The sequence below is a fragment of the Anaeromyxobacter soli genome (assembly GCF_022808855.1).
Classification (GTDB): Bacteria; Myxococcota; Myxococcia; order Myxococcales; family Anaeromyxobacteraceae; genus Anaeromyxobacter; species Anaeromyxobacter soli.
Genome location: NZ_JAKZLF010000005.1, coordinates 87487 through 145157, shown reverse-complemented (window position 1 = coordinate 145157; position 57671 = coordinate 87487). Strand labels below are relative to the sequence as shown.

Here is a 57671-nt window from a genome sequence, read left to right as displayed (position 1 = left end):
GACACCGAGCGCGGCGCCGGGACGGTCCGGTACCTGCTCACGCGCCAGGGCCTCGAGCTGCTCGGCCTCTCCGGCGAGCGGCCGCGCGGCGGCTATCTGAACTGAGTCAGCTTCAACGGGGCCCGCGCTCCGGCCCCGCCGGTTCGGCGCGGGACCCGCCCGGGCCGGCGCACTCCGCGCGCGGTGGCGTGTCGCCCGACATCGCCTCACCGGCACGCCTGCGCCGTACCTCGGTCGCGCGACCGGCCCGCGCGCGCGCGGGGTAGGCTCGCGAGTCGATGCCCTCGAGCAGGCGAGTCCTCCTCATCGAGCAAGACGCGGCGGTGCGCGCGTCGCTCTCCACGGCGCTCACCGGGCGCGGGGCGGAGGTCGTCGTCGCGAGCGACGGCGAGGACGGGCTCGCCAGGCTCGCCTGCGGCGAAGCGCCGGCGGTGGTGCTCCTCGGTCTTCACCCGCCACGCCGCGGGGACGACGCGTTCATGCGGGCGATCCGCGCCGATCCGCGCTACGCCGACGTCCCGGTCATCACGATGGCCGGCGACGGGCCCCACCGTAGGGGGCCCACGCCCTTCGACGTCGACGACGTGCTCGCGCTCGTGCTGTCGCTCTGCGATCCCGATCGCGCCTGAGCGAGCGCACGGCGGTCGCCGACGTTGGCGCGTGCGCGCCGCGCGAACGCTCGCGCTGCTGCCGAGAAACCCTCATTGGGCTTGACGCCCCGTTACGGGCATGCCCTTCGGGAGCGTCGCTCCCAGCGTGAGCACCGGGAGGGGAATCCCCGATGAAGGGTCGTCTCGCGCGGTTCGCCCTGGTGGGGCTGTCCGGGGTCGGGGTGAACCTCGCCGCGCTGCACCTCTTCGCCGGCGTGCTCGGGATCCAGGAGGTCGTCGCCTCCGCCCTCGCCATCGAGACGAGCATCGTCACGAACTTCCTGCTGAACGACGCGTTCACGTTCCGCGATCGCCGCGAGCTCGGCGCGGGGGTGGTGAGCCGCCTCGTGCGCTACCACGCGGTGAGCCTGGCGGGCGGCGTGGTGCAGCTCGTGGTCTTCGGGCTCGCCGCGCTGGCGCTCATGCGGACCCTCGGCCGGGCGGAGCTCGGGGGCCTGCGGTACCTCGCCCAGAGCGCGGGCATCGCCCTCGCCTTCGCGGCGAACTACCTCGGGAGCCTCCGCTTCGCGTGGGGGCCGCCCGGGGCGGGCGCGCCGCGTCCGGCGCTGTCGCTGCGGCGACCGGGGGCCTGGATCGCCCCCACGATCTTCGCCGGGATCCTCGTCCTGCACATCCTGCCGATCTGGCTCGTTCACTACTTCCCGACCCAGGACGGACCGCTGCACGTCGAGAACGTCCTCTCGCTCATGCGCTACCGTCACTCGCCGCTCCTGCAGCACTGGTACCTCGCGAACTGGGGCGCGCAGCCGAACTGGCTCACGCAGGCGCTCCTCGCCGGGCTCCTGCAGGTCGTCGGCCCGCTCACGGGCGAGAAGCTCGTGCTGACCGGCTACACGGTGCTCTTCCCGCTGGGCTTCCGGGCCCTGCTCCCGCCGGGTCGCGACGGGTGGTGGGCCGCGCTCGCCGCGTTCCCGTTCGTGCACGCGTTCCCCTTCCAGATGGGCTTCTGGAACTTCTGCTACGGGCTCGCGCTGGCGCTCCTCACGGTGGGCTTCTGGCTGCGTAGCCGGGGCCGGCTCGGGCCCTCGCGCTGGCTCGTGCTCGCGCTCCTCTCGGTGCTGCTCTTCCTCGCCCACTCGGTCGCGTTCGCGGGCGCTGGCCTCGCCATCGGGGTCCTCCTGGCCTGGCGCCTCGCCCTCGCGGTCCGCCGCTCCCGCGGGCACGCGGCGCGCCGCCGGCTCGTCGTGCGCGGCTACGCGGTGCGCGCCGGCGCCGTCGCGCTCGCGGCGCTGCCCGGGGCGGCCCTCCTCGGCGCCTGGCTCGTCGCGCACTCGGATCGCGCGTCCTCGCGCCTCCCGATCTACGAGCTCGCGGCCAAGCTCGCGACCGCGTACGCGCTCGTCTCGATCGACCGGCGCGAGATCCTCCTCGCGTGCCTGGTGTCGCTCGTCCTGTTCATCGGCGTGGTGCACCTCGCCCTCGTGCGCGCCACCTCGACGCGCGCGTTCCGGCCGCACGACGGCTGGCTCCTCGCCGCGGTGGCGTTCGCGATCGCGTACTTCGCGGTCCCGGAGGTCGTGGCGGCGGGCGCGCACGTGTCCGACCGGTTCGCGCTGTTCACCTTCCTCTGCGTGGCCGCCTGGATCGCCACCGGCGCGGCGCCCGCCATCGCCGTGCGGCGCCTCGCCCTGGCGCTCGCGGGGATCGCGGTAGTGGCGACGGGCCTCCGCTACGAGAAGCAGCGCCAGATCTCCGCCTACGTCGAGGAGTACGTCGCGGCGGCGGCCGGCCTCGGCCCGGACCGCGTGCTCCTGCCGGTCGCCATCTCGCCCTACGGCCCCGTCGACGAGAACGGCCGCAACCTCGGCTACCGCGTGAAGCCGCTCCTGCACGCGACCGGCTGGGTGGTGGCGCGCAACGGCGGGGTGGACCTCAAGAACAGCCAGGCGTTCACCGATCACTGTCCGCTGCGGTTCCCCGACGATCACAACCCGTTCCTCATGCTCGCCGGCTCGCTCGCGAAGATGGAAGGGACGCCCCCGTGCATCGACCTGCGCGCGGCCGTGGCGGCGCAGGTGGACTACGTCCTCGTGTACGGCGTCACCCCCGACGCGCTCGCGAGCCCGTGCGGCGCGCGGATGGCGCTCGACCTGCGGTCGCGCTACGAGCCCATCGCCCACTCGGCGAGCGGCATGCTCGAGATCTGGCGGCCCAGGCCCGAGGGCGCGCAGCACGCGCAGTACCCCTGACGGCGACCGCCCCCCGCAGACGACGAGGCCCCCCGGCGCGTCGCGCCGGAGGGCCTCGAACGGCTCACGAAAGAGCGGATGCTACTTCTTCGCGGGCGCGGCCGCGGGCTTCGCGGGCGCGGCCGCCGCGGGCGCAGCGCCGCCGGCGCGCTGATCCATCGAGGTGAAGACGACCGCCTTCTTCGCCACGACCTTCCCGTCGGCCTTGGCCGAGTGGCAGACGGCGCAGAACGCGTCCATGCTCTGGCCCTTCGCCGTGTCGACGCGGAGGTACTTGTAGTTGGCGTTCGACGGGTGCGGGTCGTGGCAGCCGACGCACTCGAACCGGCCGTCGCGGAGGAGGTCGCCGGGGACGTTCGCGACCTTCGGGTTCACCGAGGTGAGGCCGTAGGGGTGGCTCATGTGGCCGGACACCGGGGCGTAACCCTGGCCGCCCTTCGAGGTCTCCTCGTGGCAGCCGAGGCAGAGCGCCGTCGATCCGGTGTATGCAGCCTTCGTGCGGGGGTTCTGCGCCACCTTGTTCGGCGCCACGGCGAAGATGACATCGCCCTTCGCCGTGTGGATGCCGTGGCAGCCGTTGCAGCCGACGCCGTCGTGCCCGCCGAAGGCGAACGCGGAGATGGGCAGCGCGGCCGCGAGGGAGAGGACGAGGATTCGAACGCCGTTCATGTGAAGCTCCTGATGCGTACCGCGGGTTGACACCCTCGATGGGTGCGAAAGCGCGCGGACTGTACGCAAACGGGTCGCCTGGCTGCCTTGATGGAGAGCAACCGGGCGAGCGCTCGGATCAGGGGCCGTGGTCGGGCTCGAACGCACCGGTGCGCCAGCCGAGCCGGATGGAGAGCAGACGTACCATGAACGCGAGACTTATCCCCGCGAACGCCGCCGTCTCCTCCGGCAGGCGGAGGCCGGCCGCGAGGGCGATGAAGCACAGCACGCCGGTGAGGGCGGCGAGGGCGTAGGCCTCGCCGGGCTTGAAGATGAGCGGCTCCTCGCGGACGAGGACGTCGCGCAGCATCCCGCCGCCCACCGCGTTCACGCAGCCGACGAGCGCCACGGAGACGAGCGGGAGGCCCGCGGCGAGCGATTTCTGCGCGCCCACCACCCCGTACACGCCGAGCCCGAGCGCGTCGATGACCACGATCGCGAGCCGGGCGCGCTGGAAGTGCCGCCCGAAGAACGCGCCGGCGAGGCCGCCGCCGAGCACGCCGAGCAGGTAGCGCCCGTCGGTGAGCACGGCGGGTGGCCCCTGCTGGAGGAACAGCCCGTCGCGGAGGAGCGCTCCGCCGAGCCCCGTCGCGATCGAGAGCACGAGGATGCCGACGAGATCGTAGCGCTTGCGGACCGCGGAGATCGCCCCCGTCACCGCGAACAGGAACGAGGCGGCGACGTCGAAGGCGATGGGGAGATGGAAGCCGCCGCGCAGCACGCGAGCTACTTAGCACGTCGGCGGAGGTGGAGCGCGCGGTCAGAGGGCGCCGAGCATCGGGTCGCGCGCGTGGCGGAGCACCTCCGCGGCGAGCGCGGTGCTCGCGTTCGCGATGTCCTCGACGGAGAGCATGCCGGAGAGGTGCCCGGCGCCGTCGAGCACGATGAGCCGCCGCACCGCGCACGCCTCCATCGCGTGCGCCGCCTCGGCGAGCTCGTCCTCCTCGGTGCAGGCGACGACCTGGGGCGTCATGGCCTCCCGGACGCGGGTGCGTCTCGGGTCTGCGCCCGCCGCGGTCGCCCGCACGGCGATGTCCCGATCGGTCACGATCCCCGAGAGCGTGCCGTCCTCGAGCACGGGGAGGGCGCCGACGCCGAGCTCCTTCATCTTCCGGGCGGCCGCGACCAGCGTCTCGTCCACGCCGATGGTCGCGGCGTTCCGGGTCATCACCTCGCGCACGCGCATCGTCTACCTCCTCGTGCATCGAACCTCACGCGGTCGCGCGGCGCGAGGGGGACCGTCGGGGCGCTCCGGTCGAGGCGGGCAACCCGCCGCGGACCCGCCGGCTCCGCCGGGCGAGCGAGCGGGCGAGGAGCCGTCGTACGATGCCCCATGCCCGAAGCGATGCCCGTCGTCCCCGCGCCGGTGCGGATCGTCCTGCTCCGGCCGCGGAACCCCGAGAACCTCGGCGCCGTCGCGCGCGCGATGAAGAACTTCGGGCTCGCCGACTGGGCCATCGCGGAGCTCGGGACGCACGACTTCGCGACGGCCCGCAGGGTGGCGGTGCACGCGGAGGACCTCCTCGACAGGCCTCGGCTCGTCCGGACGCTCGACGAGGCGGTCGCCGACTGCGCGTGGGTCGTCGGCACCAGCTCCCGGAGGGTGCGCGGCAAGCGGCGCCTCGCCCCCGCGGCGGTCGCGCGCGAGGCGCTCGAGCGCGCCCCGGCGGGGCGGACGGCGATCGTCTTCGGCGACGAGCGCAGCGGTCTCACGAACGACGAGGTCCTCCGTTGCCACGACCTGTCCTCCATCCCGACGGACGAGGCGCAACCCTCGGTGAACCTCGCCCAGGCGGTGCTCCTCTATGCCTACGAGCTCAGGCGGGCGGCGCTCGAGGCGCACGCGCGGGCTCCCACGTCCCCGCCCGCGGGCGCGACGGACGCGGAGCTCGGGAGCCTCGAGGCGGCGCTGCGCGCGGCGCTGCGGGCGGGCGGATTCCTCGCGGGACCGGAGCGGCACGCGGTGCGCGACCTCGTCGCTCCCCTGCGGCGCGCGCGGCTCACGCAGCGGGAGGCGAGGCTTTGGTCGGCGGCGCTGCGGACGCTGGGGAGGGGAGAGGGGTAGGTCGGGGTCTCGGTCTCACGTCCCCACCGGCACCCTCCTCGCGCGCTCCGCCGCCTCGCCGATCCGCGGCAGCGTTTCCCCTCCCACTCCCTCGACCACGATCGACGCCGCGGCCGCGCCGAGGCGCGCGGCCTCGACCGGGTCGTCACCGCGGGCGAGCGCGAGCAGGAAGGCGGCCGCGAACACGTCGCCGGCCCCGGTCGGATCGACCTCTCGCGTGGGGAACACCCCCACGACGAACGTGCGGTCGCGCGTCGTCACCGTGCAGCCGGCGGCGCCCCGCGTGAAGACGACGATCGGCACCGCCGCGGCGAGGCGCGCGAGGAGGTCGTCCTGGCCGGCGAGGTCGTCCTCTCCGACGAACGCGGCGGTCACGCCGGCGAGCTCGGCGGGCGCGAAGGACCAGCGCGGCTGCACGACGGTGCCGTCCGCCGCCACGGCGCGCACGAGCCCCTGGACGCCCAGCCCCACCACCCGTGCGCCGGCGACGTCGGCGAACGCACGCGGCGCCACCTCGCCGAGGACGGGCGCGAGGTGGAGCACGTCCGCGCCGCGCCAGGCCACGGGGAGGGTGGCCGGATCGAGCGGCGGGGCGGAGGCCTCGACCCGCTGCCGGCGGGCGCCGCCCGGCGCGTGCATGTTGACGAAGAGGGTCGTGCGCGCCGCGGGCGCGATGATGGACTCCACCCCGGCGAGCGCGCGCTCCGGATAGTCGGCGCCGGCGGCCGTGAGCACGCGCGCCCGGGCGCCGAGCGCGCGGAACGTGTGCGCCGCGTACCACGCCGATCCCCCCGGGACGAGCCGCCCGGCGACACGGTCGAGCGTCACGTGGCCGCAGACGACGGCGGCCGGCCGCGCCGCGGAGGTGGGCAGGTCGAGCATCGCGACGGAGCGTACCACCCGTCCCGGCGGTCGCGGCCACGCGAGCGGAGCCGCGCGACCCGTCCGCCGCGTGCCAGGTCACGCGCCGTCGATCGTCGGCCCGGGCCGCCGTACCGGCGAGCGGACGCGGGTCAGGGCAGGATCTCGAGCACGCGCGCGTGCCGGAGCGGGCCGTCCTCGATCTCCACCGTCGTCGGGACGTCGTAGGACGCCCGGACGGCGAAGCCCTCGCGCGGAGCGTAGGTGCGGCCCGCGTCGCCGGCGAGGACGCTCACGCCGCGCGCGGCGAGCCGGCGGAACCACGCGAGGCTCCTGGCGGCGAGCGACCGCTCGTAGAAGACGTCGCCCGCGAGCACCACCTCGACGCCGGGGAGCGGCGCCTCGATCGCATCGCCCGCGCGGAACTCCGGCGCGACCCCGTTCAGCGCAGCGTTCACCCGCACGGCCGCCTCGCAGAACGGGTCGAGGTCGAGCGCGAGGACCCGCGCCGCGCCGGCGCGCAGGGCCGCGATGGCGACGAGACCGCTGCCCGTCGCGAAGTCCGCCACCGAGCGTCCGCGAACGAGGTCGGGGTGGTCGAGCACGTGGCGCGCGAGCGCCTGGCCCCCCGCCCACGGGAACGCCCAGAACGGCGAGTCGTCCCAGCCCGCCAGCTCGGCCGCCGTCGCATGCCACAGCGGCGTCAGCTCGCTCGCCTGGTGAATCATGATCTCGGGGGCGAGGGGCACGGGCGCGGGCGCAGTGCGCTCCCGGACGAATTCGACGAGCTCTTCGAGCGTTCGCAAACGAGCACGGAACAGACCACGCCACCGCCGGCGCCTGCAACCCAGGCGGGCAGGGTGCGCCCACCTCGCCGCACCCGGAGGCGGCTCCCCTTGGGGCACTTGGTGGCTCGTCTGCCGTGACGGAGGTTGGCCGCAAGGGTCATGTGGACCGTCATTCGTTTCGCGCTCTCGGGAGCGGATCCTGCGCCGTACCGCGCGGCCTTCGACCTGCTCCGGCGCTCCGGCTTCCAGCCCCATCGCCGCCCCGAGGACGCCGGGACGTGCGAGGTCTTCCCCGCCTCCGTGGTCGCCGATCTGCTGCAGGATCCCGGCGTCGTCTCGCGGGCGATCTTCGAGGCGCTCGCGGGCGCGCGGCTGCGGCCGGTGATGGTGGCGGGCGCGCACGTGGAGGTGCGCGCTCGCGCACGCCCCGAGCCGCCCGTTGCGCCTCGCTGATCCATCGGGCGACGTTCGTCGATCGAGTGGCGGGCCGCTCCGGCGGCCGTGGAGGGCCTGATGGACGCACCCGACCGGCGGCGGTTCTCGCGCATCCCCTTCCACGCGGGCGTGGAGCTGCACGTGGAGCGCGGCACCGCGCCCGCGCGACTCCTCGACATCGGCCTCAAAGGCGCGCTCGTCGAGGTGGGCGAGGGGCTCGACGTCGAGCGCGGCGACCCGTGCGCGCTGGCGCTCCGGCTGGAAGGCGGTGAGGTGGTGATCCGGATGGACGGTGCCATCGCGCATCGCGAGGGGAGGCGCGTCGGCGTGCGCTGGTACGCGATCGACCTCGAGAGCATCGCCCACCTCCGCCGCCTCGTGGAGCTGAACGTCGGCAGCGACGTGCAGGGCGAGCTCGCGGCGCTGGTGGGGAGCGCGTAGGCGAGGCGCCTCGAGCAGGACCCGACCCTGAGACCCTCACTGCCCCGCATGGCCGCCGGCGCGTCGACGCGCGGGCGGACCTCGGCCGCTCACGGACCGTGAGGGAGAGCTTCCGCTGAGGGCTCCTCGCCCGGGATGGGATCGACCCGGCGGAGGATCCGGCCGATCGCGCGCTCGAGCTCGTCCCGCACCCAGCGCGGCGGGTCGTAGGGGTCGCGCCGGAGCCGGCGGAAGAGCGACTCGAGGCCGCGCCGCTCGCCGCGCGCGAACTCCGCGACGAGGCCGGCTCGGCCACCCCCCGCGCCGGCCGTCTCGACCGCGATGGGCCCGCGCCGCGCGTGCGTGCGGCGGACCACGCTGTCGTAGTGGAGGAGCGCGCGATCGAGGAGGACCCACGGGAAGTTCGGCTGCGCGTGCGGACCGATGCGGAAGCGGCGCGCGCCGGACCAGTAGCGCTGGACGTCGAGGAGGAGGCCGGGGATGCCGGGCGCGCCGATCGAGCGGACGCGCGCGTAGCGCCTCCCCACGCCGTACAGCGCGCCGCCGCCGCCGAGCGCGCCGCCGAGGACGGTGCCCGCGAAGATGCTCGCGCCCCCGACCGCCGCGTCCACCGCGCCGCCGATGGCCGCGCCGGCCAGCGCGCCGGCGGCGACGAGCTGCGCGGGAGAGAGCCCGAGCAGCTTCCAGGCCTCCTCGGCGAAGAGATCCTGGCGGTACACGGGCCGCTCGAGGCCGGGGCCCTCCTCGAACCGCGCCTCGCGGTGGCCGTACAGCGCCTCGACGCGGCGGCGCGCCTCCTCCTCGCGGGCGCGGAGCGCGTCGTGGAAGCTCCGCTCGAGGCGGTCGCGCTGCTCCTCGATCGCGGCCTCGTCCTCGACCGCGAGCTCCTCGGTGTGCGTGAGCGCGTCCACGAGGAGGCCGGAGACGAGGGCGGCCGCCTCCGCCCGGCGCCGGCCACGCTGGGCGACGAGCGCGGCGACCGCCTCGTCCACCGCCGCGCGCCAGTCGGGCCGCAGCTCCCGGAAGACCTGCAGGAGGTTCACCCGCTCCTCGAACGAGACCGAGAACGCGTCGAAGTCGCGCACGATCTTGAAGTGCTGGTCGAGCGCGCGGTGCCACTCGGCCGCGTGGTCCTCTGCGCCGATGCGGTTGACGAGCGCCATCCCGGGCCGGCCCGTCCAGCGGAGGATCTCCATCTCGGCGTCGTAGTTCGGCCGATACGGGTGCGTGCCGTCGACGACGTAGAGCACGCTCGCGCCCGCCAGGATCGGCGCGAGCAGGCGGCACTCCTCGACGAGCTCGGAGGTGCCCTCGAAGGCACGCACGAGCTCGGCGACGCGCGCGGGCCGCTCCGCCGCGCTCACCTCGCGAGCGCGCAGCCAGGCGAGGGCGCGCGGAGCGTCCTCGAACCCGGGCGTGTCGACGAGCACGAACAGGGTCCGCCCGTCCACGCGGACGGGGAACTCGCGCACCTCGGTGGTGGTCCCCGGGCGCGGGTCGATGCGCACCGAGTCGTCCTCGGCGAGCGTCGCGACGATGCTCGACTTGCCCTTGTTCACGCGGCCGACGACCGCGAAGCGCGGGACCTCCGGGGTCACGGCGCCCCCTGGAGAGGCTCGACCGCGAGGTACGGGTCCTCGAGCCGGGCGAGCCCGTCTCGCCAGGTGCGCACGCTCGCCTCCGTGGCCGGACCGACGCGGTCCTCCCTCACCTCCGCCACGAGCACGAGCAGGTGCCGCCGCGGGCCCAGGGCGCCGCGCAGCTCGCGCACGAGCCTCAAGGCCGCCCGATCCGGCGCCTCGAATCCCTCGGCGACCACCACCACCGGCTCCGCCCCGTCCACCGCGGCGAGCCACCTCGCGCCGAGCTCGTCGCGCCCGTCGCGCCCGCCGGCGGCGTGGACGCTCGCGATCTCGCGCCGGACCTGGCGGGCGATGGCCGCCTCGAGGGCGGGGTGCGCCGGGACGTCGCGCCAGAGCACCACCGCGCAGCGCGTGCCCGCGGGCGGCGCGACGCCCGGGACCGTCGCCGGGATCACCGCAGGCGGCGCGGCCTCGGGGAGGACGGCCCCGGTCTCGACGTGCGGCTCGGCGAGCCGGGCGAGGACGCGCGCGATCTCCGCGTCGTCGAGCGGAAGGCGGGCGAGCAGCCTCGCGGCGCGCAGGCGCGCGACCGCGAGCGCGACGGCGCGCGGGAGGAGGCCGTAGGTCGCGACGGCCGCGAGGAGGAAGCGCCACCACTCCCCGACGAGCGCCGGGTCCGCGGCACGGCCTGCCCCGGCGTGGAGGTAGGCGCCCTCGAGCCGCGAGTAGCGCGTCGCCTCCACCAGCGCGAGCGACGGCGCGGCGTCCGGCCAGAGCGACGCCCAGGGCCGCGCCAGCGCCGAGACGAGGGCGTGGAAGCGCGGCGCGTCGAGGTCCACGAGCGTCGTGCTCCACGCGAAGGCGATGTCGGAGAACACCACGAGGCGCAGGCACCCGAGGAGCGCCCCGACGTTGAAGGCGACGCCGAAGGTCTGCGTCGCGCCGAGCAGGAGCCACGGCTCCACGGAGTGGTACAGCGAGCGCCGGCTGCGCAGCCGGTGCCAGAGCGCGCGCCACTCCTCCGCGCGCGCCTGCCCCGCCGCGCGTCCGGCGAGGCGCGGGTAGAGGGCGCCGATCGCCTCGCGGAAGACGCCCACGAGCGGCGCGCCCAGCGTCGCGAGCGGGAAGAGGAACGCGGCGAGGAGGAACAGGAGCAGGAGCACCTGCGCGCCGACGAGGACGAGCAGCACGTCCCAGACGTTCACCGGGTGCTCGCCGGTGTAGCCGAGGAGCGCCGTCGCGGCGCCCCAGCCGAGCGCGAGCCCGATCGCCGCGAGCGCCAGCCGGACGCCGGCCAGGGCGCGGGACACCGTGCGGCCGGGGAAGAGGAGGCTCGGCTCGCGCTCGCGGAGCTGGGCGAGCCAGCGGGCGAGCACGTCCCCCCGGTCACCGGCGAGGGACGCTCCACGCATCGCCTCGCGGTCGCGCCGCTCGAGCGCGCCCGCGGGCGCGTCCCGATCGCGGGCGAGCTGGGCCTCGAGGTCGATGAGGTCGGCGAGCGTCACGGCAGGTCGCCGAGGGAACATAAGGGATCGGCGCGCCCGGGTCGCGCCTCGCGGGTGCGCTCGACCCGGGTCGCGCTGCCCGCACCGAGCCCCGACCTCGCCCGCGCCGCTCGAGCCGGGCAGGGCGCCAGGAAAAGCGGCAGGTTGGGCCCCGCGCCTCCGAAGTGCGCGCCTGCGCCGCAGGCGGCCCCCGTCCTGCATCCCGGTGACTGAGGGTACGTCCTGCAAGGGTAGGTGAACGTGATGAAGCTGCGGCTCAGCGGGAAGGTGCTGGGACTCCTCGTCGTGGCGGTGATCTTCGTCGCGCTGGTCGGCGGCGCCGGTCTCGTCGCGACGGCCTCGATGGCCGGCGTGGTCGGCGACTACGCAGGCGCGAAGGTGCCCCAGCTCGTCGCGGTGTCGCGACTCGCCACGGCGGTGGGGCGCGCCACCGGCGCGGCGTCGGCGGTGGAGAACGGCACCCTCGAGCCGGAGGTGCACGAGGCGGCGCTCGCGCTCATCGCCGGCCAGCTTCGCGAGGCGGTGGACGCCGAGCGCGCCTTCGAGCGCGGGGGACGGGACGCGGGGGCGAGCCAGATCGCGCCCGCGCTCGATCGGTGGAAGCAGGACCTCGCGCAGCTCGACTCCGCCGCGCGGGCGAGGCGGGACGCAGGCGCGGCGGGCCAGTTCGCGGAGGAGGCGGGGGCCCAGCACGACGTGACGGACGCGTTCGAGCGCCTCCGCGTGGACGCGCAGCGGCTCCTCGAGGTGGTGGACGCGAGCGCCGTGGCGACCCGCACCGCCGCCGACGCGAGCGCGGCGCGCGCCCGCGACGCCGAGGCCGGCGCCCGGCGCGACATCGCCGTCGTGTTCCTCCTCGCGACGGCGGCGCTCGCCTCCGCCGGGGCCTTCCTCGTCCGCGCCATCCGGCGCGGCCTCCGCTCGGTCGTGGAGGCCGCGGAGCGGATCGCGGCCGGCGACCTGCGCGACGCGGTGGAGGTGACGAGCCAGGACGAGCTCGGCGACCTGCAGGCCGCGATGCGCCGCATGGGCGGGCAGCTCTCGCAGGTCATCGGCGACGTGCGCTCCGGCGCCGCCGCGCTCGCGGCGGTCGCGGGCCAGGTCTCCGCCACCTCGCAGCAGCTCTCGCAGGGCACCGGCGAGCAGGCCTCCAGCGTGGAGGAGACCTCGGCGCTGCTCGAGGAGATGAACGCGTCCATCGGCTCCAACGCGGCGAGCAGCCGGGACGTGGAGCGGATGGCGAGCGAGGGCGCGAGGAACGCCGAGCGCAGCGGCGCGGCGGTCACCGAGACGGTGGGCGCGATGCGCGCCATCGCCGAGCGGGTCTCGATCGTCGAGGAGATCGCCTACCAGACGAACCTCCTCGCCCTGAACGCCGCCATCGAGGCGGCGCGGGCGGGCGAGCAGGGGCGGGGCTTCGGGGTCGTGGCGACCGAGGTCCGCAAGCTGGCCGAGCGCAGCCAGGCGGCCGCCAAGGAGATCGGCGAGCTCGCCGCCCGCTCCGTCGGCGTGGCCGAGCGCAGCGGCGGGCTCCTCGCGGAGCTCGTGACGACCATCGCGACCACCGCCGAGCGGGTGCGCGAGGTCTCGGCGGCCTCGCAGGAGCAGTCGGCCGGGGTCGGGCAGCTCTCGAGGGCGATGACCGTCGTCGATCAGGTCACGCAGCGGAACGCCTCCGCCGCGGAGGAGCTGTCCGCGACCGCCGAGGAGCTCTCCACCCACGCCGACGCGCTCCGGGAGCGCGCCGCCTTCTTCACGGTCGGCGGGGAGGGTGGCGTCGCGGACGCGCTGGAGCACCCGCCCGCGCTCCCCCGCGAAGACCTCCCTCGCCTGCACGCCGCCGGCGCCCGCTGACCGGCGCCGGCCTTCCCCCCGACCCGCGCACTGCCCCACCGGAGGAACACCCATGAAAAAGCTCCTCGCCGCAGCCCTCGCCGCCGCCGTCCTGGGCGCGCTCGGGCAGGCCGCCGCCGCCGAGCCGTACGCCACCACCAAGGACGCCGAGCTGCTCGTGCACCGGGCGGCGCTGTTCATGAAGAAGGAGGGCAAGGAGAAGGCGATCGCGACGTTCAACGACGCGCACGGTCCGTTCATCTACCGGGACCTGTACGTCTTCGCGTACGACCTCGCCGGCAACTGCCTCGCGCACCCGACGAAGCCCGAGCGTGTCGGCAAGAACAACATGGGCGACAAGGATCCCGACGGGAGGTTGTTCGTCCGGGAGCGGATCCTCCTCGCCCGAAAGCACGGCAAAGGCTGGCAGCAGTACAAGTTCAACAACCCCGTCACGAACAAGGTCGAGCAGAAGGTGGCGTACTTCGAGCTCGTGGACGGGGTGGTGCTCGTCGCGGGGGCGTACAAGAAGTAGTCGCCGGGCACCCTCCTGCGCGCGCGCGGCGCGCCCGGCCGCCGTCAGGAGGCGGTCGGCGCCGCCGCCGCGCGCGCCGACCCGGCGCCGGGGACCTTTCCGGCGGCGCGGAGCGCCGCGAGCTGCCGATCGAGGCGCGGCAGGACCTCCTCGTGCGTGTAGCGGACGAGGTGCTCGCCGAGCACGGCGAGCGTCACCGCGCGCGGGAGCGCTGCGGGTCCGAGCCGCAGGGCCTGGCCGACGAGGCGCCAGAAGTGGCGGCGGCGCGAGCCGCGCAGGCCGAGGCGCCACAGGGTCCGCGCGAGCGTGGCGAGGGACCCCGGCCTGAGCGGGCTCGGGCGCATCGGCGCGAGCGCGAGGTGCAGCGCGCAGCGACGGAAGTAGGCGTCCTCGTCGTAGAGCTCCGCGAGCAGCCGGCGGTAGCCCTCGAGGAGCTCCAGATCGCCCATGGCGGGCTCGAAGTTGGTCTCGCCGAACTGGTCCCCGGTGGACTCGGCGCGAAGCCGGCCCTCGCGCGCGAGCCGCCTCCAGAGGGCCGTGCCGGGCAGCGCGGTGAGCGTCCCTACCATCGCGCGCGGGATCGGGAGCGCCTGGATGAACGCGCGCTGGCGCGCGAACGTGCCCGCGTCGTCGGCGTCGAAGCCGACGATGAACCCGGCGAAGACCTCGAGCCCCGCGGCCGTGAGGCGCCGCACCGCCTCCGCCGGATCCACGCGCAGGTTCTGGCGCTTGCCGGCCTCCTGCAGGGCGGCGCGATCGGGCGTCTCGATCCCCACGAAGACCGCCGAGAACCCGGCGTCGACCATCGCGGCGAGCAGCTCCGGCAGCGTCGCGAGGTCGAGGCTCGCCTCGGTGTAGAGGTCGAACGGCCGGCCGTGCTCCGCCTGCCAGCGCGCGAGCTCGGGGAGGAGTCGCGCCGCGGCGCGGCGGTTGCCGATGAAGTTGTCGTCCACGAGGAACAGCGGCCCGCGCGCGCCGAGCCGGTGGAGCGCCTCCAGCTCGGCGAGCACCTGCGCGGCCGACTTCACCCGCGGCACGCGCCCGAAGACCTCGATGATGTCGCAGAACTCGCAGCTGAACGGGCAGCCGCGCGACACCTGGATCGCGTGGCTCGCGTAGCGGTCCAGGGCGAGGAGGTCGAAGCGGGGGACGCGCGCGAGGGCGAGGTCGGGCCGGCCCTCGCCGGACGGCGAGAGGACGCGGTCGTGCGCGCCGGGGCGCTCGACCGCCGCGACGAGCCGCTCGAGCCGGCCCTCGGCCTCGCCCTGGAACACGTGGGCCGCCTCCGGGAACCGCTCCGGCGCGATGGTGGGGGCCGGCCCGCCCGCGACCGTGACCTTCCCGAGCGCGCGCGCCCGCGCGAGGACGGCGCGCATCGACGGCGCCTGCACGAGCATGCCCGAGACCAGCACGGCGTCCGCCCAGCGGAGGAGCTCGTCCGGCAGCGCCTCGAGGTGCTCGTCGTGGAGCCGGAGCTCCCAGCTCGCGGGCAGGTGCGCCGCGAGCGTCGCGAGGCCGAGCGGAGGAAGCGCCGCGTCCTTGCGGATGAACGGGAGGCTGTGCCCGTAGCCCCAGTACGTGGGCGGCGTGGAACCCTGCACGAGGAGCGCACGCATTCACGCGGTGTACGCCTCGTCCGTCATCCGCCCGTCACGGTCGCGCGCCATCGGTGGGGTGACCAGGCCGAGGCGGGTCGCGAGCTCGGAGGGGCGCCGGCCGAGAGGCCCCCGCCAAGGGCTCGTCTACCCAGCTCGGGGCACCCCACCGGCGCGCTCGGGGTGCAAACGTCCGCTCCGGCCGTGAGGGGTTGCGGCGAGACGCCGCGCTCGCCATGAGTCGTCGCGGCTCCGCTCCGGGAGCCCGAACGAAGGAGAGATCCATGAAGCTCGTTCTCCGCGCCGCCGCCGCGCTCGCGATCCTGGGCCTCGCGACGCCCGCCTTCCCCTGCGGCGACAAGCAGATGACGACGGCGTCGTCCTCGACGACGGCCTCGACGAAGAGCAAGGCGGCGGTCGCGAAGGCCGACAAGAAGGCGGCGGCGAAGACCGCCAAGGCGGCCCCGCAGAAGGCCACGGCCACGAACTAGCCTCGAAGCTGGCAGCGCCCCCCGCATCGCCACGGGGGGTGGGGCGTCGCCGGGCTCCGGGCCGGCGGCGCCCTTCTTTGCCCTGAACGGCCGAGCGTGATTAGCGATCAGGCGAGCAAAGCGAGCCCGCCGGGGCGACGCCGCGGAAGCGGCGACGCCGCTCGCGGCGGCGCACGGGACCCGGCGAGCAGGGGTGGGGTCCCCGACGACGGCGGCCCGCCGTCGGCGGGGCGGGGGCGAAGCCGGCGCAGCCCCCGTTCGAAAATGCCTGAACGACAGCGTGATTCGCATCACCGAAGGTGATCGGCGAATCACGAAACTGTCGTTCAGGGCGCTTTGTGCTTCGTGAAGTCGTGCCCGCGCAGCGCGAGACACGGGTCCTCGCGCTCGGCGGCCGGCGTGAACACGACGAAGTCGAACGGGAGCGTCCCCACCCCGAACTCCGAGGCGTAGAGCGCCGGGTCGAGCTTTCCCTGCGAGACCTCGAACAGTCCCACCGAGACGACGCGCCGGCCGGGGAGCTCGCGCTCGAGCGAGGCCGGGACGCCGCGGTCGGTGCGGGCGTGGCCGTTTCCGGTCACGAGGATCGCGCCGCCGGCCGCCTGGCTCACCGCGGCGAGGCGATGCGCCATCTCCGCGTCGCGGGCGCGCTGCGCGAGCGCGAGCCGGTCGAGGATCGCGTCCGGCATCGGCGCGTCGCAGTGCGCGGCCTTCATCTCGGCGCGCAGCGAGGCGACGACCTCGGGGGGGAGCGGCTCCGCCTTCTGGAGCGCGGCGCGGAGCTCCGGGGTGAGCGCCTCCTGGCCCTTCATCGCGATCGCCTTCGCGAGGGGGACGGGCAGGTTCGCGCCGACGATCGGCATGCCCGCCTCGAGCCCGGCGGCGAAGATGGGCCGGTAGATCGCGAAGTCGTACCAGCCGCTGTGCTTCCAGTCGACGGCCCGGGCGATCGCGTCGGGATCGCGCGGGGCGCGGGCGATCGCGGCGTCGATGGCAGGCTGGTCGTCCTCCTCCATCATCTCGAAGGCGAGAGCCGGCCGCTTCCCGGCGGCGCCTATCGCGCGCACCAGCCGCGCCTGCAGCACGTGGTGGTCGGGGTTGTCGTGCATCTCGCCGAGCATGACGACCTCGGCGCCGTCGACCGCGCTCGTGAGCGTGGCCTCGTCGACGAGCCGCCCCGCCCGCGCGTCCCAGATCTTCCCCACGAGCGGGTGCTCGCGGTGGCGCTCGGACATCCACGCGCGCTCCTTCGAGATCGGCTCCTGCAAGAGCTTCTGGTTCGCGGCGCAGGCCGCGGAGAGGATTGCGAGGGCGGACGCGGCGACGAGTCGGTTCGGGCTCACCCGCACAGAGATAGCGCGTCCCGGCGAGGGACGCTCGCGTCCGGTGGGGACGCCGCACCTCGCGTGATGCGGGCGCGCTCCCCCCGCCCCGGGTGGCGCGCGCGTCAGCGCGCCGCGGCCGACGCTGCGGCCGGGTCCTGAAGCTTCACGGCGACCTCGAGCCGCTCGGTGCCGAGGTGACCGCGCTCGACCACCTCGGGGCCGCGCCACGACGTCCAGCCGGGCAGCCCGCGCTGCCACGCGTGGGTCATCTGCCAGAGCTGGAGGCGCGAGTTCGCGAGGTACAGGTAGAGCCCGCGGCTCGGGTTCCACGGGTTCCGCAGGGCGATCGCGAGCCCCTCGTCGGCGCGCCCGTGCAGCGTCCCGTCCCACCGGAAGAAGCCGCGCCCGGCCTCGAACGGCAGCTTGCCCTCGCGCGCGAGCCGCGCGACGAGCGCGTTGTCGGCCGCGCCGCCGAGGACCACGAGGTCGTGCTCGGCGAGGTCGGCGTCGGACACCTCCGCGTCCGCCGCCAGCGGGGGGAGGACCTCGGTGAACGCGTCCGCCACGGTGTCGCGCCAGACGAGCGCGAGCGAGTGGCCGGCCTCGACCTGGCGGGAGGAGCCCCACACGAACAGCGCGCCCGGGAAGTCGTCGAGGAGGTTCGGCAGCACGAACGCGTCGTCGCGCCCCACGGCGGCGTCGCCGCCGAGCGCCACTCGCTGCGGGCGCTCCGAGAGCTCGAACGTGAACGTCCGCGTCGCGGCGGCGGGGACCTCGATCCGCTCGTAGCGGATCGTCTTCTCGCCCCGGATCGCGAGCGTGGAGACGAACGGCCAGGGGTTCGTCTTCTGCGCGATCTCCACGGCGAGCCGGAAGCGGTCGCCCGCGCGCGTGGCGACCGCGGAGAGCACGGGGTCCGGGAGATCGGCGCGCTCGAGCCACGGCCTCACGAACGGCGCGACGTCCTGGCCCGCCGCCGCGGAGAACGTCCGCAGGAAGTCCTCGGTGCGCATCGGCTTCCCCGCGTACCGCTCGTGCACCGCGCGCATGCCCTTCGCGAACGCCGCGTTCCCGAGGCGCAGCCGAAGCTGGTGCAGCGCGAAGGTCCCGCGGATGCGGGGGATCTGGTACGGGCCGTAGCGATCGTAGGCGGGCGACAGCCGCGCCGGCGCGGCGGCGCCCTCGCGCAGCGTGAGCCAGGCGAGGCGCGCGGACAGGTCATCGAGGCCGGCGCGGAGGGCCTCGAGCGCCTTGGCGGGCTCCTCGGGGAGCTTCGCCAGGAGCGCGTGGTACGCGGCCGAGCCGCTCGTGAACCAGGCGTCCGCGTCCGTCGCGGGGAACACCGTGTCCTTCCAGAGGAGCTTCGGATCGTAGGCGAGCGCCGGGGCGATCCCGGCGAGGTCCGGCTTCGGCTTCGCGCCGGGCGCGGCCGCCGCGCCGGACGCCGGGCGGGCCTCCCGCGCCGCGCGGGCGCGGGCGAGGCCGTCCGCCACGACGATGGGGCTGAAGGTCGTGTAGCCGAGCGTGAGGTGCGGGATGGCGTCGGGGAGGTCGGCCGGGATCCACCTCCCGCCCACCCACTTCTCGCGCAGGGTCGTCTTCCCGTAATGGGCCAGGAACACGAGCTTCTCCGCCATCTCCGCGGTGGTGAGCTTGCCGTCGCAGGCGTGGGGGCGGTTGAGCGGCGAGGACGCCCAGAGCCTCACGCCCGCCTCGAGGTCGATCCCGCCCCGGCCGTGCTCCCGGTAGAACTGCTGGAAGGCGATGTCGCGGTTCCAGGCGGGGAAGTTCACGTCCACCGGCGCGTCGCCCGGACCGAGGGTGAGCTCCCGCCGCACGGCGGGATCCCGCGCGTTGTTGTTCGCCCACACGAAGTCGCGGAGCCCGCCCGGCGTGTCGCCGCGGCGGCCGCGCGCGCCGGTGCGCCACAGGCGGCTCGCCTTCGTGCCGAGGAGCAGGCACGCGCCCTCGTCCGTCTTGGCGTCGGCGATCGTCCAGTCGTTCGAGTAGAGCCCGTTGTTCCCGGCGCGCAGCAGCGCCGCGACCTCGTCGATCGAGGAGCCGTACTGCGCCGCCTTGCGGATCCGGTTCGACTGCGGGGTCCCGGCCGGCTCGAAGGGCGTCTGCCCCACGGTCGTCTCGCCGATCACCATCCCCGCGCCGTTCAGGTACCAGTCGGACCCGGAGTGGATGCCGCCCGGGAAGGTCTGCATGACGAGCCGGTGGCCCTTCGCCGGCACGACGTCGAGCACCACGTCCCAGTGCACGCCGGTGTAGCCGTTCCACATGAACAGCTGCCCCATGACGAAGCGGCCGCTGCGCGTGGCCGAGCGGGTGGCGACGAACGACGAGCAGCGGTCTCCCTCCGCCTGGGCGGTCTCGTCCTCCGCCTTGACGAAGCTCCGGCCGCTGAGCGGCGTGCGCGAGACCTGGAGCGCGTCGTCGAGCTGCGCGAGGTCCACCGCCGAGTTGAGCGCGGCCACGTCGAGGAGGTCGAGCGGGCGGCCCTTCCAGCGCGCCCCCGCCTTCGCCGCGCCGTCGGCGATGCCCTTCATCTCCTCGAGGTACTCCGCGTCGAACTTGCGGAGCATGAGCGCGTCGGTGAGCCGGCGCAGGTCGTTCCAGCCGCGCTCCGGGTCGGCCTTGTCGTGCTGGACGGCGACCTTCGCGAGGAAGCGCGCGAGCTCGTCCGCGACGAGCGCTCCGTACTGCGCGCCGCGGGCGTACGGCTCGCCCTCGACGTGCACGAAGATCCAGCCGCCGTCGTCGTAGCGGAACCCCTCGCCCTCCCAGCGCACGGTCTCGAGCGGGACGTACTCGGTGACGTCGTCCACCGGCTCGAGCCGCACGTCGTCGAACACCGCCTCGCCGGTGGCGCGCCCGTTGCGGCCGAGGTGCAGCGCGACGCGATCCTCGGGCGCCAGCGCGAAGAACAGGAGCGAGAGCCGCCCCTCGCCGCTCGAGGGCGCCTGCGGCGAGCAGTTCGTGAACGGGGTGCTCGCCATCGCCACGCACGCGCCGAGCGCGGTGGGGTAGCGGGCGAGGGGATCGGCGCGGACGCCGCGCGTCCGCACCCACGCCGACAGGCGGTAGAGCTTGCCGACCTCGAGCCGCACGGGCGCGGAGGCGACCGTGACCTCCGCGCCCGACGCCGGCGCGGTGATCGCGAGCGCGCGGGCGCCCGTGGCGCGCGCCGCGTCGGTGACCGCCACCCGCGCCCCCTCGGTCGCGCGGACGGTCCAGGCCGGGGGCGGCGCGCCGGGCGCGCCCGCCTCGAAGCCGGGGTCCTGGAGGGAGAGGAGCGCGGGCGCCGCGGCCAGGGCCGAGGCGAGCAGGGCAGTGACGGGCATGCCGCGATTCTCGCGGATGCCCGCCCGGCTCGCCAGCGCGCGGCGCGCCCGCGCGGGACGCTACTTCGCGTTCTTCAGCTGCTCGAGCTGGGTGCGGGCCTGGATCGCCTGGCCGCTGCTCGGGTCGGTGGCGACGACCTTCTCCCACGCCTCCACCGCCTTCTTCGGCTGCTTGAGGTCGTACGCGTAGACGATGCCCAGGTTGAAGAGGCTCTGCAGGTGGCGCGGGTTCGCCTCGTTCGCCTTCTTGAAGTTCTCGACCGCCTTGTCGAACTGGCCGAGGGCCCGGTACATGACGCCCTGGTCCGTCAGGATGTCCGCGTTCCCCGGCTGCACCTCGAGCGCGTGGCCGTAGGCCTCGACCGCCTTCTGCGGCTGGTTCGTGTCGAAGTAGTCGTTCCCGAGCTGGGTCCAGGCCTGGACGTTCCTGGGATCCTGCGCGACGGCCTGCTGGAGCATGGCGATCCGCTGCTGGACGTTCACGCCTCCCGGGGCGCCAGGCACGCCTCCCATTGCGCCGGGCATCCCGCCCGCGGGCGCGCCGGCGGGCGCGGCGACGACCGGTGCGTGCGGGGTGCCGCCCCCCATGCTCGAGCCGACCGAGTAGCCGATGATGAGGCCGGCGAGCACGCCGACGAGCAGCGCGATGACGGTGTTCTTGTTCAACGGACTTCCTCCTCTTTGCGGACCGGCGGGTCCGGACGTGCGATTCTCGCACAGGAGCGACCCGGCAGGTACTCACGTCGTTCGCTCCCGCCCGGCGGGAAGGCGAGGCGGCGGGCGAGGCCAGGGTACACGGTGAGGTGAACATGCGGAGCACGTCCCTCGAGATCTTCGTCGCCGCCCTCTGCGCGGTCCTCCCCGCCGTCGCGGCGGCCGCGCCGCCCGCGGGCGACTACCGCGTCGCGGCCACGGTGCGCGTGCACGCCGGCGGCGTGCTGGATCGCGAGGTGCGCGAGGACGCGCGGGCGGTCGTCGCCCCGGCCTCGGCGGGGCGGGTCCGGGTGCGGCTCTCCGCGCGCGGGAAGACCTGCGAGCTCTCCGCCCGCGCGGGCGCGCAGGGCGAGCTCACCTTCACCCCGGGCCAGCGCTGCGCGCTCGACCTCGACGAGGAGGACGTGCGCGGGCGCGTGGACGCGACGCTCGGCTCGGGCACCGGGCGGGCGCAGGGAGACGCGCTCACGCTCGCGCTCGCCTGGAGCCTCGCCGGCGCGGTGAGCCTGCGCGTGGGCGGGCAGCGGATGGAGGTGATGGGCAGCGAGATCGCCGTGCCGGACGCGTGGGCGCCGGAGGTTCCGCTGCGCGGCACGGCCGACGCGCGCGGGGAGGGGAGGCGCTCGGGGGCGAGGTAGCGCGTCTTCCGGGAGGCCGACCGCGTTCACCCAGGGTGGCAGCCATCGCCAGCGGTGGTTCGCTCGCTCACCGCCGCCGGAGCGGCAGCCGGATCTCGAACACCGTCCCGCGCTCCGGGTCGGAGCGGAACGACACCGCGCCGCCGAGGACCTGCTCGCCGAGGAGCTTCATGCCGTAGGTCCCGAGGCCGCGGCCGCGCGCGGCCTTGGTGCTGAACGAGCGCTGGAAGATCCGCCCCCGCACCTCGGGCGGGATGACGCCCGCGTTGTGGACCTCCAGCGTCGCCTCGCCGCCCGCGGCGCTGCACGAGACCCCGACCTCGCCGCCGGGCGGGCTCGCCTCGAGCCCGTTCACGACCATGTTCACGAGCACGCGGAGGAGGAGCGCGGCGTCGGTCTCCACGACGAGGTCGCCGGGCGTGGCCCCGATCGCGAGCCGCCGCTCGCGCGCCGCGGCGTGGAACGAGAACACCGCGTCGAGCTCGGCGAGCAGGTCCGCGGCGCGCACCGGCCTGGGCTCGAGGGTGAGCAGGCCGCGCTCGGCGAGCAGGAGGGCGCGGTGGTCGCGGATCTCGCGCTCGAGCTGGGCGGTGAGCTGGTCCATCCGCTCGAAGGCGGCCGCCGGCTGGACGGTGCCGCGCCGCAGCCGCGCGGCCCAGCCGCGGAGCCCGGCGACGGTGTTGAGGACGTCGTGCAGGAAGAGCTGCTCGAGGGCGTCGCGCCGCTTCTCCGCGGAGACGTCGCGCAGGGACACCGCCGTGAAGGCGTGGCCGTCCACCGGGAGCGGCGTCGCGCGGACGTTGAACTCGAGGGCGGCGCGGCCGGGGAGCTCGCTGCGCAGCAGGCACTCCGCCTCGAGCGAGCGCGCCTCGCGCTGGGAGCACAGGATGGCGGCGAGCGCCCCGCACTGCCGGCACGCGGGCGACGCGCCGCAGTCCCCGGAGGCGTGCGCGTTCACGCACCCGAGCGCCTCGCCCATCCGCAGGCCCGAGAGCTCTCCGGTCCCGCCCGCGAGGTGCGCGCGGGGGTTCGCCGCGACGATCTGGCGCTGGGCGTTGAGCACCAAGATCGCCCCGTCGGCGGCCTCGAGCACGGCCGTCACCACGGGGCTCCGGCGCGCGGCCTCGATCTCGCGGCGGACCTGCTCCGGCGCCGCGCGGCGCGCGTCGGGGAGGGGGGTGGGCACGGCGCCAGGCGGGGGCGCGGCGGTGTCGGGTCCGCACATGAGAACGAACAGGATATCCGGGCCCGGCCCCGGCCGTCTGCCTCCGGAGGTCCCCGAGGTTCGGGACACCGCGCTTGACCGGCGCGGTGGCGCCCCGACAAGCTGCCGGGATGAAGATCCAAACACCAGCCCCCGCCGATCTGTTCCAGGTAGAGGACCGGCTGTCGGACGAGGAGCGGCTCGTTCGCCGCGCGGTGAGCCGGTTCGTGGACGAGCGGTTCCTGCCGGTCGTGCAGCGCCACTTCCGCGCCGGGACCTTCCCCCTCGAGCTCGTCCCCGAGATGGGCGCGCTCGGGATCTTCGGGATGACGCTCCAGGGCTACGGCTGCGCGGGCGCCTCGGCGATCGCCTACGGCGCGGCGATGCAGGAGCTCGAGCGCGGCGACTCGGCGCTCCGCAGCTTCGCCTCGGTGCAGGGGGCGCTCTGCATGTACCCCATCCACGCGTACGGCTCCGAGGCGCAGCGCGCCCGGTTCCTCCCGGCCATGGCCCGGGGCGAGATCGTCGGCTGCTTCGGGCTGACCGAGCCGGACTTCGGCTCCGATCCGGGCGGGCTCCGGACGCGCGCCGTGCGCGACGGCGACGCCTACGTCCTCGACGGCGCGAAGGCGTGGATCACGAACGGGAGCCTCGCCGACGTCGCGCTCGTCTGGGCCAAGGTGGACGGCGACGACGCCCGCGCCATCCGCGGCTTCCTCGTGGAGACGGGCACGCCCGGGTTCACCGCCAGAAACGTCGAGGGCAAGCTCTCGCTCCGCGCGTCGATCACCTCGGAGCTGCACCTCGACGGCGTGCGCGTCCCCGCCGAGAGCGTGCTCCCGGGGACCGAGGGGCTCGGGCTCCGGGCCCCGCTCTCGTGCCTGTCGAAGGCGCGCTACGGGATCGCCTGGGGCGCGGTGGGCGCGGCGATCGCCTGCTTCGAGTCGGCGCGCGCCTATGCGCGCGAGCGGATCCAGTTCGGGCGGCCGATCGCGTCGTTCCAGCTCGTGCAGGAGAAGCTCGTGGACGTGTGGGAGGGGATCGTGAAGGGCCAGCTCCTCGCGCTCCGGCTCGGCGAGCTCGAGGGTCAGGGCGGCGCGACCGCGGCGCAGATCTCGATGGCGAAGCGCGCGAACGTGCGGATGGCGCGCGACGCGGCGCGGACCTGCCGGGAGATCCTGGGCGCCGCCGGCATCGTCGACGACCACCCGCCCATGCGGCACATGGCCAACCTGGAGTCGGTCTACACGTACGAGGGGACCCACGACGTGCACACGCTGGCGCTGGGGAGGGCGGCGACGGGGATCGACGCGTTCACCTAGCTCGGATACCGGGGCGATCCGAACGTCGACCCCGACCTCCCCCGCTCCCACCCGGGCCGTCGCCCCGCGCCCGCTCCCCGTTACTCAACGGTCGCGGTCCCCCTCGACCCGGAGCGCGCCGATGCCCCACCTCTCCTTCGACCTGAACTTCGCCCCCACCGCCGAGGAGAAGCGGCGCTTCGCGGAGGCCGTCGTCGGCCACTTCGCGAGGATCATGGACACCGGCACCGATCACATCGGCCTCACCCTCCGCTCCTACGGCCGGGACGACCTCGTGTTCGGGCGCGCGGAGCAGCCGGAGAGGGGCATCGCCTTCCTCGACGCGGACATCCGGCGCGGGCGGACCGCCGACCAGAAGCGGCGGCTCGCCCTCGCGATCATGGACGAGCTCGAGCGGATCTGGCGCGTGCCGAAGCGCAGCGTCTACGTCGTGTACACCGAGCACGACGGCGAGAACTTCCAGCTCGAGGACCGCGTGCTGCCGTCGTGGACGGAGGGCGAGGATCCCCTGGCGGGCTAGCGCCCGCTGCCCTTCGAGGCGGTCGTCGCCGGCTCCGAGGAGTGAAGCCCCGGAGCCGGTCGCGCCCTCACCCGGCCCAGTCGAGCACGACCTTGCCGGACTGCCCGCTCCGCATCACGTCGAAGCCGCGCTGGAACTCGTCGATGGGGAAGCGGTGCGTGACGACGGGCGAGATGTCGAGCCCGCTCTGCAGCATCGCGACCATCTTGTACCAGGTCTCGAACATCTCCCGGCCGTAGATGCCCTTCAGCACGAGCCCCTTGAAGACGACCTGGCTCCAGTCGATGGCCTCCTCCCCGGGCATGATCCCGAGGAGCGCGAGCCGGGCGCCGTGGTTCATCACCTCGAGCATCTGCCGGAACGCGCGCCCGTTGCCGCTCATCTCGAGCCCGACGTCGAACCCCTCCTTCATCCCGAGGTCCTTCATCACGCCGCGCAGGTCCTCGCGCGCGACGTTCACCGCCCGCGTCGCGCCCATCTTCCGCGCGAGGTCGAGCCGGTAGTCGTTCACGTCGGTGACGACGACGTGGCGGGCGCCAACGTGGCGCGCGATCGCGACCGCCATCACGCCGATGGGGCCGGCGCCCGTGACGAGCACGTCCTCGCCCACGAGGTCGAACGAGAGCGCGGTGTGGGTGGCGTTGCCGTAGGGATCGAAGATCGCGGCCACCTCGTCCGGGATGTCGTCGGGGATCCGGTAGACGTTGCTCGCCGGGATCACCACGTACTCGGCGAACGAGCCGGGCCGGTTCACGCCGACGCCGACGGTGTGCCGGCAGAGGTGGCGCCGGCCGGCGCGGCAGTTCCGGCAGAACCCGCAGGTGACGTGCCCCTCGCCGGAGACGCGGTCGCCCGGCTTGAACGCCTCGATCTCGGCGCCCACCGCGTCCACCACGCCCACGTACTCGTGTCCGACGATCATCGGCACCGGGACCGTGCGCTGGCTCCACTCGTCCCAGTTGTAGATGTGGACGTCGGTCCCGCAGATCGCGCTCTTGCGGACGCGGATGCGCACGTCGTGGACGCCCACCTCCGGCACGGGCGCGTCCTGCACCATCCAGATGCCCTCGGCCCGCTTCGACTTCACCAGCGCCTTCATCGATGTCTACCCCTTGCCCTCAGCCGCGGATGACGCCGAGCGCGCGACCGACCTTCGCGAACGCGCGGACGGCGAAGTCGAGGTCGTCCCGCGAGTGCGCGGCGCTCATCTGCGTGCGGATGCGCGCCTGGCCCTTCGGGACGACCGGGAAGAAGAAGCCGATCGCGTAGACCCCCTCGTCGAGGAGGCGGCGCGCGAACTCCTGCGCCAGCGGCGCCTCGTGCAGCATCACCGGGATGATCGGGTGCTCGCCCGGGAGGAGCTCGAAGCCGAGCCTCGTCAGCTCGGCGCGGAAGTACGCGGCGTTCTCGCGGAGCCGGCGGCGGAGGTCGTCGCTCCGCTCCACGAGGTCGAGCACCTCGAGGCTCACCGCCGCGATCACCGGCGCGAGCGTGTTCGAGAAGAGGTACGGCCGCGCCTTCTGGCGGAGCCACTCCACCACCTCGCGCGTGCCCGCCACGTAGCCGCCCGACGCGCCGCCGAGCGCCTTGCCGAGCGTGCCGGTGACGAGGTCCACCCGGCCCATCACGCCGAAGTGCTCGGGCGTGCCGCGGCCCTTCTCGCCGATGAACCCCACCGCGTGGCTGTCGTCGACCATGACGAGCGCGCCGTGCCGCTCGGCGGCCTCGCAGATCGCCGGCAGCTTCGCGAGGTACCCGTCCATCGAGAACACGCCGTCGGTCACGACGAGCTTGAAGCGCGCGCCCCCGGCCTCGGCCTCGGCGAGCTTCGCCTCGAGATCCGCCATGTCGCCGTTCGCGTAGCGGTAGCGGCGGGCCTTGCACAGGCGGATGCCGTCGATGATGGAGGCGTGGTTGAGCGCGTCGGAGACGACCGCGTCCTCCTCGCCGAGCAGCGCCTCGAACACGCCGCCGTTCGCGTCGAAGCACGACGAGAACAGGATGGCGTCCTCGAAGCCGAGGAACCGGGCGATGCGCCCCTCGAGCTCCTTGTGCACGTCCTGCGTGCCGCAGATGAAGCGGACCGAGGAGAGGCCGAAGCCGTGGCGCGGCAGCGCCTCCTGGGCGGCCTTCACGAGCTCGGGCCGGCCGGCGAGGCCGAGGTAGTTGTTGGCGCAGAGGTTCACGACGCGCCGGCCGTCCGCCTCGACCCAGGCGCCCTGCGGCGTGGTGATGACCCGCTCGCGCTTGAGGAGGCCGTCGGCCTCGAGCTGGCGGAGCTGGGCGCGGAGGTGCTCGGTGAAGGCGACGTTCATGGGGACCCTCGAACGGTTCGGGCCCCCGGTTTAACCGATTTCCGGGTGGGACGCCTCTCCTCGCGCGCGACCCGCCTGGAGCGGCCGGGCGGCCGGGCGGGAGGAGCCCGCCGCGCCGTCGGGCGGGGCTCCTCAGGCGCCGCGCGCGGAGGCGGCGAGGACTGCGCCGAGATCCTCGAGCGAGACGGGCTTCGCGAGGTGGCGGTCGAACCCGGCCCGCGCCGCCTTCTCGACGTCGTCCGGCAGCGCGTAGCCGGAGAGGGCGACGAGGAGCGTCGTGGCGAGCTCCGGATCCCCGCGCAGCGCGCGGGCCACCTCGTAGCCGTCCACGAGCGGCAGGCCGATGTCGCACAGGACGAGATCCGGCCGGGTCGCGCGCGCCAGCGCGATGCCGGCCCGCCCATCCGGCGCGACCGCGACCTCGTGGGCCGCGCCCGAGAGCAGGTCGCGCAGCATCTCGGCCGCGTCGGCGTTGTCCTCGATGACGAGCACGCGCCGTGGCCGGCCGAGCGCGAGCGGGTCGCGCCGAGGCTCCGCCCTGGGGGCGTCCTCGGCCGCCAGCGGCAGCGCCAGGGTGAACTGCGCCCCGCGCCCCGCGCCGGCGCTCGTGACCTCGACCGATCCGCCGTGGAGCTCGACGAGTGATCGCACGAGGTAGAGCCCGAGCCCGAGCCCGCCGCGCGCGCGGTCGAGCCCGCCGTCCGCCTGCACGAACGGGACGAACAGGCGCGGCAGGAGCGCCGGGTCGATGCCCTCGCCGTCGTCGGAGATCGAGAGGAGCGCCCGGTCGGCCTCGCGCCGCAGCGCCACCGTCACGCTGCCGCCGCCGTGAGTGAACTTCTCCGCGTTCGCGAGCAGGTTCCCGATCGCCTGGGCGAGGCGGGTCGGATCGCCGTCCACGTGGAGCGGCGCGTGGCCGCCGTCGATCCGGAGCGCGACGCCGTGCGCGGCGAGCAGGTCCGCGTGATCGGCCGCGGTCTGGCGCGCGAGCGCCGCGAGGTCGACGCGCTCGCGCCGGAGCTGGATCTTCCCGTGCGCGACGCGCGTCACGTCGAGGAGATCGTCCACGAGCCTCGAGAGGTGATCGCTCTGCCGGCGGATGACCTCGCGCGCGCGGGTGGCCTCCGGGCCTCCCGGCACGGCGCGATCGAGGACGGCGAGCGCGGTGCGCACCGGCGCGAGCGGGTTGCGCAGCTCGTGGGAGAGCATCGCGATGAACTCGCTCTTGCGCCGGTCCTCCGCGCGGAGCGCCTCCTCCGCGGCGACGCGCTCCGTGGTGTCGACGCCGGCCTGGACGAGGTGCCAGTGGTCGAGCGGGAAGAGCGAGGTGAGGTAGTGGCGCCCGTCCCACGCGAAGCGGCGCTCGAACGAGCTGCCGCGGCCGCTCGTCATGACCTCCCGCGAGGCCTCGAGGACGTCCGCGATGACGTCCGCGCCGAAGAGCTCGCTCGCGCGCCGGCCGGTGACCTCCTGGAGCGGCGCGCCGAGGAGCCGGAGCGCCTCGCGGTTCGCGTCCGAGAGCACCCAGTCGAGGACGCGGCCCGCCCCGTCCCGCACCACCGTGTAGATGAGGACGTGCTCGCGCAGCTCGTCGAAGAGGCGTCGGTAGCGGGCGCCGTCGCGGCCGGGTCCCGGCGCCGCCTCGGCGGTGACGTCGCGCAGCGCGAGGAGCCGGCCGGTACCGCCCTCGAGCGGGACCGCGGTGACGCGCCCCTCCCACCACGCCTCGCGGCCGTTCACGATGCGCGGGCGGCGCGGCAGCTCCCTCCGCTCGCCCGCGGCGAGCGGCTCGCACAGCGCCCGCGTGAGCGCGCGGTCCCAGGGGAGGAGCTCCGCCACCTCGCGCCCGATCGCCTCGTCGGCGAGGTGGCCGGTGACGCGGAGCCACTCCGGGTTGGTGCGGACCACCTTGCCCGCGGCGCTCACGAGGCACAGGCCGACCCCGGCCTGCTCGAAGAGCGCGTCCACGAGTCCGTCCGCTGCGGTGCCCCCATCGCTGCGCACGTCGGAACACCTCCGCTCCAGGTGTAGGGCGGATGATACCCGGGGGGTGGGTCCCCGTCACATTCCGTGCCGTCCCGCGAATCTGGGGCGTGCGCTGGTCATGAGACGTGGCGGCTCCAGGCATCGCGCGTGGCATCGCGGCTCGCGGGTCGAGGCGGTCCTGCCGCGGTGATTGGTCACGTCGGCGGCGTGAGATCCCGCCACGGAGAGCGGCGCGCCGCGGGGCCTCGTGGGCGGGGGAGCTCGTGCCCGCGGGCCGCTCGCCCGTGTCCCCGTTTCCCGGCGTGCATCCGTCCGGATCGCTCCTTACGCTCCACCTGCATGAGCGAGGAGAACCTCGAGGCGGGCGGGCTCGACGTGCGGCACGAGGAGCAGGGCGGCCGCGGCGCGTTCTACGTCGAGCAGGGCGGGCGGCGCATGGCGGAGCTCTCGTACGCGCGCGAGGGCGGAGATCGCGCCGTGATCGAGCACACCGAGGTGAACGACGCGCTGCGGGGGCAGGGGGTGGCCCGGAAGCTCGTGGACGCGGCCGTGAGCTGGGCGCGCGCGAGCGGGACGCGCTTCGTGCCGATCTGCCCGTACGCGCGCGCCGTCTTCGATCGCGACGCCTCGCTGCGCGACGTGCTCGTCTGACTCTCGCGGACCTCCGCCCGCGAGAGGCTCGTCGAGCCGCGCGCCGAGTCACGTGAAGTCGGTCGCGCGAGACGAGCTCGAGGCCTCCTGGAGCGGAGCGCGTGCAGCTGGAGCCGCTCGCGTGGGTCCGGTGTGTCTGTGCGTGACGGGCCCGGCTCGATCGGGGCTTCGTCCCGTGCGCTCGCGCCGCACCACGCCTGGGAGTCCGGAGGCGGCCGCGCGGGGGCTAGATTTCCCCGGTGAACGGGCCGCATCACCTCATGCTGGTCCCGGGCTTCTTCGGGTTCGCGAGCCTCGGCGACTTCGCCTACTTCGGCCACGTCCGCGAGTACCTGTCCGAGATCGGGCCCGCCCTCGGGGTCCGCGGCGAGGTCCGGGTGGTGAGGACGATCCCCACCGCCTCCCTGCGGGTCCGGGCGGCCCGGCTCGTCGAGTCCATCGACGAGCTCCTCGACGAGAAGGGCGGCAGCGTCAGCGTGATCGGCCACTCGAGCGGCGGCCTCGACGCGCGCCTCGTCGTCACGCCCGACGTGTCGCTCCCGTCGGCCGTCGACGTCGAGCGCTGCGCGCGCGCGGTCCGCACCGTCGTGACCGTCTCGGCCCCGCACCACGGCACGCCGGTCGCGCACCTCTTCAACAGCCTCCTCGGCCAGCAGCTGCTGCGGCTCCTCTCCGTCCTGACCATCTACGTGATCCGGGCGGGCCGGCTCCCCATCGGCCTCGGGCTGCGCGTCGCCCGGATCCTCCGGCGTCGCGACGCGGCGCCGGGCAGCCTCGTCGACCAGCTCCTGAAGGATCTCCTCGCGGACTTCTCGCGCGATCGCCGCGAGGAGATCGAGTCGTTCTTCGCGAGCCTCGGCAAGGACCAGGATCTGGTGGGCCAGATCACCCCCGGCGCGATGGACGTGTTCAACGCGGCGACGCACGACCGGCCGGGGGTGCGCTACGGCTGCGTGGTGACCCGGGCGCGGCCGCCGGGGATCCGCTCCGCCCTCGGCGCGGGCCTCGATCCCTACGCCCAGACGACGCACGCGGTGTACGTGGCGCTCTACCGCGTCGCATCCCGCACGCCCGCCGCCCACCAGCCGCGGCTCACCCGCGCCCAGGCCGCCGTCCTGCGCCGCGCGTACGGGTGGCGCACCGACGCGCGCGCGAACGACGGGATGGTCCCGACCCTGAGCCAGGTCCGGGGCGACGTCATCCACGCGGCCTGGGCCGATCACCTCGACGTCATCGGCCACTTCCACCACCCGACGCGCGTGCCGCCGCACTTCGACTGGCTCACGAGCGGCAGCGGGTTCGACCGGCCGCAGTTCGAGCACGTCTGGCGAGAGGTCGCGGCCTACGTGGCCGCCGGGCAGTGAGCGCAGCCCCGCTTCGTCGTTCAGCGCGCGACCGGCACCGGCGCCTGGGCGGCGCGCGGAGGGAGGCGCGCGCGGAGGTAGAGCCACAGCGGCGCCGCGAGGAGCGCCGCGCCGTAGCCGAGCTTCCCCGCGTCGGACGCGAGGCTGAGGTCTCCCGCCGCGTGCAGCGCCGCGGACAGGGCGAGCCCGCCCGCGAGGGAGCCCCAGGCGCGGCGCGCGTCGCGCGCGAACGCAGCGACGCCGAGGGCGAGGGGGAGCGCGAGCAGCGCGTGCGCGGCCGGGCCGAGCGCCACCCTCGCGAGCGCGACCGGCGAGTCCCAGCCCTGGAGCGTGGTGAGCGCCTCGAGCGCCGCGAACCCGGCCGAGACGCCGACCGCGGCGCCCATCACGCTCCGCGTTCGCCAGCCGCGCTCCACGACGAGCAGCAGCCCCGCGAGCTTCGCGCCCTCCTCCACGAGGCCGATGGCGCCCGCGAGGGGCGCGGCGGAGGCGAGCCCGGCGTGGGACAGCCGCTCCCACTCGAGCCGCACGCCCGCCCCGTCCAGGAGGTCGTAGGCGATCACGGCGAAGCCGAACGCCGCGGCGCCCCCGAACAGGGAGTGAAGGGCCAGACCCCGGATCTCCCCCGCCCGGCGCGCCGCCAGCGAGGCCCAGGCGAGTCCCGACGAGAGGCACGCGACGGCGAGGAGGAGCTCCCACGGCATGGAGCCAAGGTGGGAGCGGGGCGGACGTCCGTGCGAGCCCCCGTGCGGACGCCGGCCCGGAGGGGCACGCGGCCGGCGGTCGCATCGCGCGTAAACGACAGTCCGTGATTCGCGATCCCCCTTCGGTGCCGCGACTCACGCGTTTCGGCCATGTTCCGGAGATCGCGCCGGCGCACGGACCGGGGCGTCGCGTGAGTCGCCGCGCAGTTCACGTAGAGTCACAACTATCGCCAGCGATAGTCCACCGGAACTTCGCAGCGTCGCTCGCGCTCAGGGCGGCGTCCCAGTTGCGGTGGGTGAAACATTCCCATTGACGCCTTCTCGCCTCGATCGCGCTCGGCATATGAGTAGGCGCGGGAGGGTCGCTCTCGCGCACGTACCTCGCGCGGGAAGCGCGCGCCGATCGGTTTGAGGCTCCGACGAGGGTGCAGCGGAGAACGCCGCGCAGGCGCGAGCCTGGAGCGTCTCGGGAGCTCCGGAAATCGCGTGTTACGAAGGGTGTACTGGAGGTCACCCCATGTCCGCGCTCGCCCCCGCTGCTCTCGAATCGAACGTCCTCGCCCTGCGCCTGCGCGAGCTCGCCGGAGAGGAACGGAACGTCCAGGTCGACTTTCTCCTGCACCTCGACGAGTTTGATCGGCGCCGCGCCTTCGTCGAGGTCGGCCATGCGTCCCTCTGGGCCTATTGCCTGGAGGCGCTCCACCTGCGGGAAGGCGCCGCCGGCCGGCGCATCCAGGCCATGCGGGTCTTGCGCCGCTTCCCGAGCCTCGAGGCTCCGCTGCGCGATGGGCGCTTGTGCCTATCCACGGTGGCGCTTCTCGGCCAGGTGCTCACCGAGGAGAACGTGGACGACCTCCTCGCTCGCGCCGCCTTCCGGACGCGCGCCGAGGTCGAGCAGCTCGTCGTCTCCATCCAGGCGCGAACCGCTCCGCGCGCTGGCCTCCGCAAGCTGGCCGAGCGCGCGCCCGCCGCGGGAAGCGCAGCGCTGCAGCTCCCGGCTTCCGATGCAGGGCAGGCCGAGACGGCGACCGAGCCCGGCACCGCGAAGCCGACCCTCGAACCGGGACCCGCGGCCGGCGCGCTGCCGGCGCCACCGCCCCCCGTCGCACAGCCGAAGCGCAAGGCCGAGACGCTCGCCGTCTCGGAGAGCCACTGGTCGCTCCGGGTCACCCTCGACCGCGCCTGCAAGGAGGACCTCGAGACGCTCCGGTCGCTTCTGTCGCACAAGGTCCCGGACGGCGACCTCGCGGCGGTGCTCCACGAGGCGATCCGCTGCGCGATCGAAAAGCACGGCAAGCGCAAAGGCGCTGTCGCGCCGGAGCGGAAGACGAAGGAAGCGAAGCAGGCCGGGACGACGAATGCCGCCGCGACGAAGAAGACCGCGGCGAAGCCGCCGGCTGCGAGGACCACGATCCCGGCGATAGTGCGCCGCGCGGTGTGGACGCGCGATGGCGGGCGCTGCGCGTGGGTCGGCCCGGACGGCTGTCGCTGCAACAGCCGCTGGAGGCTCGAGCTCGACCACATCCAACCCGCCGCCCTCGGGGGACTGTCGACGATCGACAACCTCCGGCTCGCCTGCCGAGCTCACAACCTGCTTCACGCTGAGAAAACCTTTGGGCGCGAACACATGGACCGCTTTCGCCGCGATGCGGGCGACGGGCCGACATCGCTCTCGCGCACCGACGTGGCGCCTCTGCGTCCCGTCATGCAGCTGGGGATGTGGGCGTCGTGACGCTACGGCGGCCCGGAGTTAGCCGAACATCAAACCGGAGGTCCGGTTCGCATGCCCGCGCGGCGAGAGCGACGCTCGCCGCTCGCGTGCTCCCGGCCTCCGAACCCCTACGCCCCACTTCCGCCGGTGATGCTCACCCGTTCGCTCGCCTGTTCGCGAAGCTTGATCGGCCGTTTACGGCGAGAACGTCGAGGTCAGCGTCGTCGCGTCGCTCCCCACGTTGGAGGAGCGGTTGGGCGCGGTGTCGAACTGCTCGGCGGTGCGCGCGAAGGCGGTGATCTCGACGTAGTACGTCCGGTTCGCGACGAGGAGGCCGGCCGGGAGCGTGATCGAGCGACCGGCGACGGCCCACGTCGCGACGACGCGCGTGGCGCTCGCAGTACCGCTCGCGTAGAGCTCACGGAGCGTGACGCCGTAGCTCGAGGGCGTGCCCACCAGCGGGGCGGACCACCCGATCGTCGGCGTCGCGCCGACGGCGCCGAGGGTGCCGAGCGCGTCGAGCCCGTTCACGAGCGGCGCCTGGACGGGGCCGACCGCGGGGACGATGGGCGAGGGAGGCGCGGGCAGCATGGGCTCGCGCCGGGACACCGTCGCGAGCGCGTCGAGCGAGGTGGCCGCGCCGGGGGCGGTGTAGCTCACGCGCGCCGTGAACGAGGCCACCCGCGACTCCGACCAGAGCGCCGGGTCCAGGTACCGGCCGTAGACGATGGGCGGCGTGAGCGCCGTGAGATCCACGTCGGCGGTGGCGGCGGGCTGGACGAGGCGGAACAGCTCGAGCACGCCGCCGGCGGCGACCGGGGCGGGGCTCGCGAGGGCGTAGGGGTGCGTGCGGACCAGGAGCGCGTGCGGGTTCGCGGCAGGCTGGGCGCCCGGGCCCATGGACGCGAGCAGCGCCTCGAACTGGCTCGTGCGCCAGTCGATCGTGAGCGTCCCCGTCTGCGTGGTCGTGCCGAGCGGCGCGGTGAGGCTCGCGGCGACGCCGTTCGTCAGGTCGGCGCCGAAGGTCGTCGCGCCGTAGCGGGTCATGGCCTGGTAGGCGAACGCGCGGATCCCGCTCGTCACCGTGGACGTCGCGAGCTGGTGCACCCACACGGCGTCCGTCGCGCCGACGAGGTTCAGGGCTCGCCCGATCGAGCTCGAAGACCAGTCCTCCACGACGCTCCCGCCGACCTCGCCGGCGACGAGCTCCGTGCCGGAGATCGGCGCGTCCCAGACGTCGACGTCGGGCGCGGCGAGCTGCACCTCGTCGCTGTCGATCCAGCCGGAGAGACCGGACACGGTGAGGGTCACGGGGGTCGGGGCGCTCGCGGCGGTGGCCTCGCGGCCGAGCACGTCGTAGCCGAGGTCGAAGGAGGTGGCCGACGTCTCGTAGAAGTGCGTGACGCCGGCGCCGTCCGTGAACGCGAGGGTGTAGGCGCCGGGGGGCACGCCCGAGATGGAGAACGAGCCCGACGGCGAGAACGAGCCGGGGTAGCGGGTGCCGTCCGGCCCGATGGCCTCGACCTGCGCGGTGAGCGAGACCACGTCGGGCGCGACCGTCGTGGTCTGGCACGGGGAGGCGACCGAGCAGCCGGCGCCGGTGGTCCAGCGCGTCACGAGCCGCGTGCCGGTGACGACGCGGAGGCACGCTCCCGCCTTGCAGACGAGATCCGTCCCGCAGGCGGCGCCCTCGTTCGTCGCGACCGTGCCGTTCTCGCAGGTCTGGCTGCCCGTCGCGCACGAGGTGACGCCGGCGACGCAGACGTTCGAGTTGGTGGTGCACGCGGCGCCCGCGACGCACGCCACGCAGCTCCCTGCGCTGCACACCTTGTCGGTGCCGCAGGAGGTGCCGTTCGCCTTCACGGTGCTCGTGTCGGCGCAGGTCAGGGCCCCCGTCGCGCAGGACTCGGTGCCGTCGACGCAGGGGTTCGGGTTCGTGGAGCACGCGCCGCCAGCGGCGCAGGCCACGCAGGCGCCCGCGTTGCAGACCTGGTTCGTGCCGCAGCTCGTGCCGTTCGCGAGGTTCGTCGTGCTGTTCTCGCAGGTCTGGCTGCCGGTCGAGCACGACGTCGTGCCCGCGACGCACGAGTTCGTGTTGGTCGAGCAGGCCGCCCCGGCGGTGCACGCGGTGCAGGTGCCGCCGCTGCAGACCTGGTTCGTGCCGCAGGTCGTGCCGTTCGCGAGCTGCGTGGGGGTCGCGACGCAGGTCTGGGTGCCGGTCGAGCAGGAGGTCTGCGACACGACGCAGGCGCCCGCGGGCGTGCAGTCGGTGCCGGCGACGCACGAGCTGCACACGCCGCCGTTGCAGACGAGGTTCGTGCCGCAGGTCGTCCCGTTCGACTTCGGCGTCGCGGTGTCCACGCAGCTCTGGGTGCCGGTCGAGCAGGAGGTCGTGCCGTCGACGCACGGGTTCGGGTTCGTGCCGCAGGGCAGGTTCGCCGTGCAGGTCGAGCAGACGCCGCCGTTGCACACCTCGTTCACGCCGCAGGTCGTCCCGTTCGCGAGGACGGTCGCGCTGTCGACGCAGGCCTCGGTGCCGGTGGTGCAGGAGGTCGTGCCGGCCCGGCACCTGTTGGGGTTCGTCGCGCAGGTTTGGTTCGCCGTGCACGCGGTGCAGGCGCCGCCGTTGCAGACGAGGTTCGTGCCGCAGAGCGTGCCGTTCGGCTCGGCGGTGGCCGTGTTCACGCAGGTGGACGTCCCCGTGGAGCACGAGGTCGTGCCGGTGAGGCACGGGTCCGGGTTCGTCGTGCAGGCGACGCCCGCGGTGCAGGGCGAGCAGACGCCCGCGCTGCAGAAGAGGTTCGTGCCGCAGCTCGTCCCGTTCGCGAGGACCGTCGTCGAGTCCACGCAGGTGGACGTCCCGGTGGAGCAGGAGGTCGTGCCGGCGAGGCAGGCGTTCGGGTTCCCGGAGCAGGAGAGCCCCGCGGTGCACGCGGAGCACACGCCGCCGCTGCAGACCTGGTTCGCGCCGCAGACGAGGCCGTTCGCCTTCGGCTTCGTCGGATCGTCCAGGCAGGCCTGCGTGCCGGTCGAGCAGGAGGTCGTCCCACCGAGGCACGGGCTCGGGTTCGTCGTGCAGTCGAGGCCCGCGGTGCAGGTGCCGCACACGCCGCCCGAGCAGACCATGTTCGTCCCGCAGCTCGTGCCGTCCGTCTTCGGCGTCGAGTCGACGCAGGTCGAGGTCCCCGTCGAGCAGGAGGTGACGCCCGTGAGGCACGCGGCGCCGGGGTTCGAGGTGCAGGCGGTGCCGGCGGTGCAGGCGGTGCAGGCGCCGGCGTTGCAGACCTGGTTCGTCCCGCAGGTCGTGCCGTTCGCGATCGGCGTGGTGGTGTTCTCACAGGTCTGCTGGCCCGTCGCACACGAGGTGACGCCGGTGACGCAGGGGTTCGAGTTCGTCGAGCAGGCGCTGCCGGCCGTGCAGGCGTTGCACGTTCCGTTCAGGCAGACCTCGGGCACGCTCGTGTTCACGTCGCAGGTGGTGCCGTTCGGGGCGGGCTGGGCCGGAGCGGTGTCGTCGCACGTCTGCACGCCCGTCGCGCAGGAGGTCACGCCGAGGATGCACGGCGTCGGGTTCGTGCTGCAGGAGAGGCCCGCCGTGCAGGAGGCGCACACGCCGCCGTTGCACACCTGGTTCGTGCCGCAGCTCGTCCCGTTGGGCTTGGCCGTCGAGTCGAGGCAGGTCTCGCTCCCCGTCGAGCAGGAGGTGATGCCCGTGAGGCACGCGGAGCTCGGGTTGTAGTTGCAGGCGGCGTTGGCCGTGCAGGCGCTGCACGCCCCGCCGTTGCAGACCAGGTTCGAGCCGCACGTGGTGCCGTTCGTCTTCGCGGCGCCGTCGATGCAGGTCTGGGTGCCGGTGGCGCACGAGGTGACGCCGTCGTGGCAGGCCGGGTCCGGGTTGGTGGTGCAGGCGAGGCTTGCCGTGCAGGCCGAGCACACGCCGGCGCTGCACACGAGGTTCGTGCCGCAGGAGGTGCCGTTCGCCTTCGCCGCTCCGTCGACGCACGCCGAGGCGCCGGTGGCGCAGGAGGTGACGCCGTCGTGGCAGGCGGGATCCGGGTTCCCGACGCAGGCGGTGCCGGCGGTGCAGGCGGAGCACGCCCCGCCGTTGCAGACCAGGTTCGTGCCGCAGGTCGTGCCGTTCGCCTTGGCCGCGCCGTCGACGCAGGCCTGCGTGCCCGTGCTGCACGAGAAGACGCCGTCGTGGCAGGCCACGTCCGGGTTCGTCGAGCACGCGCCGCCGGCGGCGCAGGCGACGCAGGTGCCCCCGTTGCAGACGAGATCCGTGCCGCAGATCGTCCCGTTCGTCTTGGGCGTCGAGTCGACGCAGGTTTCGGTGCCGGTCGAGCAGGACGTCACGCCCGTGAGGCACGCCGCGCCCGGGTTCGCCGTGCAGGCGAGGCCCGCGGTGCAGGCGCTGCACGTCCCGTTGAAGCAGACCTCCGGGACGCTCGGGTTCACGTCGCAGGTCGTGCCGTTCGCGATGATCGTCGTCGTGTCGATGCAGGCGCGGGTTCCGGTCGAGCAGTCGGTCACGCCCGCGACGCACTTGTTCGGGTTATCCGAGCAGGCGGTGCCCGCGGTGCAGGCGGTGCACGTCCCCCCGTTACAGACCTGGTTCGTGCCGCAGGCGGTGCCGTTCGCCAGGTTCGTGGCGGTGTTCTCGCAGGTCTGCGCGCCCGTCGAGCACGAGGTCGTGCCAGCGACGCAGGGGTTCGCGTTGGTCGAGCAGGCCAGGCTCGCCGTGCAGGCGATGCAGGTGCCGCTGCCGTTGCACACCTGGTTCGTGCCGCAGGTCGTGCCCGCGGCGATGCTCGTCGCCGTGTTCTCGCAGGTCTGCTGCCCGGTGGCGCAGGAGAACGCGCCGGTGACGCAGGGGTTCGGGTTCGTCGTGCAGGCGCCGCCCGCCGCGCAGGCGGTGCACGTGCCGCTGAAGCAGACCTGATCCGTGCCGCAGGTCGTGCCGTTCGCGATGGTCGTGGTGGTGTCGACGCAGACCTCCTGGCCCGTGGCGCAGGAGGTCGTGCCGGCGACGCACTTGTTGGGGTTCGTCGCGCAGGCCGTGCCGGCCGTGCAGGCGACGCACGCGGAGTTGTAGCAGACCTGGTTCGTCCCGCAGGTCGTCCCGTTGGCGATCGCGGTCGCCGTGTCGACGCAGACCTCCTGGCCGGTGGCGCAGGAGGTCGTGCCGGCGACGCACTTGTTGGGGTTCGTCGCGCAGGCCGTGCCGGCCGTGCAGGCCACGCACGTGGAGTTGAAGCAGACCTGGTTCGTCCCGCAGGTCGTCCCGTTGGCGATCGCGGTCGTCGTGTCGACGCAGACCTCCTGGCCGGTGGCGCAGGAGGTCGTGCCGGCGACGCACTTGTTCGGGTTCGTCGCGCAGACCACGCCCGCGGTGCAGGCGACGCAGGAGCCCTGGTAGCAGACCTCCGGGGCGGACGGATTCACGTCGCACGTCGTGCCGTTCGCGACGAGCGCCAGGGTGTCCGTGCAGACCTCGAAACCCGTGTCACAGGTGATCCGGCCCACGTGGCACGGGTTGGTCGGCGTGCAGGCCGAGTCGAGCCGGCAGACGTTGCAGACGCCGTCGCCGCAGACCTCGTAAGGCGCGGTCGGATTGACGTCGCAGACCGTGCCGTTCGTGACGTTGCCGTTCTCGATGCACTGGGGGAGGCCCGCGTCGCAGCTGATCGCGGCGGTCTTGCAGGGGTTCGCGGTCTGGCAGGTCTCCCCGGCGTAGCAGCGCTGGAAGTGCCAGTCGGCGTCGATGGTGCCCTGGCTGCCGCAGTCGATGCGGTACCGCCCGCGCACCTCGTCGGTCTGGATGAGGGGCGTCTCGAGGTACGACCGCCCGCACTGGAGATAGTTGATCCCGAAGCTGTCGAAGACGACGTACGAGAAGCCCGGCACCTGGCTGCCGGTGCCCGTCGTGCACGCGGTGTCCCAGACGGCGCTCGCGCCCCAGCGGAAGCTCGCGGGGCTCGAGAGGATCTCCGTGATGTTCGGCCCGACGTCCTGCGTCGCGGTCGTCGGGCTGCAGGTGGCGCCCGGGATGGTGATGGGCGAGTCGGCGGTGATCCGGCCGGTCTGCAGGTAGTAGCTCGCGCTCGCGCTGCCGTCCTCGAAGTGGAGCTGCGAGATGCCGTGGGCGGTGACGCCGTCGCGGGTGGACGTGATGTTGTAGACGCCGGAGAGATCGCGCGTCGAGGGGGCGGGGACGACCGCCCAGTCGCTGAAGTGCGTGGTGGTGGCGACGAGGGTGTGCGCGACCGGGTCGCGGCGGACGCCGGGGACCTTGACCCAGTAGCCCGACGCGTCCTGCGTCGCGATGCCGAGGTCGAACACCGAGACGTCGGGATCGACCTTGAAGATGAGCGCCACGGGGGCGGAGAACTTCGTGCCCTCGGGGCCGAGCCGGTAGGCCGTCCCCGTGCCGTGCGGCGCGTGGTTCGTGATCTCGGTGATGGTGATGTCGAGCGGGGACCCGATCGCGCCCGCCGGGACCGCCACGACGAGGCCGCCGCCCCGCGCGGTCACGCTGCCCCCGACCGTGCCCACCGAGCCGCCGGTGCCCTCGCTCGTCGGCGTTCCGGGCGTGGTGGGGGAGGGAGGTGAGGCGACCTCGGTGGTGCCGCACGCCGCCGAGAAGAGCAGCGCGGCTGCGATCGCCCGGGCGTGGAAGCGGGTGCGGAGCATGCGGCCGGAAGCTATCACGCCACTCCTTCGCGGGGGCGGACGCCAGGGCGTCGGCCCCACCGTTTGCGCGGCAAAACGCCGCGCGCCGCGCGCTCCGGCTGAGGGCCTCCGGAACCCGCGAACGCCCGCACTCCCGCTCAACGATGGACGCGCCGAGGTTCTTCCGCTCGGGCCTAGGTCGGGGCGCCCGGTGGTGTCGATGACCTGACGCACCGTGTCGTCGGCAAGCCGTGGATGTGCGCTCGCCGTCACATCCGGAGCCGGCCGCGCCGCGGCACGGAATCCGTTCAGCACGCCCCGCCGATGCCTTGCCGCCCGCTCGACGCGCTTCCAACGAAGTCCTCTGCAGCAGCCCACCTACCCCGGCTCACGGCAGAAGGAGCGCAGGCATGAAGAAGAACGCGAAGGGCTCGGCGCCCGAGGCGAAGGTGCAGCGTACGCGGCGTGACTTCCTCCGGAGGGCGGCGCTCGGCGCGGCCGGAGCGGCGGTCGCGGCCGGCCCGACCATCCACGTCGCGCAGGCTCCGACCACGCTGCGGTTCCAGAGCACGTGGCCGACGAAGGACATCTTCCACGAGTACGCCCTCGACTTCGCGAAGAAGGTGAACGAGATGTCGGGAGGCCGCCTCAAGATCGAGGTGCTGCCCGCGGGCGCCGTGGTGAAGGCGTTCGACCTGCTCGACGCCGTCGGGAAGGGCACGCTCGACGGCGGCCACGGCGTCGTCGCCTACTGGTACGGGAAGAACACCGCCCTCGCGCTGTGGGGCTCGGGCCCGGCGTTCGGGATGGATCCGAACATGCTGCTCGCCTGGCACTACTACGGCGGCGGCAAGGACCTCATGGAGGAGGTCTACAAGTCCCTGAACCTCGACGTCGTCTCCATGCTGTACGGGCCGATGCCCACGCAGCCGCTCGGCTGGTTCAAGAAGCCGGTCGCCAAGGTCGACGACATGAAGGGGCTGAAGTTCCGGACGGTCGGCCTCTCCATCGACATCTTCACCGGGCTGGGCGCGGCGGTGAACGCGCTGCCCGGCGCCGAGATCGTGCCCGCGATGGACCGTGGCCTGCTCGACGCGGCCGAGTTCAACAACGCCTCGTCGGACCGGGCGCTCGGGTTCCCCGACGTCTCCAAGATCTGCATGCTCCAGAGCTTCCATCAGTGCTCGGAGCAGTTCGAGGTCCTGTTCAACGGCGCCAAGTACAAGGCGCTCCCGCAGGACCTCCGCAACATCGTCTCCTACGCCGTCCAGGCCGCCTCGGCGGACATGTCGTGGAAGGCGATCGACCGCTACTCCGCGGACTACCTGGAGATGCAGCAGAAGCAGGCCGTGAAGTTCTACAAGACGCCCGACGCGGTCCTGAAGCGGCAGCTCGAGATCTGGAACGAGGTGATGGACAAGCGCGCCGCCGAGAACCCGATGTTCAAGAAGGTGCTCGAGTCGCAGCGCAAGTTCGCGCAGCGCGCCGCCCGCTGGCAGGCCGACACCAACGTCGACTTCCGCATGGCCTACAACCACTTCTTCGGCAAGCAGGCCGCGAAGAAGGGCTAGGGCGCCCTCATGCAGCGGCTCCTCCTCACGGTCGACAAGCTCTCCACCCGGGTCGGCCAGCTCTTCGCCTGGCTCATCGTCGCGCTCACGGGGCTCATCACCTGGGAGGTGCTCTCGCGGAAGCTCCTCGACGCTCCGCACGCCTGGGCGTTCGACGCGCAGATCATGGGGTACGGCGTCCTCTTCATGATGGCGGGCGCGTACACCCTGGCGAAGCGGGGCCACGTGCGGGGCGACGTGCTCTACGGCTTCTTCCCCGTGCGCCTGCAGGCGACCATCGACCTCGTCCTCTACCTCGCGTTCTTCCTGCCGGGCGCGGTCGCGATGGTGTGGGCGGGCTGGGACTACGCGCGGGAGTCCTGGCTCATCCGCGAGCACTCGACCATCACGGTCGACGGCCCGCCCCTCTATCCGTTCAAGGCCTTCATCCCGGTCGCGGGGGCGCTCCTCCTGCTTCAGGGCCTCGTCGAGATCGCCCGCTGCGTCGTCGCGCTCCGGGACGGGGCGTGGCCGCAGCGCCAGGAGGACGTAGAGGAGGTGGACGTCGAGAAGCTGAAGGAGATGGTCCACGTGAAGGACGAGGACCTCGCCGCGCTCGACGAGGTGGTGGCCCGCAAGGAGCACGAGGAGGTGCGCCCGTGAGGAAGGAGCTCGTCTTCGGCCTCACGCTCATGGGGCTCCTCGTCCTCGCGACGGTCGTGGTGATGCCGCCGCCGTCGCAGTGGACGCAGGGCCACCTCGGGCTGCTCATGCTCTCGCTCGTGGTGGTCGCCATCATGCTGGGCTTCCCCACCGCCTTCACGCTCATGGGGATGGGCGTCCTCTTCGCGTGGCTCGCCTACCGCTGGACGAACCCCGACCTCGCGGTCCAGCAGACGCTCGACCTCATGGTCCAGCGCACCTACGCGACGATGACGAACGACGTCCTCATCGCGGTGCCGCTCTTCGTCTTCATGGGCTACATGGTCGAGCGGGCGAACCTCATCGAGAAGCTCTTCAAGAGCCTGCACCTCGCGATGTCGTTCATCCCCGGCTCGCTCGCCGTCGCGACGCTCGCCACCTGCGCGCTCTTCGCCACCGCCACCGGGATCGTCGGCGCGGTGGTCACGCTCATGGGCCTGCTCGCGTTCCCCGCGATGCTCCGCTCCGGCTACGACATCAAGCTCTCCGCGGGGGCGATCACGGCCGGCGGCTGCCTCGGCATCCTCATCCCGCCGTCGGTGATGCTCATCCTCTATGGAGCCACGGCGGGGGTGTCGGTGGTGCAGCTCTACGCCGGCGCGTTCTTCCCCGGCCTCATGCTCGCCGGGCTCTACATCGCGTACGTCGTCGTGATGGCGAAGCTCAAGCCTTCCCTCGCGCCCATGCCGCCCGAGTCCGAGCGGAGCGTGCCGCTCACGGCGAGCGCGCGCGCGATCGCGGGGGGCGAGCACCGGCGCGCGCTGCCCGGCCTCGTCGCCGCGCTCCTGCGCCCCGCGCCCGGCGGCCCGAGGCGGCGCTGGGTCGCCGGCCAGCTCGCCGTCTCCGCGCTGCCCGCGCTGCTCGCCGCGCTCGGGTTCCTCGTCGTCCACCAGGCCACGCGGGAGATCGTCATCGACACCGGCGGGCTGCGCGAGATCGCCGAGACCGGCGGCGGCGCCGACGCGTTCGTGTACGAGGGCGTGGCGGAGCCGCCGGGCGAGGCCGAGGCGGCCGCGGCGCCGGGCGTGGTGGAGCCGCCGCTGGCGGAGCCCGTCCCCGGGACGCTCGCCGAGCCTCCGGGCGCGGAGGCGCCGGGGTCGGCGCTCGAGGCGGCCGCGGAGCGCGCGGAGGGCGCCCGCGTGGCGGAGGGCCCAGGGCGCAAGCCGGTGCCCCTCGCGTTCTGGATCGCGCTCGCGGCGGCCCTCGTGGTGCTCGTGCTGCACTACGCCATCTTCACGTTCGAGCGGCTCGAGATCCTGAAGATGCTGCTCACCTCGTTCTTCCCGCTCACGGCGCTCATCCTCGCCGTGCTCGGGTCGATCATCTTCGGGTGGGCGACGCCGACCGAGGCGGCGGCCCTCGGCGCCGCCGGCGCCATGCTCCTCACCGCCGCCTATCGCCAGTTCCGCTGGAGCGTGATCAAGGAGTCGGTGTTCCTGACCGCGAAGACGACCGCCATGGTCTGCTGGCTGTTCGTCGGCTCGTCGATCTTCTCGGCGGCCTTCGCGCTCCTCGGCGGGCAGCAGATCATCGAGCACTGGGTGCTCGGGCTGAACCTCTCGCCCGTGCAGTTCATGCTGCTCGCCCAGGTCATCATCTTCCTCCTGGGTTGGCCCCTGGAATGGACGGAGATCATCGTCATCTTCATGCCGATCTTCATCCCGCTCCTCGGCCACTTCGAGATCGACCCGCTGTTCTTCGGCCTGCTCGTGGCGCTGAACCTCCAGACCGCGTTCCTGTCGCCGCCCGTCGCGATGGCCGCCTTCTACCTGAAGGGGGTCGCGCCCAAGCACGTGACCCTGAACCAGATCTTCGCGGGCATGATGCCGTTCATGGCGATCCAGGTCCTCGCGGTCCTGCTGCTCTACCTCTTCCCCGCGATCGGCCTCTGGCTCCCGGAGGTGCTCTACCGGTGACCGCTCGGAGCGCAGCAGGGGAGGCGGCCCAGCGGGGAGGCGCCGGCGCGCGGGCCGTCGCCCGGAAGCTCGCGGCGATCGTCGGGCCCCGGAACGTGGTCGTCGATCCCGCGGAGCTGCTCGTCTACGAGTGCGACGGCCTGACCCACGGCCGCGTCCGCCCGGACCTCGTCGTCCTCCCCGGCTCGACCGAGGAGGTCGCAGCCGTCGTCCGCGTGGCGCGCGACGCGAGCGTGCCGCTCGTGCCGCGGGGCGCGGGGACCGGCCTCTCCGGCGGCGCGCGCCCGGTGCCGGGCTGCGCGGTCCTCTCGCTCTCGCGCATGCGGCGGATCCTGGAGCTGGACCTCGAGAACGGCTGGGCGCGGGTCGAGCCCGGCGTCATCAACCTCGACGTCACGCGCGCGGTGGCCGGCGCCGGCTTCTACTACGCGCCCGATCCCTCGTCGCAGAGCGTCTGCTCGATCGGCGGCAACGTCGCCGAGAACTCCGGCGGCGCGCACTGCCTCAAGTACGGCTTCACGACGAACCACGTGCTCGCCGCCCGCGTCGTCCTCTCCGACGGCGCCGTCGTCGACCTGGGCGGTCCGGCGCCCGACGCGCCCGGCTACGACCTGCTCGCCGCGCTGGTCGGGAGCGAGGGGATGCTCGGCGTGGTCACGGAGGTCACCGTCCGGCTCCTGCGCAAGCCCGAGACCACGCGGACCTTCTTCGCGACCTTCCCCTCCACCGACGAGGCGGGCGCCGCGGTCTCCGGCATCATCGCGGCGGGCATCCTGCCCGCGGCGATCGAGATGATGGACCGGCTCGCGATCGTGGCGGCCAAGGCCGCGACGGGCCTCGACTGGCCGGACGTGGGCGCGGCGCTGCTCATGGACGCGGACGGCCCCCGCGCCGAGGTCGAGCACGTCTCGGCGCGCGCCATCGAGATCGCGCGCGCGGCGGGCGCGCTCGAGATCCGCGTGCCGCGCGACGAGGCGGAGCGGCAGCTCATGTGGAAGGGGCGAAAGTCGGCGTTCGCGGCCGTGGGCCGGATCAGCCCGAGCTACCTCGTCGAGGACGGAGTCATCCCGCGCTCGGAGATCGCGCGGGTGCTGCGCGACATCGGGCGCCTCGCCGAGGAGGCGGGGCTGCGGGTGGCGAACGTCTTCCACGCCGGGGACGGGAACCTCCACCCGCTCGTGCTCTACGACGCGCGCGTGCCGGGCGAGGAGGAGCGCGCGGCCCGGCTCGGCGGCGAGATCCTGCGCCTGTGCATCCGCTACGGCGGGTCGATCACCGGCGAGCACGGCGTCGGCGCGGAGAAGGCCGCGTACATGGCGGAGCAGTTCGGGCCGGACGATCTCGACACGATGCAGCGCGTCCGCTGCGCCTTCGACGGCGCCGCGCTCATGAACCCGGGCAAGGTCTTCCCGACGCCGCGCCTCTGCGGCGAGAAGCCCGGCCCCTACCGCCCTCACCCCGCCGAGGTGGCCGGGCTCGCGGAGCGCTGGTGAGCGCGGTGCGCGCGGCGGCGGACGGAGACGCCGTCCTGGGCCTCACCCCGCGGGTGGCGCTCGAGCCCGGCTCCCTCGACGAGGCGGCCGACGCGATGCGTGCGCTCGCCCGCGACCGCGCCGCGGTGACGTTCATCGGGGGCGGCACGGACCTCGAGCTCGGGGCGCCGCCCGCGCGGCTCGACGCCGTGCTCCACACACGCCGGCTCGACCGCGTGAAGGAGCACGCCCCCGCCGACCAGATCGTCGCCGTCGAGGCGGGGCTGACGATCGCCGCGCTCCAGCGCCACCTCGCGCCGCACGGGCAGCGCCTCGCGCTCGATCCCCCGCACCCGGAGCGTGCGACGGTGGGGGGCGTCGTGGCGGCGAACGCCTTCGGCCCCCGCCGGACGCGCTTCGGCACGGTGCGCGATCTCGTGGTCGGCGTGACCCTCGTCCGGGCGGACGGCGTCGTCGCGCGCGGCGGCGGCAAGGTCGTGAAGAACGTGGCGGGGTTCGATCTCCCGCGGCTCCTCTGCGGCTCGCTCGGCTCGCTCGCCCTCGTCGCGGAGGTGGTCTTCCGGCTCCACCCGCTGCCCGAGGCGTCGGCCACGGTGGCCGTCCCGGGCCTCACGCCCGCGGAGGTCCGCGCCCTCGCGCGCGCCGCGCTCGACGCGCGCCTCGATCCGGTGGCGATGGCGGCGCTCCAGGAGGGCGACCGGTTCCGGCTCGCCATCCGCTTCGAGGGGTTCGGTCCGGGCGTGCGCGAGCAGGCCGAGCGGCTCCTCGCGCTCGACCCCCGGTGCGAGGCGCTCGCGGGCGCCGACGAGGCGGCGCTCTGGGCGCGGCACGACGCGCTCCGCCTCGCCGGGGACGTGCGGGCGAAGGCCGCCTTCCCGCCCGCGTCGCTCGAGGGCGCGGTGCGGACGCTCGAGCCCCTCGCGGCGACGCTCACCGCGGGGGCCCTCGTGCTCCACCCCGCGCTCGGGATCGCGTTCGTCGCGGGAGCGCTCTCGCGCGCCGAGGCGACCGGGAGCGCGGTGGCCGCGGCCCGCGTGGCGCTCCGGCCCGGGAACGGCTCGCTCGTGCTCGCCGCGGCGCCGGCCGCGCTGCGCGCCGTCGCGGACCCGTGGGGCGATCCGCCGCCCGCGGTCGAGGTGATGCGCAGGCTGAAGCGTGAGCTCGATCCGGACGGGCGGCTCGCGCCCGGGCGGCTCGCGGGGGGGATCTGATGCCGACGGCCGACGACGCCCGCATCGCCACCCAGCGGACGGCCGCCCGCGACGCGCGCGGCGTGCCCGCCGAGGACCGCGGCACGAGCCGCAGCGGCGGCGCGCCGGAGCGGGCGCGGAACCCGGCGGACGACTGCGTCCACTGCGGCTTCTGCCTGCCGGTCTGCCCCACGTGGCAGAGCTGGCAGGAGGAGATGGACTCGCCGCGCGGGCGCATCGACCTCTTCCAGGCGCTCGAGGATGGCCGCGTCGCGATGTCGCCCGTCGTCGCCGAGCACTTCGACCGCTGCCTGGGCTGCATGGCCTGCATGACCGCGTGCCCCTCGGGCGTGCGCTACGACCACGTCATCGAGGCGGCGCGCTTCCGGGTGGAGCGCGAGCTCAGGCGCGCGCCGGCGGACCGCCTGCACCGCGCCGGCGTGTTCGCGCTGTTCCCGCGGCCCGGGCGGCTGCGCGGCGCGGCGCTCCTCCTGTGGGCGTGGCGCGCGAGCGGGTTGCAGCGGCTCGCGCGCCGGCTCGGGCTCCTGCGCTTCTCGCGGCGGCTCGCCGCGCTCGACGCCCTCGCGCCCGTCGTGCCGCTGCGCGACCTCCTCGCCCGCCTGCCCGAGCGGACGCCCGCCCGCGGCGCGCGGCGGCTGCGCGCCGGCCTCGTCACCGGCTGCGTCCAGCGGGTCTTCTTCCCGGGCGTGAACGCGGCCACCGTCCGCGTGCTCGCCGCGGAGGGCGTGGACGTCGTGGCGCCGCGCCGGCAGGGCTGCTGCGGCGCGCTCTCGCTGCACGTCGGGCGCGAGGCCGAGGCGCGGCGGCTCACTCGCCGGCTCATCGAGCGGTTCGAGCGCGAGGCGATCGACGTCGTCGTCGTGAACGCGGCCGGCTGCGGCTCGCACCTCAAGGACGTGGGCGCGCTGTTCGAGGGCGATCCCTTCGAGCCCCGGGCGCGCGCGTTCGCGGCGCGCGTGAAGGACGTGACCGAGCTCCTCGCCGCGCTCCCGCCGCGGGCCCGCCGCGCCGCCCTCCGCGCGCGCGTCGCCTACCACTCGCCCTGCCACCTCGGGCACGCGCAGCGCGTGAACGAGCCGCCCCGGGCGCTGCTCCGCACCATCCCCGAGCTCGAGCTCGTCGAGGTCCCCGACGGCGAGCAGTGCTGCGGCTCCGCGGGCGTCTACAACCTCGTGGAGCCGGAGGCCGCCGTCGAGATCGGCCGGCGCAAGGCGGAGGCGGTGCTCTCCACGCGCGCGACGCTGCTCGCGAGCGCGAACCCCGGCTGCTCGCTCCACATCCGCCGCATGCTGGCGGAGCGTGGCGCGGAGCTCCCAGCCGCCCACCCCATCGAGCTCCTCGACCGCGCCATCCGGGCCGCCGAGGAGGCCGACTCCGGACGGCCGGGCGCCTCGCCGCCTCCCCGCACCTTGTAGCGCCGGGCGGCGCGCCGCAGCGTTCGGAGGTGGCGGAGCTCTCGAGCAAGGTCCAGAACGCGCTCGACGAGGCGCGGATCCTGGTCCTCGGGCTCCAGGTGCTCATCGGGTTCGACCTCCGGGCGTTCTTCGAGCCGGGCTTCGAGGAGCTGCCCGGGTGGGCGAGGGCCTCGAAGCTCGCGACGCTCGTCACGCTGCTCCTCGCGCTCGCGCTCGTGGTGCTGCCCTCGCCGTGGCACCGCCTCGTGGAGGCCGGCGAGGACACCGAGGGGATCCACCGCCTGACGATGCGGGCGGTGTCGCTCGCGCTCCTGCCGTTCGCGCTGGGGCTCTCCGGGGACGTGGCGATCGGGCTCCAGCCGGTCGCCGGCGCGCTCGGCGCGGTGCTCGCGGGCGCCGCGGTGGCGCTCGTCGCCGTGGGGACCTGGTACGCCGCGACGGGCGTCGCGCGCAGGAGACGCCCGCCACGGGAGGAGGGCACGGAGGTGAGCGACTCGAGCGTCGAGAAGAAGATCCGGCACGTGCTCACCGAGGCGCGCATGGTGCTCCCCGGCGCGCAGGCGCTGCTCGGGTTCCAGCTCGCGGTGATGATGACGCGGGCGTTCCGGGAGCTGCCGCGCGAGGCGCAATGGGCGCACGTCGGCGCGGTGGGGTTCGGGGTCCTCACCATCGTCCTGCTCGTCGCGCCCGCCGCCTGGCACCGCATCGTCGAGCGCGGGGAGGAGACGGAGGCGTTCCATCGCGTGGCGACGCGCTTCGTCGTCGCGGCGATCCTGCCGCTCGCGGTCGCCCTCGCCGTCGACCTCGGCGTCGTGACCGTCCGGCTCGTACCCGGCTCGCAGGGCCTTCCCGTCGCGGTCGCCGGGGCGACGTTCGCGCTCCTCGCCGGGACCTGGTTCGCGCTGCCGCTCGCGGCGCGCGCGCTGCGCCGGGGCCGGCCGCGTGCGGCCCCGCAGGTCTCGGACCGGTGAAGGAAGTCAGCGCCGCGTCGCCTCGAGCTCCCGGATGGCGCGGCGCGCGAGGTCTCCCGCGCCGCAGCGCGGGCCGACCTCGCGCATGACCCGCGCGAGCGCGCCGTCGGGCTCGGGGAGGGCCGGCTCCGCGGCGGCGATCGCGCGCAGCGGCTCGAGCCCGGCGAGCGCGCCGGAGTCGCCGAGGGCGCGCGCCGCGAGGCGCCGGCGATCGCAGCGCTCGGACTGCGCCTGGCGCTCGAGCACGGCGAGCGCGCCCGGGCTCCCCGCGGCCAGGGCGCGCGACCAGGCGATGAAGGCGTGCGGCAGCCGCTCGGGTGCGTCGCGCTCCGCGCGCGCCGCCTCGAGGAGGCCGCCGAGGTAGAGGACCTCAGGATCCGTGGGGCCGCGCCGCGCAGCGAGCGCGCCGATCCGGTCCTCCGCGTCCCCGACGCGGCCGTCGGCGATGAGCCGGTCGGGCGGCGGCCGCAGCGTCGCCCAGGTCAGCGCGAGCGCCGCGGCGAGCGCGACCGCCGCCGCCGACCGCACGAGCCCGCTGCGCGCCGGCGCGGCGAGCGCGGCGCGGAGCGGGGGCGTCAGCGCGGGCCCGGTCGCCGTGAGGACCGGCGTCGCGGAGACGGCTCGGCCCTCGAGGATCTCGAGGAGCTCGGCGGCGCTCTGGGCGCGCCGGTCGGGGTCCTTCTCCGTGGCGCGCGCGATGAAGCGCAGGAGCGCCGGGTGCGCCGCCAGCGACGGGCACTCGTCCGCGGGCGAGGGGACCGGCTCGTAGGCGTGGGCGCGCAGGAGCGTCAGCGGATCGTGGGTCGGGAAGGGGTGACGGCCCGTCGCGAGCAGCCAGGCGATGATCCCGGCGCTGTAGAGGTCCGCGCGGTGATCCACCTCCGCGCCGACCGCCTGCTCCGGCGAGAGGAACTGCGGCGTCCCGACGACGAAGCCCGCCTGGTCGCGCTCGGTGGGCGGGGAGGGCTCCGCGAGCTTGGCGATCCCGAAGTCGAGGATCTTGAGCCGCTCCTCGCCGTCCGGCAGCGGGACGAGCCACAGGTTGTCGGGCTTCAGGTCGCGGTGGACGATGCCGGCGCGGTGCGCCGCGTCGAGGCCGGCGAGGAGCTGGCGGAGCAGCTCCGTCACGCGGGCGGGCGGCAGCCGCTCGTCCCGGCGCAGCCGCTCACGCAGCGACGCGCCGGCGAGGAGCTCCATCACGAGGTACAGCGCGCCGCCGGGCGCGTCGCCGAAGTCGAGCACGTCCACGACGTGCGGCGAGGACAGGCGCACGGCGATCTGGGCCTCGCGCCGGAAGCGCTCGACGTCGCGCGGGCTGTGCGCGACCTCCGCCCGGAGGATCTTCACCGCGACGGCGCGCCCGATACGGACGTTCTCCGCGCGCCAGACGCTCGAGGTCCCGCCCTCGTCGAGCAGCGTCTGCAGGAGGTAGCGCCCGTCGAGCAGCAGGCCCGGGCGGATCGCGTCCTCCAGCGTTCCTTCGGGACGCGCAGGGGCCGGGGCGCGCGCCCTGGCGGCGAGCTCGAGCGTTTCCTGTGGGGTCACCCGCGCCTCCGCCGGCGGTCGTCGCACCGGGGCGATGAGACACGGTAGCGGCTCTCTTCGGCCGGGAGAAGCCGCAGGAAGACGGGACGCGGAGAGGCGCGTCCCGTCCCGCGTTCGGAGTGCAAGGGCCACAGGACCCCGCCCGGGACCCGTCTCCGGGGCCGGGTGCGCGCGGTGCGCGCGAACGTGGGCCTTTAGGATCCGAGGTCGGAGGTCTGGGTGATCCCCGCGCAGCTCGCCGGCTTTCTCGAATCCGGGGTCTCGGTGCTCGTCGCCACGCGCGACGCGCGGCTGTCGCCGGACGCCCTGCGCGCGATGGGCGTGCGCGTGGAGCGCGGCGGCGCCGAGCTCACGGTGTTCCTGCCCGCGGCGACCTCCAGGGAGGCGCTCGCGAACCTCCGCGACAACGGCAGGATCGCGGTCTGCTTCTCGCGCGCCGCGGACCATCGCTCGGTGCAGGTGAAGGGCCGCGCCGTCGAGGTCGGCGAGGCGGGCGCGGACGAGCGCGAGAGGGTGGAGCGGTACCTCGACGCGCTGGCCGACGCGTGGGGCGTCATCGGGATCCCCGCGCGCGCCACGCTCCGGCTCGCGCACTGGCCGTGCCACGCGGTGCGCGTCCGCGTGGAGGGCGTGTTCGTGCAGACGCCCGGGCCCGACGCGGGCGCCCCGCTCGTCGACGTCGCGGGGCGCGCGCCATGATCCGCCTCGAGGAGCTCGGCCCGTGCTTCCCGGGCATCGTGCCGGCCCAGATCGCGACCTGCGGCCGCGACGGCGAGCCGAACGTCACGTACCTGTCGCAGGTCCAGTACGTCGACCCCCGGCGCGTCGCGCTCTCCTGCCAGTTCTTCAACAAGACGCGGCGCAACGTCGAGGAGAACCCGCTCGCCTCCGTGCTGCTCTACCACCCGCTCACCTTCGAGGCCTACCGGCTGCGCCTGCGCTTCGAGCACGCGGAGACCGAGGGGCCGCTGTTCGACACGATGGCCCTGCGCATCCAGGTGATCGCCTCGCACACCGGCATGACCGGCGTCTTCGCGCTGCGCTCCGCCGACGTCTACGAGGTGCTCTCGGTGGAGCGGGTGGAGGGGCTCCTCCTCCCGGCCGATCCCGCCCTCGAGGAGGCCGCGCCGCCGCTGCCGGCGGGGCCGCTCACGGAGATACGCGGGCTGCAGGTCGTCTCCGACCGGATCGCGCGCGCCCCGGACCTCCCGGCGCTGCTCGCGGGGGCGCTCGAGGCGCTCGACGCGCTGTTCGGGTTCTCGCACGCGATGGTGCTCGTCCCCGCGGGCGGGGCGGAGCTCGTCGCGATCGCGAGCCACGGCTACGGCGAGGCGGCCCTCGGCGCGAGGGCCCGGATCGGGGCCGGGATCATCGGCTGCGTGGCGCAGCGGCGGCGGATGCTCCGCGTCGCGGGGGTCGGGGCGGAGCTGCGCTACGGGCGCGCGGTGCGCGAGCGCCTCGAGGCGGCCGGGGGCGGAACGCTCCCGCCGGAGGTCCCGCTCCCCGGCCTCCCCGACGCCCAGGCGCAGCTCGCGCTCCCGCTGCTCGTGAGGGACCGGCTCGTCGGCGTGCTCGCGTTCGAGAGCCGCGATCCGCTCTGCTTCGACGACTGGGACGAGGCCTTCCTCGGGATCGTGGGGAACCAGATCGCGATGGGGATGGATCGCCTGCGGCCGGCAGGAGAGGGGACGGGGCCGTTCCCTGCGCCCCGGCTCGCCCCGGCCCCCGAGCGCAGGCGCGTGTTCTGCTACTACCGCAACGACGACTGCGTCTTCGTCGACGGGGAGTACCTCATCCGCAACGTGCCCGGCCGGATCCTGTGGAAGCTGCTCGGGCAGCACCGGCGGGAGGGGCGTACCGAGTTCACGAACCGCGAGCTCCGGCTCGACCCCGCCCTCGGCCTGCCGGCCGTGAAGGACAACCTGGAGAGCCGGCTCATCCTGCTGCGCCGGCGTCTCCAGGAGAAGTGTCCGGAGGTCCGGCTCGTGCCGGTGCGGCGCGGCCGGTTCGCGCTCGAGCTCGACTGCGCGGTCTCGCTCCTCGAGAAGGAGTGCGGGTGAGGTGCCCGCGCGCGAGGCGGCCGAGCGCATCGGGCGTCACCGCGCCGGCTTGGCGGTGGCGAGCTCGGGCGGGCGCGGCTCCGGCACCCGGTTCTTGATGGCCGGGATGGAGCGCAGGTAGGCGAACATCGCGCGCAGGTCGGCGTCGGTCAGGGTGGCGGCGTTCTGCCAGGGCATCGGCGGGAGGATCGGCCGCCCCCTGCCCATGTGCCGGCCGGAGCGCATGGCGTCGACGAACTCCTTCTCCGTCCACTTGCCGAGCCCGGTCTCCGCGTCCGGCGTCAGGTTCGCCGCGAAGCTCACGCCCCACGGGCCCGACCAGGCCGTCATGGACCCGGCCCCGGTGATCATCCAGGGCCCCTGCGGCAGCGCCGGGGCGGCGGGCATCGTCAGCTGCTCGGGGTGCCCCGAGAGCATCCGCGTCATGTCCGGCTCGGGGGCGCCGCTCTTCCCGGGCTTCCACGGAGTGTGACAGTCGTTGCAGCCGCTGGCGGTGACGAGGTACTTGCCGCGGGCCACGTCGCCCCCCGCGTCCGCGCTCACGCGGGTGAGCGCGAGCGCGGCGAGCAGGGCGGCGCCGCCGAGGGCGACGGGGACGATGCGCTTCTTCATCGGGCTTCCTCCTGGCGTGGGGTGCTGCGAGAGAGGGCGGCGGGGCCGGGCCGGAGCTCGCGGATGAACCTGGAGACGAGCGCGACGGCGGCGCCGTCCACGGCGTGGGTCCCGAGCGGCGGCATCTGGAGCAGCGGGTCGCGCGAGGCCATGCGCGCGAGGAGGACGCTCCGGTCCGGATCGCCGGGGCGGATCCGCGACGGGACGTCGCCCTCGGGGGTGCCGGCCGGGCGGAAGCGGCTCGCCACGCCGACCGCGGTCGCGAGGGCCGCGTCCTGCCGAGCGCCTGGCCCGACGCGCTGCGCGAGCGAGAGCCCCAGGGTCGCGAGCGGCCCGCGGGCGTCGTGGCAGATGCCGCAGTTCGCGTGCAGGTAGCCGAGAGCGGCGCGCGCGACCGGCGTCTGCGCCGCGATCCGCGGGGGCCGGCGGAGGAGCGCCTCGGGCAGCCCGCGGAGGAGCCCGCGCGCGACGAGCGCGGGCAGGTCCACGTCCCCCGCGCCGGGCCGCTCCGCGTGCGCGGCGAGCGGGTCGCGATCCGGAGAGAGCTGCAGCGCGGAGAACCCGAGCACCGGCGTGGGGCCGCCCTCGTGGCAGGCGCGGCAGTCGTAGACGGACGGGATGTCGTGAGGGACCCCCGGGCGGCTCTCGGCCGCGCCGCGGATCCCGCGCTCGGGCGCGAGCACCGCGTCGGCGCCGTCGTCCGTCCAGACGTAGGCCGCGAAGATCCACGAGCCGTCGGCCACCCGCTCCAGGTAGCGCGTCTCGATCCGCCGGCCGAAGCTGAACTCCTTCCAGAGCCGCGTGCCGATCGGGAAGACCCACGCGTCCGGATCGGTGGCGTCGATCGCGGAGCCGGGCGGCAGGCGGATCCAGCGCCGCTTCGTCGCGCCGTCCGACCACAGCGGATACTGCGGCGTATAGGGGAGCACCGCGGGGTCGATCCGGCGCGTCGCGGCGTCCGCGTAGAGCCCGGTGTCGGCGAGCCGGGGGGGCGCCTTCGCGACGGAGGTCTCCTCCGTCCCCGCCGGGTCGAGCGCCGGGGCGGAGGCGCTCACGGCGGCGCCGAGGAGGAGGAGGGCGCCGGCGAGGACGGCGGCCGCCGCCAGCGCGGTGAGGCGCCGCCGGGAGCCGCCGCGAAGCCTCGCCCGTCCGGTCCCCCGCATCGCGCCTCCGCTCCGGCGGCCCGCCGCGCCGTGCGTGCGCAATGTGCCTGGGGGCAGGGGCGCCCGCTTCCTAAATGATCCCTCCGCGCTTCCTAAGAAATGCCTAACGGCCGCGCGTCGGGGTTAGAACGTAGCCCGTGAACACCTTCAGCTCCATCGGGGCCCACCCCGCGCTCCTCCCCGCCCTCGACCGCCGCGGCTACGCCGAGCCGACGCCGGTCCAGGCCGCCGTCCTCGACGCCGCGCACCGCGGCCGCGATCTGCTCGTCTCGTCGCGCACCGGCTCGGGCAAGACCATCGCCTTCGGCCTCGCCCTCGCAGAGACGCTCCTCGAGGACGCCGGGACGTTCGGCGAGGCGGGGGCGCCGGGCGCGCTGGTCGTCGCGCCGACGCGCGAGCTCGCGATCCAGGTGCAGCGCGAGCTCGCCTGGCTGTTCGCGGACGCGGGCGGGCGCGTGGCGTCGTGCGTCGGCGGCATGGACCCGCGGCGCGAGGCGCGCGCGCTCGCCGACGGGGTGCACGTCGTCGTCGGGACGCCCGGCCGGCTCGTCGACCACCTCGAGCGCGGCGCGCTCGATCTCTCCGCCGTGCGCGCCCTCGTCCTCGACGAGGCGGACGAGATGCTCGACATGGGCTTCCGCGAGGAGCTCGAGAAGCTGCTCGGGGCGGCGCCGCCCGACCGGCGCACCGTGCTCTTCTCGGCCACGCTGCCGCGCCCCATCGTCGAGCTCGCGAAGCGCTACACGCGCGAGCCCGCGCGCGTGGCCGCGACGCCCGCGGGCGAGGCGCACGCCGACATCGCCTACCGCGCGCACCTCGTCGCGGCGCGCGAGCGCGAGCACGCGATCGTGAACGTCCTGCGCGAGGCCGACCCGCCGAGCGCGCTCGTCTTCCGCGCGACGCGCGAGGCCGTCCAGCACACCGCGGCCGGCCTGGGCGAGCGGGGGTTCGAGGTGGTGGCCATCTCGGGCGAGCTCACCCAGGCGGAGCGCACGCGCGCCCTGAAGTCGCTCCGGGACGGCCGCGCGCGCGTCCTCGTCGCGACCGACGTCGCCGCCCGCGGCCTCGACCTGCCGGGCATCGCCCTCGTGCTGCACGCGGACCTGCCCCGCGACGCGGAGGCGCTCCAGCACCGCAGCGGGCGGACCGGCCGCGCCGGGCGCAAGGGCGTGGCCGTGCTGCTCGCGGCGCCGCCGGAGCGGTATCGGCTCGAGCGGATGCTGCGCGAGGCGGGGGTGGCCGCCGAGTGGACGGCGGTGCCGACGGCGGAGGCGATCCGCGCGGGCGACGCCGAGCGGCTCGGGGCGGACGTCGCCGCGCTCGCCGCCGACGCGCCGGAGGAGGACCTCGCCGCGGCGCGCCGGCTCGTCGAGACGCGCTCCGCCGTCGAGCTGGCGGTCGCGCTCGTGCGGCGGGACCGGGCGCGCCTGCCCGCGCCGGAGGAGCTGCCCGAGACGGCCCGCGCCGCGCGCGAGGCGCCGGCCCGCGCCGGTGAGCGTCGCGCGCCCCGCGCCGGGCCGCCCAAGGACGCGCGCTGGTTCCGGCTCTCCCTCGGCCGCTCGCGGCAGGCGGACCCGCGCTGGATCCTGCCGCTCCTCTGCCGGCGGGGCGGCGTGACCCGCGACGACATCGGCAAGATCGTCATCCAGGCCGAGGAGACGCGCTTCGAGGTCGCCGCCGCCTCCGCCGAGCGGTTCCTCAGCGCCGCGCGGCGGCCGGACCCGCGCATGCCCGACGCGCGGATCGAGCCGCTGGGCCCACCCGCGCGCGCGGGGGAGCCGAGGCACGCGGCGCGGCCCCACGGCGCGGAGGTCCCGCGCCGCTACGAGCGCGCGCGGGAAGCCGCCCCGCCCCGGCGGAGCGCGCCGGGCGCGAAGCGGCGCGGGCCGCGCTGAGGAAGGGACCGGTGCGCGGGCCGCCCCCTCCGCGCTACAACCGCCCGCGTGAGCCTCCGGATCGCCGTCATCGGGCACGTCGAGCACGTCACCATCGGCCGTGTCCCCGCCGTCCCGGCGGCGGGCGACATCGTCCACCTCGACGGACCGCGCTGGTTCCCGGGGGGCGGAGGCGGGGTCGCGTTCTGGCAGCTCGTGCGGAGCCCCGCGGAGCTGCACCTCTTCACGGCGATCGGCGACGACGCCGCGGGTGACGCCGTCGCGGCCGAGCTCGCGGCGAGCGGCGCGCACGTCCACGCGGTCCGCCGGGCCGAGCCGCACACCCGCGCGATCGCGATGGTCGATCCGGCCGGCGAGCGCACCATCCTGGTGGTGGGCGAGCCCCTGCATCCCCGCGCCGAGGACCCGCTGCCGTGGGGCGCGCTGGCGGGCTTCGACGCCGCCTACTTCACGGCGCAGGACCCCGCGGCCCTCCGGGCCGCGCGCGCCGCGCGGGTGCTCGTCGTCGCCGCCCGGCGCCGGCCCGCGCTCGCCGCCTCGGGCGTGCGCGCGGACGCGGTGGTCGGCAGCGTCCGCGATCCGCGGGAGGCGAGCCGGCGCGCGGACCACGCGGTGCCGCCCGTGGCGCTCGTGCTCACCGACGGCGCGCGCGGGGGCCGCATCGAGACGGAGGAGGGGTTCGAGCTCTTCGAGGCGCCGCCCTCGCCGCCGCGGGGCGGGGGCGCGTACGGGGCGGGGGACAGCTTCGCCGCGGCGCTGACGTTCTTCCTCGCCGCGGGCGTGCCGCTCGCGGAGGCCTGCCGGCGCGCGGGGCTCCACGGCGCGGCGGTGCTGGGTGGGCTCGATCCGCGGACGGGGCAGCTCCCGCTCGAGGATCCGCGCTGAGGGACGTCGTCGAGACGGAATCGGCCGCGCGGGCCCCCCCCCCGCGCGGGGCCCGCGGGCCCCACACCCCGCCGGCA

The 57671-nt window shown here is 74.8% G+C and carries 46 protein-coding genes (1 of these 46 running past the window's edge); 26 read left to right on the top strand and 20 right to left on the bottom strand.

Translation table 11 applies throughout. From position 1 onward, the window contains the following. From MLV88_RS05925 to MLV88_RS05915, 3 genes are all read left to right on the top strand, one after another. Positions 1–105, top strand: the 3' end of a protein-coding gene (locus MLV88_RS05925) for a hypothetical protein (RefSeq protein WP_242334893.1). It extends 228 nt beyond the left edge of the window; only the last 105 of its 333 coding nucleotides appear in the window; the start codon falls outside the window, past its left edge; it ends in the stop codon at positions 103–105. Between the two features lie 173 nt (positions 106–278). After that, entirely contained in the window at positions 279–629 is a 351-nt protein-coding gene (locus tag MLV88_RS05920; protein WP_242334877.1) for a response regulator, read from the top strand. A gap of 152 nt (positions 630–781) precedes the next feature. Continuing rightward, positions 782–2860, top strand: a complete 2079-nt coding sequence (locus MLV88_RS05915; RefSeq protein WP_242334871.1) for a GtrA family protein — start codon at positions 782–784, stop codon at positions 2858–2860. Positions 2861–2941: 81 nt separating this feature from the next. On the opposite strand, the gene MLV88_RS05910 is transcribed toward MLV88_RS05915, so the two are convergent. The 3 genes from MLV88_RS05910 to MLV88_RS05900 all read right to left on the bottom strand — a co-directional run bounded on the left by MLV88_RS05910 (position 2942) and on the right by MLV88_RS05900 (position 4754). Beyond that, entirely contained in the window at positions 2942–3529 is a 588-nt protein-coding gene (locus tag MLV88_RS05910; RefSeq protein WP_242334870.1) for a cytochrome c3 family protein, read from the bottom strand. Positions 3530–3647: 118 nt separating this feature from the next. Then, a complete protein-coding gene (locus tag MLV88_RS05905) occupies positions 3648–4289 on the bottom strand; it encodes a trimeric intracellular cation channel family protein (protein ID WP_242334869.1) in 642 nt (213 codons plus the stop codon). A 39-nt stretch (positions 4290–4328) separates the two neighbouring features. After that, a complete protein-coding gene (locus MLV88_RS05900; RefSeq protein ID WP_242334867.1) occupies positions 4329–4754 on the bottom strand; it encodes a CBS domain-containing protein in 426 nt (141 codons plus the stop codon). Between the two features lie 147 nt (positions 4755–4901). On the opposite strand from MLV88_RS05900, the gene MLV88_RS05895 reads away from it, so the two are divergent. Further along, entirely contained in the window at positions 4902–5633 is a 732-nt protein-coding gene (locus MLV88_RS05895; RefSeq protein ID WP_242334864.1) for an RNA methyltransferase, read from the top strand. A 15-nt stretch (positions 5634–5648) separates the two neighbouring features. On the opposite strand, the gene MLV88_RS05890 is transcribed toward MLV88_RS05895, so the two are convergent. Next, on the bottom strand, positions 5649–6515 hold the full coding sequence (locus MLV88_RS05890) for a PfkB family carbohydrate kinase (protein WP_242334861.1): 867 nt from the start codon (positions 6513–6515) through the stop codon (positions 5649–5651). Between the two features lie 131 nt (positions 6516–6646). Beyond that, positions 6647–7243 carry a class I SAM-dependent methyltransferase gene (locus MLV88_RS05885; RefSeq protein WP_242352831.1) on the bottom strand — a complete coding sequence of 199 codons (597 nt, stop codon included), beginning with the start codon at positions 7241–7243 and terminating at the stop codon, positions 6647–6649. A 198-nt stretch (positions 7244–7441) separates the two neighbouring features. Between MLV88_RS05885 and MLV88_RS05880 the strand changes: the two genes are divergently transcribed. Beyond that, positions 7442–7735 carry a hypothetical protein gene (locus MLV88_RS05880; RefSeq protein WP_242334856.1) on the top strand — a complete coding sequence of 98 codons (294 nt, stop codon included), beginning with the start codon at positions 7442–7444 and terminating at the stop codon, positions 7733–7735. Positions 7736–7795: 60 nt separating this feature from the next. Then, positions 7796–8158, top strand: a complete 363-nt coding sequence (locus MLV88_RS05875; protein ID WP_242334853.1) for a PilZ domain-containing protein — start codon at positions 7796–7798, stop codon at positions 8156–8158. Positions 8159–8247: 89 nt separating this feature from the next. On the opposite strand, the gene MLV88_RS05870 is transcribed toward MLV88_RS05875, so the two are convergent. Both MLV88_RS05870 and MLV88_RS05865 read right to left on the bottom strand, forming a co-directional pair. Beyond that, a complete protein-coding gene (locus MLV88_RS05870) occupies positions 8248–9756 on the bottom strand; it encodes a DUF3482 domain-containing protein (protein ID WP_242334850.1) in 1509 nt (502 codons plus the stop codon). Next, entirely contained in the window at positions 9753–11246 is a 1494-nt protein-coding gene (locus MLV88_RS05865) for a DUF2868 domain-containing protein (protein ID WP_242334847.1), read from the bottom strand. Before MLV88_RS05865 ends, MLV88_RS05870 begins: the two co-directional genes overlap by 4 nt. 243 nt (positions 11247–11489) lie before the next feature. Between MLV88_RS05865 and MLV88_RS05860 the strand changes: the two genes are divergently transcribed. Further along, a complete protein-coding gene (locus MLV88_RS05860) occupies positions 11490–13100 on the top strand; it encodes a methyl-accepting chemotaxis protein (protein ID WP_242334845.1) in 1611 nt (536 codons plus the stop codon). Positions 13101–13152: 52 nt separating this feature from the next. Beyond that, positions 13153–13614, top strand: coding sequence for a cache domain-containing protein (locus tag MLV88_RS05855; protein ID WP_242334842.1), 462 nt, complete (start codon positions 13153–13155; stop codon positions 13612–13614). Between the two features lie 44 nt (positions 13615–13658). Here MLV88_RS05855 and MLV88_RS05850 read toward each other — a convergent pair whose 3' ends face one another. Further along, positions 13659–15230, bottom strand: coding sequence for a B12-binding domain-containing radical SAM protein (locus tag MLV88_RS05850; RefSeq protein ID WP_242334839.1), 1572 nt, complete (start codon positions 15228–15230; stop codon positions 13659–13661). Positions 15231–15493: 263 nt separating this feature from the next. Between MLV88_RS05850 and MLV88_RS05845 the strand changes: the two genes are divergently transcribed. Continuing rightward, entirely contained in the window at positions 15494–15700 is a 207-nt protein-coding gene (locus MLV88_RS05845; protein ID WP_242334836.1) for a hypothetical protein, read from the top strand. A gap of 326 nt (positions 15701–16026) precedes the next feature. On the opposite strand, the gene MLV88_RS05840 is transcribed toward MLV88_RS05845, so the two are convergent. The 3 genes from MLV88_RS05840 to MLV88_RS05830 all read right to left on the bottom strand — a co-directional run bounded on the left by MLV88_RS05840 (position 16027) and on the right by MLV88_RS05830 (position 21041). After that, a complete protein-coding gene (locus MLV88_RS05840; RefSeq protein WP_242334833.1) occupies positions 16027–17043 on the bottom strand; it encodes a ChaN family lipoprotein in 1017 nt (338 codons plus the stop codon). A 104-nt stretch (positions 17044–17147) separates the two neighbouring features. After that, a complete protein-coding gene (locus tag MLV88_RS05835; RefSeq protein ID WP_243337041.1) occupies positions 17148–20375 on the bottom strand; it encodes a C45 family autoproteolytic acyltransferase/hydolase in 3228 nt (1075 codons plus the stop codon). 60 nt (positions 20376–20435) lie between these two features. Next, complete coding sequence (locus MLV88_RS05830) at positions 20436–21041, bottom strand: tetratricopeptide repeat protein (RefSeq protein ID WP_242334828.1); 606 nt, start codon at positions 21039–21041, stop codon at positions 20436–20438. A gap of 143 nt (positions 21042–21184) precedes the next feature. On the opposite strand from MLV88_RS05830, the gene MLV88_RS05825 reads away from it, so the two are divergent. Next, positions 21185–21727 (top strand): hypothetical protein, encoded by a 543-nt coding sequence (locus tag MLV88_RS05825; protein ID WP_243337037.1) that lies wholly within the window; start codon positions 21185–21187, stop codon positions 21725–21727. 67 nt (positions 21728–21794) lie between these two features. Here the strand turns inward: MLV88_RS05825 and MLV88_RS24500 are convergent, their stop codons facing one another. Further along, complete coding sequence (locus MLV88_RS24500; RefSeq protein WP_243337034.1) at positions 21795–22913, bottom strand: sensor histidine kinase; 1119 nt, start codon at positions 22911–22913, stop codon at positions 21795–21797. Positions 22914–23062: 149 nt separating this feature from the next. On the opposite strand from MLV88_RS24500, the gene MLV88_RS05815 reads away from it, so the two are divergent. Both MLV88_RS05815 and MLV88_RS05810 read left to right on the top strand, forming a co-directional pair. Further along, positions 23063–24253 carry an acyl-CoA dehydrogenase family protein gene (locus MLV88_RS05815; protein ID WP_242360585.1) on the top strand — a complete coding sequence of 397 codons (1191 nt, stop codon included), beginning with the start codon at positions 23063–23065 and terminating at the stop codon, positions 24251–24253. A 121-nt stretch (positions 24254–24374) separates the two neighbouring features. Next, the gene (locus MLV88_RS05810) at positions 24375–24773 is read left to right on the top strand and encodes a tautomerase family protein (protein ID WP_242360584.1); all 399 of its coding nucleotides are present in this window, start codon (positions 24375–24377) and stop codon (positions 24771–24773) included. A gap of 67 nt (positions 24774–24840) precedes the next feature. On the opposite strand, the gene tdh is transcribed toward MLV88_RS05810, so the two are convergent. The 3 genes from tdh to MLV88_RS05795 all read right to left on the bottom strand — a co-directional run bounded on the left by tdh (position 24841) and on the right by MLV88_RS05795 (position 29092). Further along, complete coding sequence (tdh, locus tag MLV88_RS05805; RefSeq protein WP_243337031.1) at positions 24841–25872, bottom strand: L-threonine 3-dehydrogenase; 1032 nt, start codon at positions 25870–25872, stop codon at positions 24841–24843. Positions 25873–25891: 19 nt separating this feature from the next. Continuing rightward, positions 25892–27088, bottom strand: coding sequence for a glycine C-acetyltransferase (locus MLV88_RS05800; RefSeq protein ID WP_242334811.1), 1197 nt, complete (start codon positions 27086–27088; stop codon positions 25892–25894). A 132-nt stretch (positions 27089–27220) separates the two neighbouring features. After that, the gene (locus MLV88_RS05795) at positions 27221–29092 is read right to left on the bottom strand and encodes a hybrid sensor histidine kinase/response regulator (protein ID WP_242334808.1); all 1872 of its coding nucleotides are present in this window, start codon (positions 29090–29092) and stop codon (positions 27221–27223) included. A gap of 321 nt (positions 29093–29413) precedes the next feature. On the opposite strand from MLV88_RS05795, the gene MLV88_RS05790 reads away from it, so the two are divergent. After that, complete coding sequence (locus MLV88_RS05790) at positions 29414–29725, top strand: GNAT family N-acetyltransferase (RefSeq protein WP_242334805.1); 312 nt, start codon at positions 29414–29416, stop codon at positions 29723–29725. Positions 29726–29964: 239 nt separating this feature from the next. Beyond that, the gene (locus tag MLV88_RS05785; protein ID WP_243337028.1) at positions 29965–31089 is read left to right on the top strand and encodes an esterase/lipase family protein; all 1125 of its coding nucleotides are present in this window, start codon (positions 29965–29967) and stop codon (positions 31087–31089) included. A gap of 20 nt (positions 31090–31109) precedes the next feature. Here MLV88_RS05785 and MLV88_RS05780 read toward each other — a convergent pair whose 3' ends face one another. Continuing rightward, positions 31110–31793 (bottom strand): PrsW family glutamic-type intramembrane protease, encoded by a 684-nt coding sequence (locus MLV88_RS05780; RefSeq protein WP_243337026.1) that lies wholly within the window; start codon positions 31791–31793, stop codon positions 31110–31112. 517 nt (positions 31794–32310) lie between these two features. Here MLV88_RS05780 and MLV88_RS05775 point away from each other — a divergent pair. Next, on the top strand, positions 32311–33525 hold the full coding sequence (locus MLV88_RS05775; protein WP_242352836.1) for an HNH endonuclease: 1215 nt from the start codon (positions 32311–32313) through the stop codon (positions 33523–33525). A gap of 174 nt (positions 33526–33699) precedes the next feature. On the opposite strand, the gene MLV88_RS05770 is transcribed toward MLV88_RS05775, so the two are convergent. Next, positions 33700–40197 carry a hypothetical protein gene (locus MLV88_RS05770; protein WP_242352838.1) on the bottom strand — a complete coding sequence of 2166 codons (6498 nt, stop codon included), beginning with the start codon at positions 40195–40197 and terminating at the stop codon, positions 33700–33702. A gap of 389 nt (positions 40198–40586) precedes the next feature. On the opposite strand from MLV88_RS05770, the gene MLV88_RS05765 reads away from it, so the two are divergent. Genes MLV88_RS05765 through MLV88_RS05735 form a run of 7 tightly spaced genes read left to right on the top strand, consistent with a single transcriptional unit; the run spans position 40587 to position 49434 of the window. After that, positions 40587–41747, top strand: a complete 1161-nt coding sequence (locus MLV88_RS05765; protein ID WP_242340668.1) for a TRAP transporter substrate-binding protein — start codon at positions 40587–40589, stop codon at positions 41745–41747. A 9-nt stretch (positions 41748–41756) separates the two neighbouring features. Beyond that, complete coding sequence (locus MLV88_RS05760) at positions 41757–42389, top strand: TRAP transporter small permease subunit (RefSeq protein WP_242340669.1); 633 nt, start codon at positions 41757–41759, stop codon at positions 42387–42389. Then, positions 42386–44344, top strand: coding sequence for a TRAP transporter large permease (locus MLV88_RS05755; RefSeq protein WP_242370733.1), 1959 nt, complete (start codon positions 42386–42388; stop codon positions 44342–44344). Before MLV88_RS05760 ends, MLV88_RS05755 begins: the two co-directional genes overlap by 4 nt. After that, entirely contained in the window at positions 44341–45837 is a 1497-nt protein-coding gene (locus tag MLV88_RS05750) for an FAD-linked oxidase C-terminal domain-containing protein (RefSeq protein WP_242370732.1), read from the top strand. The genes MLV88_RS05755 and MLV88_RS05750 overlap by 4 nt, the downstream gene beginning before the upstream one ends. Beyond that, on the top strand, positions 45834–47048 hold the full coding sequence (locus MLV88_RS05745) for an FAD-binding oxidoreductase (protein WP_242370731.1): 1215 nt from the start codon (positions 45834–45836) through the stop codon (positions 47046–47048). The genes MLV88_RS05750 and MLV88_RS05745 overlap by 4 nt, the downstream gene beginning before the upstream one ends. Continuing rightward, positions 47048–48463, top strand: a complete 1416-nt coding sequence (locus MLV88_RS05740; RefSeq protein WP_242361851.1) for a (Fe-S)-binding protein — start codon at positions 47048–47050, stop codon at positions 48461–48463. Before MLV88_RS05745 ends, MLV88_RS05740 begins: the two co-directional genes overlap by 1 nt. Before the next feature lie 29 nt (positions 48464–48492). Continuing rightward, positions 48493–49434 (top strand): DUF6328 family protein, encoded by a 942-nt coding sequence (locus MLV88_RS05735; RefSeq protein WP_242340674.1) that lies wholly within the window; start codon positions 48493–48495, stop codon positions 49432–49434. A gap of 6 nt (positions 49435–49440) precedes the next feature. Here the strand turns inward: MLV88_RS05735 and MLV88_RS05730 are convergent, their stop codons facing one another. Continuing rightward, positions 49441–50979, bottom strand: a complete 1539-nt coding sequence (locus tag MLV88_RS05730) for a serine/threonine-protein kinase (protein WP_243337024.1) — start codon at positions 50977–50979, stop codon at positions 49441–49443. A gap of 219 nt (positions 50980–51198) precedes the next feature. Between MLV88_RS05730 and MLV88_RS05725 the strand changes: the two genes are divergently transcribed. Both MLV88_RS05725 and MLV88_RS05720 read left to right on the top strand, forming a co-directional pair. Then, complete coding sequence (locus tag MLV88_RS05725) at positions 51199–51678, top strand: pyridoxamine 5'-phosphate oxidase family protein (RefSeq protein WP_242356963.1); 480 nt, start codon at positions 51199–51201, stop codon at positions 51676–51678. After that, positions 51675–53039 (top strand): GAF domain-containing protein, encoded by a 1365-nt coding sequence (locus MLV88_RS05720; protein WP_242356961.1) that lies wholly within the window; start codon positions 51675–51677, stop codon positions 53037–53039. Before MLV88_RS05725 ends, MLV88_RS05720 begins: the two co-directional genes overlap by 4 nt. A gap of 36 nt (positions 53040–53075) precedes the next feature. Here the strand turns inward: MLV88_RS05720 and MLV88_RS05715 are convergent, their stop codons facing one another. Both MLV88_RS05715 and MLV88_RS05710 read right to left on the bottom strand, forming a co-directional pair. Beyond that, positions 53076–53651: a c-type cytochrome gene (locus tag MLV88_RS05715; protein WP_242340844.1), complete on the bottom strand. Its 576-nt coding sequence runs from the start codon at positions 53649–53651 to the stop codon at positions 53076–53078. Continuing rightward, positions 53648–54814, bottom strand: coding sequence for a hypothetical protein (locus MLV88_RS05710; RefSeq protein ID WP_242356959.1), 1167 nt, complete (start codon positions 54812–54814; stop codon positions 53648–53650). Before MLV88_RS05710 ends, MLV88_RS05715 begins: the two co-directional genes overlap by 4 nt. Positions 54815–54951: 137 nt before the next feature. Here MLV88_RS05710 and MLV88_RS24495 point away from each other — a divergent pair, with 137 nt between their 5' ends. Both MLV88_RS24495 and MLV88_RS24490 read left to right on the top strand, forming a co-directional pair. Next, entirely contained in the window at positions 54952–56709 is a 1758-nt protein-coding gene (locus MLV88_RS24495; protein ID WP_242340846.1) for a DEAD/DEAH box helicase, read from the top strand. A 48-nt stretch (positions 56710–56757) separates the two neighbouring features. Further along, positions 56758–57594 (top strand): PfkB family carbohydrate kinase, encoded by an 837-nt coding sequence (locus MLV88_RS24490; protein WP_242340847.1) that lies wholly within the window; start codon positions 56758–56760, stop codon positions 57592–57594. The last annotated feature ends 77 nt before the right edge of the window (positions 57595–57671 follow it).

Coding starts and splice junctions, on each gene's coding strand:
- MLV88_RS05920 (WP_242334877.1), top strand. CDS start 279: ATGCCCTCGAGCAGGCGAGTCCTCCTCATCGAGCAAGACGCGGCGGTG.
- MLV88_RS05915 (WP_242334871.1), top strand. CDS start 782: ATGAAGGGTCGTCTCGCGCGGTTCGCCCTGGTGGGGCTGTCCGGGGTC.
- MLV88_RS05910 (WP_242334870.1), bottom strand. CDS start 3,529: ATGAACGGCGTTCGAATCCTCGTCCTCTCCCTCGCGGCCGCGCTGCCC.
- MLV88_RS05900 (WP_242334867.1), bottom strand. CDS start 4,754: ATGCGCGTGCGCGAGGTGATGACCCGGAACGCCGCGACCATCGGCGTG.
- MLV88_RS05895 (WP_242334864.1), top strand. CDS start 4,902: ATGCCCGAAGCGATGCCCGTCGTCCCCGCGCCGGTGCGGATCGTCCTG.
- MLV88_RS05890 (WP_242334861.1), bottom strand. CDS start 6,515: ATGCTCGACCTGCCCACCTCCGCGGCGCGGCCGGCCGCCGTCGTCTGC.
- MLV88_RS05880 (WP_242334856.1), top strand. CDS start 7,442: ATGTGGACCGTCATTCGTTTCGCGCTCTCGGGAGCGGATCCTGCGCCG.
- MLV88_RS05875 (WP_242334853.1), top strand. CDS start 7,796: ATGGACGCACCCGACCGGCGGCGGTTCTCGCGCATCCCCTTCCACGCG.
- MLV88_RS05860 (WP_242334845.1), top strand. CDS start 11,490: ATGAAGCTGCGGCTCAGCGGGAAGGTGCTGGGACTCCTCGTCGTGGCG.
- MLV88_RS05855 (WP_242334842.1), top strand. CDS start 13,153: ATGAAAAAGCTCCTCGCCGCAGCCCTCGCCGCCGCCGTCCTGGGCGCG.
- MLV88_RS05850 (WP_242334839.1), bottom strand. CDS start 15,230: ATGCGTGCGCTCCTCGTGCAGGGTTCCACGCCGCCCACGTACTGGGGC.
- MLV88_RS05845 (WP_242334836.1), top strand. CDS start 15,494: ATGAAGCTCGTTCTCCGCGCCGCCGCCGCGCTCGCGATCCTGGGCCTC.
- MLV88_RS05835 (WP_243337041.1), bottom strand. CDS start 20,375: ATGCCCGTCACTGCCCTGCTCGCCTCGGCCCTGGCCGCGGCGCCCGCG.
- MLV88_RS05825 (WP_243337037.1), top strand. CDS start 21,185: ATGCGGAGCACGTCCCTCGAGATCTTCGTCGCCGCCCTCTGCGCGGTC.
- MLV88_RS05815 (WP_242360585.1), top strand. CDS start 23,063: ATGAAGATCCAAACACCAGCCCCCGCCGATCTGTTCCAGGTAGAGGAC.
- MLV88_RS05810 (WP_242360584.1), top strand. CDS start 24,375: ATGCCCCACCTCTCCTTCGACCTGAACTTCGCCCCCACCGCCGAGGAG.
- tdh (WP_243337031.1), bottom strand. CDS start 25,872: ATGAAGGCGCTGGTGAAGTCGAAGCGGGCCGAGGGCATCTGGATGGTG.
- MLV88_RS05800 (WP_242334811.1), bottom strand. CDS start 27,088: ATGAACGTCGCCTTCACCGAGCACCTCCGCGCCCAGCTCCGCCAGCTC.
- MLV88_RS05790 (WP_242334805.1), top strand. CDS start 29,414: ATGAGCGAGGAGAACCTCGAGGCGGGCGGGCTCGACGTGCGGCACGAG.
- MLV88_RS05780 (WP_243337026.1), bottom strand. CDS start 31,793: ATGCCGTGGGAGCTCCTCCTCGCCGTCGCGTGCCTCTCGTCGGGACTC.
- MLV88_RS05775 (WP_242352836.1), top strand. CDS start 32,311: ATGTCCGCGCTCGCCCCCGCTGCTCTCGAATCGAACGTCCTCGCCCTG.
- MLV88_RS05770 (WP_242352838.1), bottom strand. CDS start 40,197: ATGCTCCGCACCCGCTTCCACGCCCGGGCGATCGCAGCCGCGCTGCTC.
- MLV88_RS05765 (WP_242340668.1), top strand. CDS start 40,587: ATGAAGAAGAACGCGAAGGGCTCGGCGCCCGAGGCGAAGGTGCAGCGT.
- MLV88_RS05760 (WP_242340669.1), top strand. CDS start 41,757: ATGCAGCGGCTCCTCCTCACGGTCGACAAGCTCTCCACCCGGGTCGGC.
- MLV88_RS05740 (WP_242361851.1), top strand. CDS start 47,048: ATGCCGACGGCCGACGACGCCCGCATCGCCACCCAGCGGACGGCCGCC.
- MLV88_RS05720 (WP_242356961.1), top strand. CDS start 51,675: ATGATCCGCCTCGAGGAGCTCGGCCCGTGCTTCCCGGGCATCGTGCCG.
- MLV88_RS05715 (WP_242340844.1), bottom strand. CDS start 53,651: ATGAAGAAGCGCATCGTCCCCGTCGCCCTCGGCGGCGCCGCCCTGCTC.
- MLV88_RS05710 (WP_242356959.1), bottom strand. CDS start 54,814: ATGCGGGGGACCGGACGGGCGAGGCTTCGCGGCGGCTCCCGGCGGCGC.